Genomic DNA, 56108 nt, shown 5'->3' on the forward strand with positions numbered 1-56108 from the left:
GACGACGCCGACCGTCGCGAGCAGAAGCAGGACCAGCGCGATGATCACCACCGCCTTGGAGCCGAGCGCGCTATCGAGGCGCGCGGCGATCCAGCAGCCGAAGATGGCGACGATGTTGAGGATGATGCCGAACATGCCGATCTCGGTGATCGACCAGTTGAACATGCCGGCCGCAAAGGTGCCGCCGAGTGCCAGCAGCGCGTTGACGCCGTCCTGATAGATCATACGCGCGACGAGGAAGCGGAAGATGCCGGCGCGCTTGCGCACTTCGAAAAGCGTGGACTTCAATTCCGACAGGCCCTCACGCACCGCGGGGCCGATCGAGAGCCCCTTGCTGGCGTCGGGCGTGAAGAAGAACATCGGCAGGATGAACAGGAAGTACCAGCCGGCCGACATCGGCCCAGTGAAGCGCGCGTCTTCTCCCAGCTTCGGATCGAGCCCGAACAGCGGATCGAGGCCGATGATCGTCTTGCCGGTTTCCAGATTGCCGGCCAGGAACAGCACGACGAAGATCAGCGCCACCATGCCGCCGAGATAGCCGAGCCCCCAGGCGATGTTGGAGATCTTGCCGATCTCTGCCTTCGGCACCAGGCGAGGCATCATCGAATCGTTGAAGACGGTCGAGAATTCCGCCGCCACCGAGGCGAGTGAGAAGAGCAGCACGATCAGGAACAGGCTGGAGCCGGGCGCGGCGAACCACAAAAGCGTGAGGCTGGTGATCTTGATCGCCGCGAAGAAGGCGATCCACGGCTTGCGCGGCCCGGTCTGGTCGGCGATCGAACCGAGCACGGGCGAAAGCACGGCGATGACCAATCCAGCGGCGGCGATGCCGTAGCCCCAGGCTGCCTGCCCGGTGGTCGGGTCGCTCGCCATGCGCGAGACGAAATAAGGCCCGAAGATGAAGGTGGTGACGACGGTGAAGAACGGCTGGGCCGCCCAGTCGAAGAACATCCAGCCCCAGATGCCGCGCCCCCTCGCCCGCTGCACTGCTATTTCGGCCATGTCCCCTCCGGCATCATCGATCTTATTGCGGGGCGCCATGTCTGCACGTTTCCCGTTTCCTTGCAAACGAACAACGTCAGTGCCGCCCCTCATTGCCCTGCCGGGCATTTCTCCCCGTACAGTGACGGGGAGAAAGACGCTCTCATCGATGATTTCGCCAATCGCAGACGTCGCAGAAAGGGCGCGGCGTGGCGGCATGCTCCCTTCTCCCCGTCCCTATGCGGGGAGAAGGTGGCGGCAGCCGGATGAGGGGCGGCGCCGGCTTTTGCCAACGATGCCTACATACCCGCCAGGTCGCTCATCAGGCCCGAGGCCACCGACAGCCGCGACACGGTGATGTCGCCGCCTTCGGTCAGCGCCTGCAGCCGCTCGCGGATGCGCGCCACGCGCTCGCCGCCGGCTTCCAGCCAGGCCGCCACCGGATCCGGTGCCTTGCCGTGGCTGGTGAGCGCTGCTACCGCGATGCCGCGCCTGGCCATGCCGATCGTATCGGTCGCGCGCGACAGCGCCAGCTGATCGTAGTAGTCCGGCGGCATGATCGAGCGCGCGGCCTCCTCGACGCGCGGGATGCGGAAGGCGTCGCTTACGGCGAAGAAGGCCTTGGCCGCGCTGACGATGTCGGCGTTGCCCGTGCGCGCGGTGAGCGCGATGTCCGGGATCAGCTCGCCCACCTCGGCGAGCGCCAGCTTCTCGGCCAGTTTCTCCGGAGCGCCGCCCTTGAACAGGCCGTGACGCCGCTCCTCGATCCGCTCGCGCGAGAAGGCGGGCAACAGCGACACCAGCTTCGGCTCCAGCGCCTTGCGTGCCTCCTGCAGTTCGGCGATGCGCTGGCTGAGCGGCGCGGAACCCGCATCGTGCTTCAGGTACCAGCCGCTGGTCACGAAAATGAGCCGGCTGACCGACTGATAGAGATCGAGCTGGGTCTGGCCGTCGATCTGGTTGTCGAGCCCGTCGATCTCCTTGTAGAGCGAAGGCAGCGAAAAGCCGTCGCGCACCACGGCGAAGGTGCGCACGACAGCGGCTGCAGTGCGGCCAGTCGCCTCCTGCAGCCGGTTGACGAAGGATGGCCCACCTCGGTTGACGAGGTCGTTGGCGACGACGCGCGCGATGATCTCGCGCCGCAGCCGGTGGTCGCGGATCTCGCCGGCGAATTTCTTTGCCATGCGCTCAGGGAAATAGCCCATCAGGTCGCGGTCGAAATGCGGATCGTCCGGCACGTCGCTGGCGACGATGTCGGAGAAGAGCACGATCTTGGCATAGGCAAGCAGCACGCCGAGCTCGGCCCTGGTCAGCGGCTCGCCACGTGCCTCGCGCTCGGCAAGGGCGGCCGGCGAGGGCAGTGTCTCGACGGCGCGGTCGAGCAGGCCGCGCGCCTCCAGTGCCGTCATGAAGCGCGCCTGGTGAGCGATGTCGGCCAGCCCGCGCTTGCGTGCCAGCGAGAGCGCCAGCGTCTGCTGATAGTTGTTGGAGAGCACCAGCGCGCCGACCTCGTCGGTCATCTCGGCGAGCAGCTTGTTGCGCGCCGGACGGCCCAGCGAACCCTTGCGCATGGCCGACGCCAGCGCGATCTTGATGTTGACCTCGACGTCGGAGCAGTTGACGCCGCCCGAATTGTCGATGGCGTCGGAATTGCAGCGGCCGCCGCTCATGCCGAATTCGATGCGCGCCCGTTGCGTGACGCCGAGATTGGCGCCCTCGCCGATGACCTTGGCGCGGACGTCGAGCGCGGTGACGCGGATAGCGTCGTTGGCACGGTCGCCGACATCGGCATTGGTCTCGCCGGAAGCCCTCACATAGGTGCCGATGCCGCCGAACCACAGAAGGTCGACGGGGGCTTTGAGGATGGCGTTCATGATCTCGACCGGCGTGGCCGTGGTCTTTCCCAGCCCGATCGCCGTGGCGGCCGCCTGCGGCAGGGTGATCGACTTCTGGCTGCGCGAGACGATGACGCCGCCTTCCGACAGTTTCGAATTGTCGTAGTCCTGCCAGGACGAACGCGGCAGCGCGAATATGCGTTGCCGCTCGGCCATCGAGGCCACCATGTCGGGATCGGGATCGATGAAGATGTCGCGATGGTCGAAGGCGGCGATCAACCTGGTGGCCGGTGACAGGAGCATGCCGTTGCCGAACACGTCGCCTGACATGTCGCCGACACCGACGACGGTGAAGGGCGAGGTCTGGATGTCGCGATTCATCTCGCGGAAATGCCGTTTCACCGCCTCCCAGGCGCCCTTGGCGGTGATGCCCATCTTCTTGTGGTCGTAGCCGGCCGAGCCGCCGCTGGCGAAGGCGTCGTCGAGCCAGAAATCGTGCTTCTCGGAAATGGCGTTGGCGGTGTCGGAGAAGGTCGCCGTGCCCTTGTCGGCGGCGACGACGAAATACGGATCGTCGGGATCGCGCCGCACCACGCCGGCCGGCGGAATGACGCCGCCTATGCCGATATTGTCGGTGATCGAAAGCAGGCTGGAGACGAAATTCTTGTAGGCCGAGGTGCCGGCCTCGAAGATCGCGTCGCGGCCGCCACCGACGGGCAGGCGTTTCGGATAGAAGCCCCCCTTGGCGCCGACCGGCACGATGACCGCGTTCTTGACCTGCTGCGCCTTGACCAGCCCCAGCACCTCGGTGCGGTAGTCCTGGGCGCGGTCGGACCAGCGCAGGCCGCCGCGCGCGACCGGGCCGAAGCGCAGATGCACGCCCTCGACCTCCGAGCCGTAGACGAAGATCTCGCGCCACGGCCGCGGCGCCGGCAGGCCGTCGACCGCCTGCGAGTCGAGCTTGATCGCCAACGATTGCCCCCTCTCCTTCGTATCGGTTACGAAATGATTGGTGCGCAGCGAGGCTTCGATCAGGTTGAGGTAGCGCCGGATGATGGTGTCGTCATCGATGTTGGGCACCTCTTCCAGCGCGTCCTTGATCTTGGCCTTGAGGTGCTTGGCGGCGACCACGCCCTCGGTTTCGGCCGTCGGTCCGAGGCGGGCGACGAACAATTGATGCAGGCCGCGTGCGATGTCGGGATAGCGGTTGAGCGCGGCGGCGATGAAATCCTGGCTCTGCGGAATGCCGGCCTGCTGCAAATAGCGGCCATAGGCGCGCAGGATGGTGATCTCGCCCGACCACAGACCCGCGGTCTGGGCCAGGCCGTTATAGCCGTCATTGTCGACATCGCCACGCCACACCGACAGGAAGGCGTCCTCGAACAGCGCGCCGCCATCGGCAAGATCTATTCGCGCGCCGTAACTGTTCTCCAACTCCATGTCGTGGATGAAGACCTTGCCCGAGCCCGTGTCGGCGACCTCGAAGGTGCGCTCGCTGATGACGCGGAAGCCGATGTTTTCCAGCACCGGAACGCGACGCGACAGCGCGACAGGGCTGCCATAGTGATGGATCTTCAGCGCCGCCTGATGCGGCTTCTGGTCGGCATGGCGGTAATACTCGATGGCGATCGGATTGTCGGGGCCGATCCTGGCGATACGACCGGCATCGGCCAGCGCCACCGCTGCCGAGAACGAGTCGCGATAGCTTTCCGGGAAGCGAGCGGCAATGCTCTTCAGTGTCGGGTCGCTGCCGGCCGCTTCCGCGGCTTCGGAAAGCGCGTCCTCCCAGGTGCGCACGATATCGCGGATCGCCGCCTCGATGGTCGCCTGTTCGATCTTCGGCGTCTTGCCGCCGGAGCGGCCGATGATGAAGTGAACGCGCGCCAGCCCGCCTTCCGGGAAGGCCGGATAATAGGCGGAGAGCCGGCCCTCGAACACGGTCTTGAGGTATGTGCCGATCTTCTCGCGCACGACGCTGTCGTAGCGGTCGCGCGGTACGAAGACGAGGATCGAAACGAAACGATCGAACTGGTCGACGCGCACCAGCGCCCTGATCCGCGGCCGCTCGATCAGCCCGAGAATGGCATTGGCATGCTTTCTGAGGATCGGCACCGGCACCTGGAAGAACTCATCGCGCGGATAGCTCTCCAGCACGTTGATCAGCGCCTTGCCGGAATGGTCGTTCGGATTGAAGCCGGACTTGGCGATGATCGTTTCCGCCTTCGAGCGCAGATAGGGGATCTTCATCACCGAGCGCGTGTACGCGGTCGAGGTGAACATGCCGACGATGCGCAGCTCGCCGGCAAGCGCCCCCTTGGCCGTATAGGTCTTGACGCCGATGTAATCGAGGTAGATGCGGCGATGCACGGAGGACTTGGCATTCGCCTTGGTGACGATCAGCGGTTCAGGCCCGTGCAGGAAGGCGCGGATTTCCGGCGTCGTCGTCACCGCCTCGGTACCTCGCCTCAGCACCAGCACGTCGGGATCGGTCAAGATGCCGAGGCCAGGCTTGTCGGCGCGCTCCAGCGTGCCGCTTTCCTCGCCGCCGACATATTTGAATTCGCGCATGCCGAGAAAGGTGAAATTGTCGTCACGCAGCCATTCGAGAAAGGCGATCGCCTCCGTGACGCTCTTCTTGTCGAGCGGCACGGCCGAATAACGGAATTCGGAAATGGCCTGGTCGAGGCGGGCGAGCATCCGCTTCCAGTCGGTGACGGCGGCGCGGACCTGATTGAGTATCTTGCGCAGCCGCTCGGTGAGAGCGGCCGCCTGCTCCGCGGTCAGCCGCGGGATATGGACGTGGACGACGCTCAGCCGGTCGTCATCTTCCTTGCCGGCGTCGCCCAGGACCTGCGCGACGCCCGCCTTGTCGTGCCGGACGGTGACGATGGGATGGGTGACCAGGGTCGGTTCGCCGGAGGACTCGGCGATCTCGCCGAGGATGGAATCGAACAGGAACGGCATGTTGTCGTTGACGACGGTGATGACCGTGACCGGCCTGCCGCCGCAGGCAACGCCCGATTCGGCCTCGACCGCGACGACGCTCTCGCCCTTCTTGTGGCCGGCGACCGCTCGGGCAGCGAGTTCGCCCGCGCGTTCCAGGTCGGCCGCGTCATAGGCCGCGACATCCTCCGCCGGTGCGCGGGCAAGCAGGTAGTCGGCAAGCCTTGCCGGCTTGTCTTCTATCTTCGTGGTGGCCGCAGCTTTCTTTTTCGGCTTGGATTTTACGCTGGCCATGACGTCCTCCCGTGGCATGCTTTTGCGACTATGGTAGCAGATGAGCGCTGTTTGGCGACAAAGGTTTGACGACGCTCTAAGAAATTCGAACCGACGCCATCGCCCTGCAAGGAGACGACCATGACCGACAGAATTACGGCGCTCGACCTGGTCCAGGCGGAGCTCAGCGAGGCGACGAAAGCCTATTTCGCCAAATGCGGGGAGAAGCTTGGCCTCGTTCCCAATGTGCTTCTTGCCTACGCTTTCGACGAGAAGAAGCTGCGCGCCTTCACCGACATGTACAACGATTTGATGCTGGGCGAGTCCGGCCTGTCGAAGCTGGAGCGCGAGATGATCGCGGTGGTCGTGTCCTCGATCAACCATTGCTTCTACTGCCTGACCGCGCATGGCGCGGCGGTGCGCCAGCTGTCGGGCGAGCCCGCGCTGGGCGAGATGATGGTGATGAATTTCCGCGCCGCAGAGCTTCCCGCTCGCCAGCGCGCGATGCTGGAATTCGCGGTCAAGCTGACGGAAGAGCCGGCCAAGATCGTCGAGGCCGACCGCGCCGCCTTGCGTGAAGCCGGTTTCACCGACCGCGACATCTGGGACATCGCGTCGACCGCCGCCTTCTTCAACATGTCGAACCGCGTGGCGGCCGCCGTCGACATGCGGCCGAACCCCGAATACCACGCCATGGCCAGGTGACGCCCTTTACATTAGCGGGTCCGAATTTTTCATTGCCCGCCCCGCCATTTGGTCCGATGATCAGAGATTGCGGCGTAGCCGCATACCCGATTGCGGCACAGCCGCATATCGACGATTGCAAGCGGCGTGGCCGCATGCCGGTTCGACGCCGCCGACAAGGGAGGAGAACATGGCGAAATTTCTCTATGTCTATCACGGCTCCGGCAAGATGCCGACCGAGGAAGCCGAGCGCAAAGCAGCTATGGACGCCTGGACCGGCTGGTACGACAAGCTCGGTTCGGCCGTCATCGACGGCGGCAATCCCGTCGGCATGTCGAAGACGGTGCTGCCCGGCGGCAAGGTCGAGAGCAATGGCGGCAGCAACCCGACCGCCGGCTATACGATCGTCGAGGCGAAGGACATCGACGATGCCGTCGCCAAGGCCAGGGATTGCCCGATCCTGATGGATCCAGCCTTCAGCGTCGAGATCGCGCCGATCATCGAGATGATGTAGCTCTTAAGGGCGCACAGCGATTGCCGCGGCCGACGTGCCGAGTGGGCCGGCAGCCAACAAAGAGGCAATGCGACCAGCGATGAGTTTGTCCATCTGAAATAGGGCCGGCGCTGCCCCTCACCTGCCTGCCGGCATCCTCTCCCCGTATAGTGACGGGGAGAGGGGCGCTGTCATCGATGATTTCGGCAGTTACCAGCGTTGCAACGCGCCGAGGTCGCGGCTTCCCCTTCTCCCCGTCACTATACGGGGAGAAGGTGCCGGCAGGCGGATGAGGGGCAGCGCCGACGTTCTAAGATTGAGCCGCGCCACCGTTCCGTCGGCCGAAGAAGAACCCTTGCTCCCCCGCCGCCGCACGGCTAGAAGAGCCGACCCTTTACCGATTTCGAGCCAGACTTTGCCTCAGTAACCGCCGGTCTCGTCAACTCCCCGAAAGCACGCGCAGGCGCAGCCTTGCCGGCACCTGCATCATTTCATGTGTTCTTCAGGCGGCGGTTTCGAGACCGGTTTGGCGTTGCTGAGCCCGTCGCGCATCCGCGCAGACGCCTGATTTCCGACATCGCAGTCTTTCGCCACGCCGTGCCCGCATGAGCATGATCCCGGAATAGATCATGCTCGAGCAGAGAGGCATCTCGGACATCGCCGGCCTGACGGACTTCCCGACGGGAAGGGCCTACCGGCATGTCTGGACTGTTGCGTATCCGCTGGGCGATCGCGCCGAAAATCGCGCCTCGACCTCTCATCAATTGCAACCGCTGCCGCAAGGTGAAACCCTACCAGTGCAGCGGCAAATTCCGCGTCAATGCCAACGGCAAACGCATCGACGCCTGGCTGATCTACCGCTGCATGGATTGCGATAATTCCTGGAACCGCACCATTTTTGAGCGCTGCAATCGTCGCGACATCGAACCGGCGCTGCTTGCGGCGCTCGAAGACAACGATCCATCACTTGCGCGGCGTCATGCGTTCGATGCCGCGGCGATGCGGAGCCGGATCGGACGGATCGAGGAATTTCCAGACGTCACGGTCCGAAAAGAGCTGCTGGACGGCAGGCCGGAATGCACCACCGCGCTTTGGCTCGAGCTTCGACTGGACGCAGCGACGCCCTTGCGGCTCGACCGGCTGCTTGCCGGCGAGTTCGGCATCTCGCGATCAAGGCTGCAAGCCTGGGAAGAGCGGCAGTTGCTCGCCATCGAACCGGATGGTGCCAAAGCCCTGCGCAGGCCGGCGCGCGACGGCACCGCTATCCGCATGGACCTCGCCGGCGAAGCCGATCGCGACGCCATCCTGTCGGCCGCGTACTGATGAAACGAAAAGGGAGGGAGCAACCGCTCCCTCCCCAATGACTGCCTGAGAAAAAGGCTTACGCCGCGCCCATCACCTTGGTCGCCTTCTCGAAGCGCTTGCGCTCGTTCGGGTCGAGATAGAGCTTGCGCAGGCGGATGGTCTTCGGTGTCACCTCGACCAGCTCGTCGTCCTGGATCCAGGCCAGCGCCCGCTCCAGCGTCATGCGGACCGGCGGCGTCAGCTTCACCGCCTCGTCCTTGCCGGCGGCGCGAATGTTGGTGAGCTTCTTGCCCTTCAGCACGTTCACTTCGAGGTCGTTGTCGCGGCTATGGATGCCGATGATCATGCCCTGATAGACCTTGACGCCCGGATCGATGATCATCGGGCCGCGGTCCTCCAGGTTCCACATCGCATAGGCGACCGACTCGCCCTGCTCGTTGGAGATCAGCACGCCGTTGGTGCGGCCGGGCAATTCGCCCTTATAGGGCTCGTAAGCGTAGAACAGCCGGTTCATCACGGCGGTGCCGCGCGTGTCGGTCAGCAGCTCAGACTGGTAGCCTATCAGGCCGCGGGTGGGCGCATGGAAGACCAGGCGCTGACGGTTGCCGCCGGAAGGACGGAGCTCGACCATCTCCGCCTTGCGCTCCGACATTTTTTGCACGACGACGCCGGCATGCTCCTCGTCGACGTCGATGACGACTTCCTCGACCGGCTCGAGCAACTGCCCGTCGTCACCTTTCTGCATGACGACGCGCGGCCGCGACACAGCGATCTCGAACCCTTCGCGGCGCATCGTCTCGATCAGCACCGCAAGCTGCAATTCGCCGCGGCCGGAAACGAAGAAGGAATCCTTCTCCGCCGATTCCTCGATCTTGAGCGCGACATTGCCTTCGGCCTCGCGCAGCAGCCGGTCGCGGATGACGCGGCTTGTCACCTTGTCGCCCTCGGTGCCGGCAAGCGGGCTGTCGTTGACGAGGAAGGACATCGTCACCGTCGGCGGATCGATAGGCTGCGCGTGCAGCGGCTCGGTCACGCTCGGGTCGCAGAAAGTGTCGGCGACGGTGCCCTTCGACAGACCGGCGATCGCCACGATGTCGCCTGCCTGCGCTTCCTCGATCGGCTGGCGCTCGAGGCCGCGAAAGGCGAGGATTTTCGAGATACGTCCGGTCTCGATCTGCGTGCCGTCATGGTGCAGCACCTTGACCGCCTGGTTGGGCTTCAGCGAGCCGGACTCGATGCGGCCGGTGATGATGCGGCCGAGGAACGGGTTGGCTTCCAGAATGGTGCCGATCATGCGGAACGGGCCGGGATGCACGGTCGGCGCCGGCACGTGCTTGACGACGAGGTCGAAGAGCGGCGCCAGACCCTGATCCTTCGGACCTTCCGGGTTTTCAGAAACCCAGCCGTCGCGGCCGGAACCGTAGAGGATCGGGAAATCGAGCTGCTCGTCGGTGGCGTCGAGCGCGGCGAAGAGGTCGAACACCTCGTTGACCACCTCGATGTGGCGGGCGTCCGGGCGGTCGATCTTGTTGATGACGACGATCGGGCGCAGGCCGACCTTGAGCGCCTTGCCGACGACGAATTTGGTCTGCGGCATCGGGCCCTCGGCGGCATCGACGAGCACGATCGCCGAATCCACCATCGACAGGATGCGCTCGACCTCACCGCCGAAATCGGCGTGTCCGGGCGTGTCGACGATGTTGATGCGGGTACCCTTCCAGTCGACCGAGGTCGCCTTGGCAAGGATGGTGATGCCGCGTTCCTTTTCGAGGTCGTTGGAATCCATGGCGCGCTCGGCGACGCGCTGGTTGTCGCGGAAGGCGCCGGACTGTTTCAGGAGCTGATCGACGAGGGTGGTTTTCCCATGGTCGACATGCGCGATGATCGCGATATTGCGGAGGTTCATTTGTCTGGTCTCGGGAGCGTTGCAGGCAGCAGGCCCAAAAGCGCCGCCTTTTTCGGTTGCGCGGCTCATACAAGGTTTTTCGCAATTGCGAAAGGGGAGGCCCCGCCCCAAATACATGGTCACTGATTCTTAAACGTCTTGGTGTGAAATGATTCTGTTAACCAAGGCGGAACCTTTGAGGGGCCGGGCAGTTCGATGTTCATGACCGATCAGATGTCCAGATTGCGTCCCGTTTTCGCTTGGGCGGCGCTCGGCGTGCTGATTGCGGCTGGCGCGGCACAGTCGGCGGCAGCCCTCAAGCAAGCCAACCCGGTGCGCTCGTCCGACACGCGGACGGCCGAGCAGATGTTCGCCGACGCCCCCGACGGCGTCGACCCGATCGTCACCGGCCCGGTCAGCGCCGCCTTCAAGCAGCGGCAGAAAGCAGCGAACTGCGACGCGGCGGTATGGCCCAACGTTCCCGCGACCTGCTATCCGGATTGACGACGGCAAGTGCCGTCGTCATCCCTGGGCGAAGCAGGAGCGAAGCTCCGTCGCGGAGACCCTGGGATCCATGCCGTGACCTGGCTCAAGAGCCCAAACGGCACAGAACAACCTCCGGTCACCCGTTCTGACCAACTCTGATCTCGACACTGTGGAATCAGTTCTGGACCGCCGCGACGCTTTGGCATCATGGCATGGATCCTTGGGTCTGCGCTCCGCTGCGCGTCGCTCCGCCCAAGGATGACGAACCAAGGTGGCAGCGTCGCTTCCTACGCCGATCGCACCGGGTCGAGCGTGACCTTGTAGAGCTCGTTGTCGTCGCGATCCATCAGCCGCACGGTGAGCTGCTCGGTGGCGCCGGAAATATCGACCAGGCCGAAGAACTGTAGCCCCGCCGAAGGCGGCAGGTTCTGGCCCTGCTCGGCGGTCGGCGCCTTGATGAACTTCAACTCGGGGCCGAAAGTCATGTCGAGCTCGTTGGGGCCGAAGGTGCCGGCGTGGATCGGGCCTGAGACGAACTCCCAGAACGGATTGAAGTCCTGGAACTGCGCCTTGTCCGGATTGTAGTAGTGCGCCGCAGTGTAGTGGACATCGGCGGTGAGCCACACGGTGTTGGTGATGCCGGCGTTCTTGATGTAGCGCAGCAGGTCGGCGAACTCGAGCTCGCGGCCCTTCGGCGCGCCATTGTCGTGATTGCTGACGGCTTCGAAGCCGACCTTTTTCGCCGCGTCGTCCCACACGACGAGGCTGAGCGGCATGTCGGCGGCGATGATCTTCCAGGTCGCCTTGGAGTTCGCCAGCTCGCGCTTCAGCCACTTGGTCTGCTGCTCGCCAAGCATGCGCGACTTCGGCGTCAGCGTTTCCTCCAGGTCCGGGCCGTTCGGGCCGCGATAGGAGCGCATGTCGAGGAAGAAGACGTCGAGCAGCGGCCCGTAGGCGATCTTGCGGTAGACGCGGCCCGGCTCCGACGGCTCGTAGCGGATCGTCGTCATCTCGTGGAAGGCGCGCGCGGCACGCGCGGCCAGCACGTGGATCGACTTTTCCTTGTAACGGTCGTCCGCGGTCAGGTTCTTCGAATCCGACCAGTTGTTCAGCACCTCGTGGTCGTCCCACTGGTAGAAGGTCGGACAGATGGCGGAGAGGCCAAGCACGTGCTTGTCCATCATGTTGTACTTCCACTGGTCACGATACTCGTCGAGCGTCTCGGCGACCTTGCGCTTGCCGTCGATCATGACGACGTTCCTCCACTTGCCGCCGCCGGGCAGATCGACCTCGTCCTTCATGGCGCCGTCGGCATAGATCGTGTCGCCCGAATGCAGGAAGAAGTCCGGCGTGTGCTTGGCGATGGTGGAATAGGTCTTCATGCCGGTCTCGTCGATGCCCCACCCCTGGCCGGCGGTGTCGCCCGACCAGGCGAAGCGCACGTCGCGCTTCGAGGCCGGCGCGGTGCGGAAGCGGCCGACGATCGGCTCGGAGACGGCGTTGACGTCGGAAAGGTCGGCAGCGGTCATGCGGTAGAAGATGTCCTGGTCGGCGGCGAGGTCGGTGAGCAGCCGCTTCACCGTGTAGTCGCTGGCGGGCGAGGTATCGAGCGGCGCGAGCCTGACTGCGTCGGCGAAGCTCTCCGTCGTCGACACTTCATACATCACGCGCGCCGGGCGGTCGGTGCGGGTCCAGACCATGCCGGAGGTGGCGTCGACATCGCCGGACTGGACGCCATGGGTGAAGGCCGGCCGCTGATTGGCGCGCGAATAGTAAGGCAGCGTCAGACCGGAGGCACCGACAAGGCCAAAGGCGCTGGCTGAGGTGACGAAAGCGCGGCGGGTCAACGAGAGCTTGTTCATGGCTGTCTCCGGATGGCGTTGAACGGGACCGCCAAGCTCCAGCCTCAATGTTTCAGGCGCATATCGGAACCATGAAGTTTTGATAACAGTGAACCGCTCTTTCCTTCTCCCCTTGTGGGAGAAGGTGATGCACCTCAAGCCGCCTGCGGCTCCGGATCGAATGCCGGCCGGCTGGTGTTGATCAGCAGCGAGATGCAGGCTGCGGCGATGCCGGTCATGCCGGCGATCAGGAACGCCAGCTCGTAATTGCCCTGCAGTTCCCGCATCGTGCCGCCGAAGGCAGCCGCTGCCGCCGCGCCCACCTGGTGACCGGCGACGATCCAGCCGAAGACGATCGGCCCGCTGCGGTCGCCGAAGGCTTCGTTGGCGAGGCGGAGCGTGGGCGGCACGGTGGCGATCCAGTCGAGCCCGTAGAGCACGGCGAAGATGATTAGGCTGACCGCCGAGAAGCCGGAATAGGGCAGGTAGATCAGCGACAGGCCGCGCGCGGCGTAATAGACGCCGAGCAGCTTGCGTGGGTCGAACCGGTCGGTGAGCCAGCCGGACAGCGTGGTGCCGATCAGGTCGAATATGCCCATCATCGACAGCAGGCCGGCCGCCTGCACCTCGCCGATGCCCATGTCGCCGCAGAAGGCGATGAGATGCGTGCCGACGAGACCGTTGGTGGTGAAGCCGCAGACGAAGAAGGTGGCGAAGAGATACCAGAACACCCTCGTACCCGCTGCTCGGCGCAGCGTGGAGAGCGTGTGCGTCAGGAAATTGCCTTGCGACGCCGGCGACACCGGTGGCACGTCGTTCGCATCGGCGCCGTAGCGGACCTGGCCGATCGAGGCCGGGCGCTCCGGGACCAGCAGGAACACGATCGGCACCAGGGCAGCGGTAGCAACGGCAACGGCAATCGCCACCGGCTTCCAGCCACCGGCCTGGGCCAGCGAGGCGATCAGCGGCAGGAAGACCAGCATGCCGGTGGCGCTCGATGCCGACATCACGCCCATCATCAGGCCGCGATTGGTCTTGAACCAGCGGTTGACGATGGTGGCGCCGAGCACGCTCGCCACCGCGCCGGAGCCGATGCCGGAAAATACGCCCCAGGTGATGAAGAGATGCCATGGCTCGGCCATCAGCAGGCTGAGCGCGGTCGAGCCCGACATGATCAGCAGCGCGGCCAGCAGCGTGCGGCGCAGCCCGATGCGCTCCATCAGCGCCGCGGCGAACGGCCCGGTCAGCCCATAAAGCAGGATGCCGACGCCGGCAGCCATCGAGATCACGTCGCGACGCCAGCCGAAGCTCGCCTCCAGCGGCAGCATCATGACAGAGGGCGCGGAGCGAAGCCCGGCGGCGATCAGCAGGCAGAGAAAAATGACCGCAACGACGACGAAGGCGTAGCGCTGGCCAAACGGGCGGGACTGGGCTATCACGTTACTGACCGGTACGTTGCAATGGGATGGCGTCATACATACGTACCGGTCAGTAACATTGTCAAGCGAGTTTGTTGAATGGCATCGGACAATAAAATTGAAATGTCGACGAACGAGGTGCCCGCCGCCGCGGCGCCGAAGGCCGCCGACAAGATCCTCGGCGTGGCGCGCGACCTGTTCTACCGCGAAGGCATCCGGGCGATCGGCGTCGACGAGATCGTCAGGCGTGCCGGCGTCACCAAGCCCAGCCTCTACCGCAGCTTCCCGTCGAAGGACGAACTCGCCGCTTCCTATCTGCGCCAATACGACCTCGAATTCTGGCAGCGTTTCGACGAAGCGGTCGATGCGCATCCGGGCAATCCGCGCGCCCAGATCATCGCCTTCCTCACCCGCGTCGGCAAACGCACGCAGCGGCCGGACTATCGCGGCTGCGGCATGACCAATGCGGCGGTCGAATATCCCGAGCACGGCCATCCGGCGCGCGTGGTCAGCGAGGCCAACAAGCAGGAACTGCGCCGGCGCCTGCGCGCCATGGCCGCGGCGATTGGCGCGGCTGACTCGGACACGCTCGGCGACGGGCTGCTGCTCCTGATCGAGGGCGCCTATATCAGCGGCCAGTTGTTCGGCCTCGGCGGACCGGCGGCATCGGTCGCCCGCAACGCCGATCTCCTGATCGAGGCCAGCTTGAAGAAATAATGATTGGCGCTACGCTTCGGCACCTCGAACGGAGTTGTCAGCCATGCGCGCGCTTCTCGTCCCGCTTGCCCTCGCCGGTTTCTGCCAGGCGGTCCATGCCGGCGACATCTCCAGCGCCTATACCGATCTCGACTGGAAGAAGGACTGCGTGACCTACGCGCAGTCGGAAGAAGGCGACAGTGACTGGGCGAGCCTCGTCTGCGCCGGCTATCGCGGCTATCCGGTGCTGATCGGCTACGACGACGCCCGCGAATCCGTCTATTACGGCTTTCCTTCCGACGACATGACCGCTGTCTGGGAGAGTTTTTCCGGGCTCAACACCGCTGGCCCGAAGGTCGAGTGGCGGATCGAAACCAATGGCGACAAGGCCGTGCCCTTCGCGGTCATCCATCGACGCGAGATCAGCAATCCCGAAGACGAGAACAAGCCGACCGAGGTGCTGGTCGTCGCGAAAGTAGCACAGCCGGAGGAGCATGAAGGCTGCACCGTCGGCCTGGTGCTCGCCACCGCCAATCCTCAGGCCAACGACCAGGCACGCAAGCTCGCCGACGAAAAGGCGAAGGGTTTTACCTGCGGCAAGGACAAGCGCGAAGTGATCGGCAAAGTGCCGGACTTCGGCCGGGTGGACAACTAGAGCCTGATCCCAAAAAGTGGGACCCGGGTTTGGGCAAGATCAAGCTCAAAACAAAATGGCTTATTTCGCCGCCTTCGCCCGTTCGATCGCATCGACGATCATCTTCTTGGCATATTTGGAATCGTGCCAGCCCTCGATCTTGACCCATTTGCCGGGTTCGAGGTCCTTGTAGTGCTCGAAGAAGTGCTGCACCTGATGGCGGGTGATTTCCGGCAGGTGCGTGTATTCGGTGACGTTCTCGTAGCGCAAAGTCAGCTTCGGCGACGGCACAGCGATCACCTTCTCGTCCTGGCCGGCATTGTCCTCCATGATCAGCACGCCGATCGGCCGCACATTGATGACGCAGCCCGGCACCAGCGCGCGCGTGTTGCAGACCAGGACGTCGATCGGGTCGCCGTCGCCCGACAGCGTGTGCGGTACGAAGCCGTAATTGCCGGGATAGCGCATCGAGGTGTGCAGGAAGCGGTCGACGAACAGCGTGCCGGCCTCCTTGTCCATCTCGTACTTGATCGGCTCGCCGCCGATCGGCACTTCGATGATGACGTTGATGTCCTCGGGCGGGTTCTTTCCGGTGGCAATCGCTGCGATACGCATGGCTCAATCCCTCTCAAAATCTTGTGAGATCGATAGCGGGGCGCGCGTCATGGTGCAATGCGGCGAATGGTGCTGACCGCTGATGGAAGCGCACACTTTGTAATGGATTGTAACCCGATGCATGTCGCCCAGAGGCGCGCGGCGGTTTTGGGAGACATGCATCCAACAGAGACTTGGGGCGCGTCGCCTGAATCCGTTTCGGACGCGGCGCTTCAGGCGGTACCCGTCATTCCCAGACGAACGCGACCTTCTTCAGCGCCTTCTGCTCGAAGACTTCCACGCCCTCGGCGATATCGCGGCCGCCATTGCCGGCATAGAAGGCTAAAGCGTTGTAATTGTCTTCCAGCGCCCACACCACCAGACCCCTGAGGCCGTGGTCGGCAAGGCGCGTGCGCGCCGCCTTGAACAGCCGGCTGCCGAGCCCAATGCCTTGATATTCCGGGCGTAGGTAGAGCTCGTAGATCTCGCCCTGCTGCCTCAGCTCCTTGGCGCGGTTCTTGCCGATCGTGGCATAGCCGGCGATCGTGCCACCGATCTCGACCACCAGCACGGTGGCCGCGTGGCGAATTGCGTTCGCCCACCAGTCGGGGCCGCGGCGATTGATCATGGCCGTCAGCGTCCGGTAGGGGATGATGCCGGAATAGGCGCCGCGCCATGCCTCCTGATGCACCTCCGCGATGGCGATGGCGTCGCGAGGGTCGGCTTTCCGGATGTCGATCGTCAGCGTGTTCATGATTTGTTAACCATAGACCCGCTTCGGTCGATTGCAAAGAGTCCGCTCCGTCGCGCCCGCGCTTTTCGCACAGGCGACCTTGCCGGCACCGGAAGCGCGGAAAATCGCGTCCGGCAGAATAGCGTTTACAGGCCGGCTCTCAGATTTCGACGAGGTGGTCGTCGAGCTCGTTGACGTCGCCTTCGGTGACCGGGAAATGCTCGGCGAGCACCGCGCCGACTGATTCGATCGCCTTGACGAACCCGTCGGCGAGACGATCGTCGCCGGCGTGCCGCGTCAGGTCCCGCACCACACCGTCCCAGACATGCTGGCCGACCTTTGCATTGATGCCGCTGTCGGCGACCACCTCGGCATAGCGCTCGGCGATGGAGACGAAGACAAGTACGCCCGTCCGTGCCTGGGTGCGGTGGACGTTGCGGGCGAGAAACTGCCTCAGCGCATTGGCATGCGCCGCCTGGTAGCGCAGCCGTCTTGGCACGAAATGGATGCGCAGGCCTGGCCAGAGCCGCAGCAAGGCAAGCACGGACGCCAGCGCCAGCAGCTGGGTGAGAATGAAATGCGGCAGCCGTATGGTCAGCCACCACGCCTCCAGCCCGTAAGCGACGGCAAGGCTGGCGACGAGCATGCCGATCGTCGCCAGGAAAGCGGCCGCGAAGAAATAGCCGTCACTGGCATGGGCGATGACGCAGTAGATTTCACCGTCGGTCTTTGCCTCGGCGGCGCGGATCGCATTGGCGATGCGGTCATGGTCCTGCCGGTCGATCGGTCGCGTTGCCATGATCCCTCACCAGCTTCCCGACGAACCGCCACCGCCCGACGAGCCACCGCCGCCGGAAAACCCGCCGCCACCGCCGCCACCGGAGGACCAGCCTCCACCGCCCGACGACCAACCGCCGCCGCCGGAGGACGACCGTCGTCCCGGCTCGAAGGTCATGCCGAGCCAGCGGTAGCGCCCCGGGCCGATTTTCTGGCCGAAGATCGGCGGCAGCACCGTCAGCGCGATGCTGCCGAAGAAGATCAGCATCCAGATGGTGATGAAGACGGCGAAGAACAGGTCGTCGGAGTTGAACGGCGCCTGCTCGTTGCGCTTGCCGCGCGCTTCCAGCTCCTCCGGATTGCCCTCGAGCACCATGATCATGTCATCGACGGCCCTGGTGATGCCGCCGGAGAAATCGCCGGCGCGGAAGGCCGGCACCATGTCGTTTTCGATGATCAGCTTGGTGTGCAGGTCGGTGAGCGTGCCTTCGAGCCCATAGCCGACCTCGATGCGCATCTTGCGGTCGTTCGGCGCGACCAGCAGCAGAACGCCATTGTTCTCCTTGGCCTGGCCGAGCTTCCAGAAGCGGAACAGCCGGTTGGCGTAAGGCTCGATCTCCTCGCCGGCGAGGCTCGGGATGGTGGCGACGACGATCTGGTCGGAACCCTTCTTCTCGAAATCGGCGAGCTTTTGCGTCAGCGCCGCGCGTGTGCCGGCATCGATGATTCCGGCATTGTCGACCACGCGCCCGGTGAGTGGCGGCAGCTCGGCGGCGAATGCGGCGAGGGGGAGGAGGAGGAAAAGGACGAGTAAAACGCCAACGAAGGCGTTCCGGCCCACCCCCCTCTGGCCTGCCGGCCATCTCCCCCGCAAGGGGGGAGATTGGCAGCTTCGTCCAAAGCGCCTCTCTACCAACGTTGGTGACTGGCGAAGGCCGAGATCACGGCCAATCTCCCCCCTTGCGGGGGAGATGTCCGGCAGGACAGAGGGGGGTGTGAAGGAACACAAGGCCTGCAACTCGGTAAATTCTAAAGCGCTCTCACCCGCCCTGCTTCGTGCTCGTGCCGAAATCCACCTTCGGCACCTGCATCTTGTCTTCCTCAACGGTGAAGTTCGCGAAAGGCGCGTTGCCGCGGAACCAGAAGGTCGCCCACAGCACTGAAGGGAAGGTCCTCAGCGTCAGATTGTAGTCCCTGACCGCCTGGATGTAGTCGCGGCGGGCGACCGCGATGCGGTTCTCGGTACCTTCGAGCTGCGCCTGCAGCGCGAGGAAATTCTGATTGGCCTTGAGGTCGGGATAGTTCTCCGACACCGCGATCAGACGCGACAGTGCGCCAGTCAGTCCGGCTTGCGCATCCTGGAACTTCTTGAGGGTTTCGGGATCCTTCAGCGTGTCCGGCGTCACCGTGATCTGCGTTGCCTTGGCGCGCGCCTCCACGACCGCGTCGAGCGTGTCCTTCTCATGCGAGGCATAGCCCTTCACCGTCTCGACCAGGTTCGGGATCAGGTCGGCGCGCCGCTGGTACTGGTTCAGCACCTCGCTCCAGGCCGCCCTGGCGTTCTCCTCGGCCGTCGGGATGGTGTTGTAGCCGCAGCCGGCAAGCAGCGGCAGCGCGAAAGCCATCATCAGCAAGGCCGGCAAATTGCGGAAAGCGGAGGGCAGGGAAAGGCGCTCGGCGAACATGATTGGTCCCCTCGGATCAAAGTTGCATGCGAAGCATTACCACAATCTGCGTGCAAGAAAATGACTTGGGTCATGCTGTCGCCTGGTTCGGCCGCGGCCCCCTGTGAATACGGGCCCGAACAGGCTAAGGTCCCGGCCGGAAAGGACATTTGCCATGGCCGAGCGCCGGGACGACGAGAAGGAATCGCGCCGCATCCTCGAACGTGTGGCGCGCGAGACGACGCCGGGCGGCGCGTCGTTCGTCGCCCGCACCGCGAAGGACGCGCGCGACCACGTGACTGCGGCGGACGCCGACCGTTCCGATCCGATCGAAGTTTGGGGCACCCGCATTGGCCGAACGCTCGGCCTCATCATCGCCATTGGGCTGTTGGCCTGGCTGGTGTATGTCGCCACGCGGGGTGGCTAGGAATCAAACTCCATGAATGCTGAAAAAACCGACGCGCCGCGCGCGGTCATCGTCATCTCCAGTCATGTCGCCCGCGGCTCGGTCGGCAACCGCGCCGCGGTCTTTGCATTGGAAACGCTGGGCTTTCCGGTCTGGGCGGTGCCGACCGTCATCCTTCCTTGGCACCCTGGCCACAGCCGCGCCACCCGCATCGTGCCGCCGCTCGACCAGTTCAAGGCGCTGATGGCCGATCTCGAGCGCGCGCCATGGCTGGGCGAGGTGAGAGCGGTGCTGTCAGGCTATCTTGGTGAGGCCGGCCAGGCCGAGGCCGTCGCCTCGCTGGTCGCCGCCATCAAGGCCAAAACCCCCGGCGCCCTCTATGTCTGCGATCCTGTCATGGGCGATTCCGGCGGGCTCTACGTGCCGGAGCCGACGGCGGTGGCGCTGCGCGACAGACTGATGCCGATCGCCGACATCGCAACGCCCAACCGCTATGAGCTCGAATGGATGGCCGGCGCGCCGCTGTCCGACATCAAGTCGGTGATGGCGGCTGCCCTTCACGCCGGCCCTTCCACCATGCTGGTCACCTCGGCGCCCTCGATGATGGCGGGCGGCACCGGCAATTTCCTGCTCGACGGCAGCCAGGCCCTGCTTGCCGAGCACCGCGTGATCGAGAAGCCGCCGAACGGTCTGGGCGATCTGACGGCCGCCGTCTATCTCGCCCGCATCCTTTCCGGCCAGCCGCCGGTCAAGGCGCTGCAGTCGACCACGGCCGCCGTCTACGAGATCCTGGCGCGCACGGCCAAACGCGGCGGCGACGAGCTTCAGCTCGAGACCGACGCGCAGAGCCTGTCGCATCCGATGGCCATGGTGCAGCTTCGGCATCTCCTCCATCCCGGGCGGGACAAGCGGGCATGACGCCAGGCGCTCTGGCCGGGGTCGACGGCTGCAAGGCCGGCTGGATCGCCGTCCATCGCGAGCAAGGTGCTTCGCCATCGGTCGCGGTGTTCCCGACGTTCCAGCTGCTGCTCGACGCCTTGCCCGATGCCACGATCGCCGTCGACATGCCGATCGGCCTGCCGGACTTTTCCAGCCGCGGCGGTCGCGGACCGGAAGCGCTGGTGCGGCCGCTGCTGGGTGCTCGGCAGTCGAGCGTCTTTGCCATCCCCTCGCGCGCAGCGCTCTATGCCGACACCGCCGACTTCACCACCGTCGAGGCCTGGTATGCCGCGCACCGGCGGGCAAGCGAGGTGGCGATGGCGACCTCCGATCCGCCGCGCGGCGTCTCCATCCAGGCCTTTGGCATCTTTGCCAAAATCCGCGAGATCGATGCCTTGCTGATCGCGTGGCCGGATTTGCGCAGCCGCATCTTCGAATCGCATCCCGAAGTGGCTTTCTGCCGGCTCAACGGCGGCGCGGCGATGATGCTGCCCAAGAAGATCAAGGGCGCCGTCAATCCGGCCGGCATGGAGGAGCGCAAGGCGCTGCTTTGCCGGCATGGCTACGAAAAGAGCTTCCTTGACCAGGCGCCGCCGCGAGGCGCCGCCAGCGACGACTTCCTCGACGCGGCGGCCATGATGCTGATCGCGGGACGGATCGCCGGCGGCGAGGCGCGACCTTCCCCCGATCCGCCGCTGACCGATCGCTTCGGCATACCCGTCGCCATCTGGGCTTGAACAAAATCGGCCGCTTGGCTTTTTGGCGGCATGCGATTGCGACGCTGCCATCCGCATTTCGGCATTGCTCGCGACCGGCTTTTGCCGTTAGAGCCTTTTCCGATCGCAACGCGCTGCCGCCTCCAACCCCCCGGAAAGGCTCTAGCTGCCCATGCCTCACCTCCCCGAACATCTGCTGACCGGCTACCGCAACTTCATGAGCGGCCGCTATCCCGCCGAAAGCGACCGCTATCGCTCGCTGGCCCGCGACGGCCAGACGCCCGAGACGATGATCGTCGCCTGCTGCGATTCGCGCTCGGCGCCGGAAGCGATCTTCGATGCCGGGCCCGGCGAGCTCTTCGTGCTGCGCAATGTCGGCAATCTGGTGCCGCCCTATGAGCCGGACGGCGAGTACCATTCGACCTCGGCCGCGCTCGAATTCGCCGTGCAGAGCCTGAAGGTGAAGAACATCGTGGTGATGGGGCATGGCCGCTGCGGCGGCATCCGCGCCGCGCTCGACACCAACTCGGCGCCGCTCTCGCCCGGCGATTTCATCGGCAAATGGATGAGCCTGATCGCGCCGGCGGCCGAAACCGTGGCCGCAAGCACGCTGATGACCGCGACGGAGCGGCAGACCGCGCTGGAGCGCATCTCGATCCGCTATTCGATCGCCAATCTCAGGACCTTTCCCTGCGTCTCGATCCTCGAGGGCAAGGGCAGGCTCACCCTGCATGGCGCATGGTTTGACATCTCGACCGGCGAGCTCTGGGTGATGAACAGGGAGACCGGCGATTTCGAACGGCTGGAAATGGAGTGAGGCGGAGGATGCGTCGTCATTTTCGCCACGCCCTCCTTGCCGCCGTCGCGCTGCTGTTCTCGCTCCTTGCCGCTCGCGCCGACGACGGCGCGATCATCGATCGCTGGTATTCGGCGCTGCTGGCGGCCGACCGCACCGAATTGTCGGCCCTGCTTGCCGACGACGCGCGCATGACGCTCGAGGACCTTGGCGTCTTCCAGGACAAGCAGGAATTCATCGACTCGATCGATCAATGGCAGGACGCGGTCGCGGGCGCCGCGATCCGCCACCGCATCGAGAAAAGCGAGAACGGTGAGACGACGGTGCTTGCCTGCTACGACTTCCCCGAGAACGACACGTTGATGCGCGAAACCTTCACCGTCGTCGCCGGGCGCATCACCGCCAGCACCCAAACGGCGGTCGCGCAGGACTGTAGCGCCTATTAGTGTTTGCGTTGGCAGATGCCTTGGCGATTGGCCGAAACGCTCATCGCGATCGTCATCCTATGGCGGAGCAAGGAGCGAAGCGACGCGCGCAGACCATAGGATCCATTCCGTGACGTCGAGGCGTTGCCACGGCGCAGAATTCTGCTGCGCTGCATTCCTCGGCTAAAGTCACGGAATGGATCCTCGGGTCTCCGCGTCCGCTTCGCTCCCGCTCCGCCCGTGGATGACGAGGTTGAGAGGCTTCAGCCAATCTCCAGCGTTTGCGATGAACCAGCGCGTTTCACCGTTTCAAGGAAACGGCGAATCCCTTACCCCTCGAAAGTCCTAAGGCGAATCCCGGGGCTACCCGAGTTGCGCGATGCGCGGCATCGCCCTACATCCGTGGCATCCCGCCTCATCCAGCCCACCGGAATCGCTCATGTCATCTGCAAAGACCGTCGACCTCGCCGCCCATCCGCTGACCTTTTGGCAAGGCCCGCTCGGCCTGCCGGATTTCTCCCGCATCGGCGACAACGATTTCGGCCCGGTCTTCGACGCGGCGCTGCAGGCGCATCAGGCGCAGATCGACGCCATCGCCGGCAACGGCGAGACGCCGACCGTCGAAAACACGCTGGCAGCGCTCGAGCTCGCCGGCGAGCCGCTCGACCATGTCTCGTCGATCTTCTGGTGCCGCGCCGGCGCCCACACCAACGACACCATCCAGGCGATGGAGCGCGACATCTCGCCAAAGATGTCGCGGCATTTCTCAGCGATCTCGATGAACGAAAAATTGTTCGCCCGCATCGACGACCTCTACCAACGCCGCGACAGTCTGGGGCTCGATCCCGAGACGCTGCGTGTGCTGGAAAAGACCTGGAAAGGCTTTGTCCGGTCGGGCGCGAAACTGGACGCGGATGGCAAGAAGCGGCTCGCGGCGATCAACGAAGAACTCTCCTCGCTCGGCACCAAATTCGGGCAGAACGTGCTGGCCGACGAGCGCGACTGGGCGCTGTACCTCGACGAGGCGGACCTCACCGGCCTGCCGGATTTTTTGAGGAGCGCAATGGCTGAGGCGGCCGAGATGCGCGGGCAGAAGGGCCGCTATGCGGTGACGCTGTCGCGCTCGATCTACGAGCCGTTCTCGACCTTCTCCGAGCGTCGCGACCTGCGCGAGGCAGCCTACCGCGCCTTCATCATGCGCGGCCAGAATGGCGGCGCCAGCGACAACTCGGACGTGGTGCGCGACATGCTGAAGCTGCGCGCCGAAAAGGCGAAGCTGCTTGGCTACGAATCCTACGCCGCGCTGAAGCTCGACGACACCATGGCGAAGACTCCGAAGGCCGTGCATGATCTGCTCGATCCGGTTTGGGAAAAGGCGCTGGAGAAGGCGGCCGCCGACCAGAAGGAGCTCGAGCGCCTGGCGGCCGAAGCCGGCAGCAACGAGAAATTCGCCGCCTGGGATTGGCGCTTCTACCAGGAAAAGCTGCGCGCCGAGAAATTTGCCTTCGACGAGGCGGAGCTGAAACCTTATCTGCAGCTCGATCGTGTCATCGACGCCTGCTTCGACGTCGCCACAAAGCTGTTCGGCATCAGCTTCGAGGAAAAGAAGGGCATCGCCGCCTGGCATCCCGACGCTCGCGTTTTCGTGGTCAAGAACGCCGACGGCAGCGAGCGCGGCCTCTTCCTCGCCGACTATTTCGCACGGCCGTCAAAGCGCTCCGGCGCCTGGATGAGCGCGCTGAAGTCCGGCTACAAGCTTGGGTCGGGCGCCAAGCCCGTCATCTACAACATCATGAATTTCGCCAAGCCGCCGGCCGGCGAGCAGGCGCTGCTGTCGGTCGATGAGGCGAAGACGCTGTTCCACGAATTCGGCCACGCGCTGCATGGCATGCTGACCGACGTCACCTGGCCGTCGGTCTCGGGCACTTCGGTCAGCCGCGACTTCGTCGAATTGCCTTCGCAGCTCTATGAGCACTGGCTGACAGTGCCGGCGGTGCTGGAAAAGCACGCGCTGCACGTCAAGACCGGCAAGCCGATGCCGAAGGACCTGCTCGACAAGATGCTCGCCGCCCGCACCTTCGGCGCCGGCTTCGCCACCGTCGAGTTCACCGCCTCGGCGCTGATCGACATGGCCTATCACGCGCGGTCGGACGCGCCGGGCGAGCCGCTTCGTTTCGAAGCCGAAACGCTCGAGAAGCTGCATATGCCCGATACCATCGCCATGCGCCACCGCACTCCGCATTTCGGCCATGTCTTCGCCGGCGACGGATACTCAGCCGGCTATTATTCCTACATGTGGTCGGAGGTACTCGACGCCGACGCCTTCTCGGCATTCGAGGAAACGGGCGATCCCTTCAATCCGGAGCTGGCCGAACGGCTGAAGAAGAACATCTACGCCGCCGGCGGCTCCACGGATCCGGAAGAGCTCTACACGGCTTTTCGCGGCAAGATGCCGTCGCCGGAAGCGATGATGGTGAAAAGAGGATTGGTGTAGCGCCCTTTTCCCTCCTCCCCCTGTGGGAGAAGGTGGATCGGCGCGCAGCGCCGAGACGGATGAGGGGTGCTCCAGGGAACGCCGGCGTCTCACTCCGCTGGAACACCCCTCATCCGTCGCCTTCGGCGACACCTTCTCCCACAGGGGGAGAAGGGGGAGCCTTCCACGGATCAGCCACCCTCGGCCAGATCGGCCGCTTGAGCTTCCTGTAATCCGTCACCGCCGGATTGCTCGGATAAGAACTCGGCGCGGCGACATAGATGACCTCGGCGGCGATCGGCGCGAAGCCAGCGTAGAAATGGTTGGTCGACTTGACCAGCAGGATGTCTTTGCTGAGCGGATCGACGCCGATGTTGGAAAAAATGTCCGGCTCGAAGGTCTGGGTACGGTTGGTGTTGAGGATGACGTCGACCTCGGTGCCTTCGATGCGTACCACGGCAGCCGGCCCTAAAGTCACCCGGCTCGGCCCGAAACTCTGCCAGCCTTCGCCGACCGCCTTCAGCACCGTGACGCGCGCATCGATCGGCTCGCCGGCCTGGGGGCCGGCCTTGCCGCCGAAGCGCAGGTCGATGACGGCGCCCTCACCCGCTGCCTGGCAGAACGTCACCGCGATCGGATCCCAGATGGTCGCGACGCCGACCTTGCCGACGCCGCGCGCCAACAGCTCGCGCAGCACGATGGTGCCGTCGCCCGGCACGCCGCCGCCCGGATTGTCCCAGATGTCGGCGATCACCGCCGGCTTGTCTTGGCGCTCCGCGCGCACGGCAAGCGCCCGCTCGATGCCGGCGGACGCGGAAAGCATCGTCATCGCCGTCTTCTCGCGGAGCGCATAGAGCTCGCGCCCCAGCGTCTCGGCGAGCTGATCGCCCTTTGCCATGTCGTTATCGGTGATGACCAGGATGCGCGTGCCCATCTCCGGTACGTCGGCGGCCATGAAACCGTGGACCACCGAAACCGACAGCACGCCGTCCTTGCCGTGCAGCGCTTTGATTTTGTCGACAAACGAACGCATCGGCTCGCGGCTCGTCGGCAGCACCTGGATCATGCGGCAGTCGAAGGTGGAGATCACCGGCTTGATCTCGCCGCGCGCCGCCGCCAGGCCGAGCTCGACGACATGCTCGCCGCGTTCGTAGAAATCGGTGTGCGGGAATTCGAGGAAATAGGCCATGACATCGCAAGCCGCGACGCGCTTCGGCGTCAGATGGCTGTGCGGATCGAATTCCGAGGCGATCACCACCTTCGGCCCGACGATGGCGCGCACGCGCTCCAGCAGATCGCCTTCGCAGTCGTCATAGCCTTGCGCGACCATCGCGCCATGCAGGCCGAGGATCACGGCATCGACCGGCAGGGCGGATTTGAGCTGATCGAGGATTTCGTCGCGCAGCGCCTCATAGGTCTGCCGCTGCACCAGGCCACCCGGCTCCGCCCAGGTGGCGGTGCCTTCGATGACGGTCAGCCTCTCCTTGGCCGCGCGCTTGCGCAGCGCCACGATCGGCGAGGAGCAGAGCGTCGGCGTCTCCGGATGCTTGCCGGGACCGGCATAGAAGGCCATTTCGAACGAAGCCCGGTCGGTCGGCACCGGCGAGAAGGTGTTGGTTTCCGTCGCCAGCGAGGCGGTGAAGATGCGCATCAAAACTCCGTAAGGACTCTTCGTTTTTAGCAATTCCGAACGGAAAACCGCTGCGCACTTTTCCTGGAATTGCTAGGATTGCTATTTGACGGCCCCGAGCGCGAGGCCTCGGACGAGGTAGCGCTGCAGCCAGATGAATAGGATCGCCACCGGCAAGGTCGCGAGCAGCGTGGCCGCCATGACATGGTGCCATTCGATCGTATAGCGGCCGGCAACCAGCGAGAAAACCTGGATCGGCAGCGTGTAGCTTTCCTGGCTGCGCAGCATGGTGAGCGCCACCACGAACTCGTTCCAGGCATTGATGAAGGTGAAGATGGCGGTGACCGCGATCGCCGGCAGGCAGAGCGGCAGGAACACTTTTCGCAGCGTCAGCCATCGTCCGGCGCCCTCCATCCAGGCCGCCTCCTCGAGGTCGCGCGGGATGGTGTCGAAATAGCTCTGCAGCATCCACACCGTGAAGGCGACGTTGAAGGCCATGTAGATAGAGCCCAGCGCCGTCGTGCTCTCGACCAGTCCCCAGGCCGCCATCAGCCGGAACAGGCCGAGCACCAGCACGATCGGCGAGATCATCTGCGAGATCAGCAGGAACTGGCGGAAGACGCCATAGCCGGCAAAGCGGAAGCGCGACATGGCGTAGGCCGCCGGCACCGAGATCAGGATGGCGCCGACCGTGGCCAGCGCCGAGACATAAAGCGAGTTGACGAGCGCCTGGCCGAAGCCGGTCGCCACCCACATGTCGGCGAAGTTCGACCAGTGGAACTCACTCGGCCACCAGGTGGGCGAGAGCACTTCCGGCCGTGGCTTGACCGCGGTGAGGAACATCACCGCGAAGGGAAAGATCGTCACCACGATCAGGGGCGCAAGCAGCAGCCAGGCGATGATCGAGCGTCTCAGCTTGCCGTTCCTCATGCGCGCTGCTCCCGCATGGCGAGGCGTACATAGATCATGGTGAATATGAGCAAAATCACGAACATCACCAGCGAAACCGCCGAGGCCTCGCCCAGTTTGCCGATACGGAAGGCGAGCTTGTAGAGATGCGTGACCAGTATGTCGGTCGAGTTCGCCGGCCCGCCTTGCGTCATCACCCAGATGATCGGGAAGGAGTTGAAGACGTAGATCGTGTTGAGGACGATCGCGATGTTGATGAACGGCTTTAGGAGCGGAAAGGTGATCTCGCGAAACTGCTGAAAGGATGTTGCGCCCTCGAGCGCCGCCGCCTCATAGAGATCGTCGGGGATGGACGACAGGCCGCCGAGGAAGATCGTGGTGGTGAACGGCACCGTCACCAGGATGCCGATCAGCACCTGCATCGGGAAAGCCGTCTCGGCGCTCGCCAGCCACTGGATGTTCTGGCTGATCAGGCCGAGCTTCATCAGCGCCGAATTCAGCATGCCGCTTTCGCCGTTGAGCGCCCAGCGCCAGACCACCGCCGTCATGGTGAGCGATACCGCCCAGGGCAGCATGATGATGACGCGCGCCAGCCCGCGGCCGTAGAAGTCCGTATTGAGGATGATTGCCACCGGGATCGACAAGAGCAGCGCGCCGCCGACCACCAGCACGGTCCATAGCCCCGTGCGCCAAAGCGCTGCGACGAAGTCGGGATCGGCGGCGAGCGCCCAGAAATTGGCCAGGCCGCTGAAGTCGCGCAGCTGGCCGAAGCGATTCACGTCATGCGTCGAGATCTGCACCAGATCCCAAACCGGCCAGAAGATCACCACCGCCGCCAACAGCAGGCTGGGGAGCGTCAGCAGATAGGGCAGGATACGGCTTTGCATCAGCTGGTTTGTACCGTGTTGCGGGTAGACAGCAGTGGCATTGGTGCTCAAGGCACGTCCCCGCATTTGAATTTCGCTGGCATGCCAGCTTGGCTCTCGTTCTTCCCAGGCGATTGCTTCAGGATTTGAATTCCTCGCCAGCGTTTGCGCTGCCCCTCACCTGCCTGCCGGCATCCTCTCCCCGTATAGTGACGGGGAGAGGGACGCTTTCACCACCGGTTTCGCCAATCGCCAACGTGGCAGGAAATGCGCCAGCGTTGTGGCCAGCCTCTTTCTCCCCGTCACTATACGGGGAGAGGATGCCGGCAGGCAGGTGAGGGGCAGCGCCGACATCGACGATTTGTCCTTTGTCCGAAGCGATGCCCTGGGTCTTCACCATTGCATGCGGAGGCCGCTACTGCTTCTTCTAAAAGTGTGGCGCGCCCCGACGGGGTGGGGCGCGCCACGGGCGCAGGGAGATACGCCCTATTTCTTCAGCACGCCATTGGCCTTGGCCGCCGCTTCCTTGAGGGCAGCCTCCGGCTCGGCGCTGCCGAGATAGATCTTCTGCATGGCGTCCGAGGTGATCTGGGCGATCTCCTCCCAGCCCGGAATGACCGGCGCGAAGCGCGCGTCGGGCAGCAGCGCGGTGAAGGCGGCGAGATCGGCGTTGTTGACGTAATAGTCCATCTTCGCCTCTTCCTTGTTCACTGGCAGGAACCCTTCGCCCTGCGTGAACTTGGCGCGCTGCTCCTTGGTGAACAGGAAGTCGAGCAGCTTCCAGGCTTCGTCCTTGTTCTTGGAGTTCTTGAACATGATGATGGAATCGGTGACGCCATAGGTGCCGCGCGCGCCGGTCGGACCGGCCGGAATGGCGGCGACGCCATATTTCAGGCTCGGCGCTTCTTCCTTGATCTGGTTGGACAGGAAGGGTGCGGTGATCATCATGCCGACCTTGCCCTGCTTGAACAGGTTCTGCACGTCCTCGCGGTTGTTGGAGGTCACGCCCGGCTCGGTCAGGCCCTCATCTATCATCGACTTGTAGAGCTTGGCGGCCTCGAGCGCGCCCGGCGTGCTCAAACCGGACGTGCCGTCCTTGTTGAGGATCTCGGTGCCCTGCGACCACATCGCGTAGTAGTAATAGACGTCGGTCTCGATCTCCTTGCCCTGCAGGCCGAAGCCGAAGGCGCCGACCGCCTTGATCTTGCGTGCGTCCTCCTGCAGCTCGGTCCAGGTCGCTGGCGGCTTGGCGATGCCGGCCTTCTCGAACAGCTCCTTGTTGTAGTACATGGCGCGCGCCGAGGCGGCGATCGGCAGGCCGTAGGTATGGCCGTTCATGATCGAGGGCTGCAGGAAGGTGTCGATGAAGCGGTCCTTGAACTCGGGCTTGATGTAGCCGTCGAGCGGCTCGGCGACATCCTGCTGCACGAAGTCGATCAGCCAGCGCGTGCCGATGATCGACAGATCGGCATTGGTGCCGGCGGTGATATCGGTTGTGAGTTTTTGCAGAAGCACATCCCACGGCACCACTTCATACTTGATGGTGATGCCGGGATTGGCCGCCTCGAATTCCTTCTTCACCGCTTCGAAATAGGGGCCGGTCTTGGCGCTGTATTCGGCGACGGTCACGCGCACCTCGCCCGCATCGGCGGGTGCTGCCAGCGCCAGCATGCTCATTCCGGCCAACAGGCCGACAGTCCATTTCGCAAGGCTCATCTTGATTTCTCCCATTGATGCGCATTCGCGCCTGGCCCTGATGGGCTCAGGATTTATGTGACTTTCCTACATTATCTGCCGTTCTCGCCGATGCAAGCGGTTTATCATGTTGCTTAATTACATTTCATTGGATAGCGTTCCAGCGCTGTTTGACGTGACGGAGGAGCGCGTATCGTGGTGTCGAAGGCCGATTTCGAGGGCAAGACCGTTGTCGTTACCGGCGCCGGCGGCGGCCTCGGCTCGGCGATCGTGGCGCTGATGGCCGAACGTGGCGCCCGCATCGTTGGCTGCGACCAGTCGGCCGAAGCGCTCGCCAACTCGCATATCGCCTCGCGCCACGTCTTCGACCTGCTCGACCGCGCCTCGATCGAGCTGGCGATCCCGGCGCTGCTCGACAGCGACGGTGTGCCGGACATCCTGATCAACAATGCCGGCTGGACGCGTGCCGAGACGATTGATGCGCTGACGGCCGACAGAATAGAGCAGGAGCTCGATCTCAATTTGACAGGCGTGATGACTTTCGCCGATCCGCTGATCAAGGCGATGGCCGGGCGCGGTTCGGGCAACGTCGTCTTCATCTCCTCGGTCAACGCGATTTCGCATTTCGGCAACCCCGCCTACGCCGCGGCCAAGGCCGGCATCAACGCCTATGCCAAGTCGATCGCCGTCGAGCTTGGCCGCAGCGGCGTTCGCGCCAATGTCGTCTGCCCGGGCTCGATCCGCACCGCCGCCTGGGACCATCGCCTGGCCAAGGACCCCGATATCCTCGGCCGGCTGAAACGGCTCTATCCGCTCGGCCGCATCGTCAACGCGTCGGAGGTGGCGGAGGCCGTGGCTTTCCTCGCCTCCGACCGCGCATCCGGCATAACTGGCGCGGTGGTGCCGGTGGACGCCGGACTGACAGCCGGCTACCTGCCTTTCATCGACGATATTTTGGGAGCGTGACGATGACCGACGTCCAGTTTCGCAACCTGTCGAAATCCTTCGGCCAGCACAAAATCCTCGAGGACATCAACCTGGAGATCAAGAGCGGCGAGTTCGTCGTGCTGGTCGGACCGTCCGGCTGCGGTAAGTCCACGCTGCTGCGCATGCTGGCCGGGCTGGAGACGATCACCTCGGGCGATCTCGTGATCGGCGGCATGCGCGCCAACGACCTGCCGCCGCAGAAGCGCAACATCGCCATGGTGTTCCAGTCCTACGCGTTGTTCCCGCATCTGAAGGCGGCCGACAATATCGGTTTCGGGCCTAAAATCCGGGGTGAAAGCCGCGCAGCGATCGACGACAAGGTCAAGAAAGCCTCCGGGGTGCTGAACCTCTTTTCCTATCTCGACCGTTATCCGAGGCAGTTGTCGGGCGGCCAGCGCCAGCGCGTCGCCATGGGCCGCGCCATCGTGCGCGAGCCCTCCGTCTTCCTGTTCGACGAGCCGCTCTCCAACCTCGACGCGCAGTTGCGCGTGCAGATGCGCACCGAGATCAAGGCGCTGCATCAGCGGCTGAAATCGACCATCGTCTATGTCACCCACGACCAGATCGAGGCCATGACCATGGCCGACCGCATCGTGGTGATGGACCGCGGCCGCATCCAGCAGGTCGGGCAGCCGCTCGAGCTCTATGATAAGCCGGCTAACAAGTTCGTCGCCGGCTTCATCGGCTCACCTTCGATGAGCTTTGTTTCCGGCGCGCTGAAGACCGCCGACAGCAAGTCCTGGTTCGAGACCAGAGGCGGCGGCCGGTTGGCGCTTGCCGGCAAGGCAGCATCCGGCAGCGACACGGTCGAGGCCGGCATCCGCCCCGAGCATTTCGTCATCGGCGCCACCGAAGACGCCGTCACGATCGACGTCGACGTCGTCGAGCCGACCGGCTCGGAAACCCATGTCTATGGCTCGGTCGGTGACGACACGGTGCGCGCCGTGTTCCGCGACCGGTTGCAGGTGAAGCCCGGCGACAGACTGCCGGTGAGCGTCGACCCGCGTAACATCCATCTCTTCGACAAGGCGACGGGCCTGCCGCTGTAATGAAGACATGACGATGGCAAGATGAAGACCCCCGCCGACATCATCACACGCCTGCAATTGATCTCGCAGGACGGCACCAAGTCGGACCGCCGCCTGGCGAGCTTGGTGCTTTCCGATCTCGATTTCGCCTCCAAGGCGGCGATCTCGGAAATCGCCGCGCGCGTCGGCGTGAGCGAACCGACGGTCACCCGGTTCTGCCGCAATCTCGGCTGCGAGGGCCTGCGCGACTTCAAATTCTATCTGGCGCAGGCGATCGCCATCGGCGGCCAGTATCTGTCGCCGGAGCCGCTGAGCCGCGACGCGCGCGAGCAGCGCGTCGCCTCCGCGATCACCGAAGCGGCGATCGCCGCGATCCAGCGCGCCAGCGAGAACCTCGACATGACGACGCTGATGGCCGTGGCCGCCCGCATCGCCGGCTCCGGCAACGTGCTTTGCATCGGCTCCGGCGGCATTTCCTCGATGATGGCGACCGAAATGCAGAACCGTCTGTTCCGGCTGGGACTGTCGGCGCTCGCCCAGATCGACGGCCAGCTGCAACGCATGTATGCCGCGGTCGCGACGCCGGAGACGACGCTGGTCGCCTTCTCGGTCTCCGGCTATGCGCGCTCGGTGATCGAGGCGGTCGAGGTCGCGCAGCAATATGGCGCCGCCACCGTCGCCGTCACCGCGCCGGATTCCGCCTTGGCCAAGGTCGCCGACACGGTGATCTACCTGCAGCCTTTCGAGGACGGCAACATCTACAAGCCGACCTCGTCGCGCTACGCGCTGCTCGCCATCGTCGACATGATCGCCACCACGGTGGCGGAATCGCGCGGACCGAAGGTGCTGGAGAACCTGCGCCGCATCAAGCAGAGCGTGAACACTCTGAAGGTCGACGATCCGAAGCTGCCGCTGGGCGATTGAGCGGTCTTGCTTTGTCTGCGGTGAGCAAGGTGGCTCGGCCTGCTCGATCTCGAACCCGTAGCGCCGCCAACTGGCGATATTTATCCGGTCTCAGGTGCCGATCAGCGCCTCGACGCTTTTCGCCAGCGCCGCCGCATCACCCAGTATCCGTACCGTCTTCAACCGCGACGTGCCGCCCGCAACCACCGAAACCGACGACCCCGGCACGCCGAGCGCCTTGGCCACCAACCGCTCCAGCGCCGCATTGGCCGCCCCGTTCTCCGGCACGGCCCGCACGCGGGCCTTGAGATGGCTGCGCCCGTCGGCGGTCGTTTCGACGCCGTCGATCCGGTCGAGCGCCGCCTTCGGCGTCAGCCGCACGTGAAGGTCGATGCCATCCCCGCGCGGGCGAAACGGCGTGCTCATCGACCGACCGGTCCTCAGACGACCAGCGACAGCACGGTCGTGAGCAGGAACTGCCGGATGAAGAAGATGATCAGAAGAAGGATGATCGGCGAGATGTCGATGCCGCCGAGATCGGGCATGAAGCGGCGAATTGGCCTGAGCGCCGGCTCGGTCAGCCGGTAGAGCATGTTGGCGATGGTGTCGACGAACTGATTGCGCGAGTTGACGACATTGAAGGCATAGAGCCAGGAAAAGATCGCCGAGGCGATGATGACCCACCAATAGAGGTCGAGCGCCATGACGATGGTTTGAATGAGGGCGATCATGCCGGTCTCCGAATTGTCGCCGACATGTAGCCATTGCTTGGCGAACCGGCAAGGCCCGCCAACCACGGCGCATCGCGTCGGGGCAACCGTTTCGCCTTGACATCAAACCGCCGCGACCGATACAAGCCGATCCGCTGGAACGGGGCTGTAGCTCAGCTGGGAGAGCGCATCGTTCGCAATGATGAGGTCAGGGGTTCGATCCCCCTCAGCTCCACCAGCGGATTACAAACTCAGAAATCTCCTATTAAAACAACGTTAGCGGAAATGGTCGGAAGACGTTTCCCCGCGGCTATTCCCCACGCTTTATTCCCTGTTTCAGGGTATTGGGCCTGCGTTGTGATCCGCGATGTGGCCGACAATCCGCGCCTTCACACCTTGCTGAACCAACTGGGATCAACCAGAACCTTCTCAACCATCTCCGTCGAAACCCCAAGCCTTAGCTGCTTGAGGAGATCGCATAGCTGTTCGCCGTCAATCAACTCGATCGCAGGAGCCCCGTCGCGCGTGGCCTCCTTCTTCGCCTCGGCAGTAAAGGTGCCGGTGGTAATCAACAGTCCCTTGTCGCTCCGCCCCACCATTGCGCCACGGAAGTCACGGATCGTGCTTGGTCCTACCGAACCGCTGTAGCGCTTGCATTGGAACAGGACCTGGAAGGAAAGGAGATTCAATCTCAAGACCCCAATGCCGTCGATGCCGCCGTCCCCAGCTCGGCCTGTCACCTCCACCTTGATAAAGCCAGCCTCACGCAACAGGCGCTGCGACAGTCTCTCGAAGGCGTCCGGCTGGATCTTCCTGAGGCATTCTAGCAGTTGATCTTTCCAGTTTATGTCGAGCGCGTCCGCAGCGGGTTCTTCGCTGCTCACGGGTGCAGCTTTCCTCGCGTCGGCGTCCATCTTTCTGACAAGAGAGGGAACCTGAGCTACTACCGCCTCCGAGACGTTCTCTCCTGCGTCGGTTAGCGCCCATACCCCACGCACGCTGTTGTCTACGTACCCTGCCTTCTTGAGGTAGGTCTTGGCCCAGTGAAGATTGTAGCCGACCTTGGACTGTCGTCCGTCTGTGTGCGGAACGTTTTGCACCTCAGCCGAGAGATGCATTACCTCGATTACTTTCGTGAGCAGTTCGTCGTTAGTCGCGGACCCGCCAAGCTCTTTGAGCGCGACGACCGCAGGCCACAACATCTGGCTATAGGCCGGTACCAATACCATTCTATCCTCCCCAATCCTTGGGATCGTGTACACGGCGGCACATGATGCGAGCAAGCCCACAACCTGGTTCTGGTGAGTCGCTGTAGGCAGTTCCGTTCTTACGGGCCGCTGCTATGGCCTGAGCATGTCCATGGTGGACGTGCCATTCGCCCTTGGCTGCAGCCCCTGCGAAGCGCCGGCAAATCCGCTTCGTCGACATGCTCGAAGTACGTCGCCAGCGTCAGGCCACGCCGCCGAAGCACGTTGAAATCAAGTGCTGGCGGAATGCAGTCCCCACAACAGCCGCTTCCACGCGGTCGATCCCGAAGGTTCCCCGGCCGGTATGTCTCCGGTCTCTGAAGCGTCCGAACGAACCGTCATGAATTTTCGCTGAATGGAGCCTTCAGCCTCCGTTCCGGGCCAACCCCCTACAAAGGGGCCGTTCAACCCGCGGTCCTCTGCCGCATCGAAGGAGAAGTCTCATGACCCGCATATCGATCATCGCAGCAGCCTTTGCCGCCGTCGTCGGGTTCACCGCTGTTGCGCCCGCCATGGCCAACGACGTCAACATCGAACAATATGGCTGGCGCAATTCCGCCGGCGGCGCCCAGCACGGCTACCGCAACCGCATACACGTCTACCAGGATGGCCGCTTCAACACCGCCATCGGCCAGCAATATGGTCATCGCAACCGGTCGGTGATCGGGCAGCAGGGCGTCAACAACTACGGCGCGACCTATCAGTACGGCAGCCGGAACGCCGCGGGCATCGCCCAGTTCGGCTCGAACCACACCGCGATCCTGACCCAGGACGGCAACGGCAACATCGCCGCCGGCGTCCAGGTTGGCCACGGGTGCAACGCCGACGTCAGCCAGGGTGGCAGCGGCAACGTCGCCGCCTTCGTCCAGGACTGCCCCTGAGCCACGATGGCCGGCAATGCGATTGCCGGCCACCATCCCGACATGGCGAGGAGATCATCCATGACCAAATTGGACAAGCGAAAGGCAGTGGCATCGGCCACGCTTCTAGTCGCGATCGCCGCCGGCGCAGCCGGCGCGATGACCGGCAAGGATGACGCGAATTCCGGGCCGCTGCGATGCGAGATACGAGACACGCTCCAAGGCGACGCCATCCTCCTGGAACCCCTGGCTTATGCCGACAGGAGCATCAGCGGCACCTACACGGTCAGCGTCTCCGGCGGCGGCACGTCCGGCTCCGCCAACATCCGGCAGGGCGGCGCCTTCGAAGCCCGTGCGGGCAATTCCGCCTCGCTCGGCCGGATAAGCCTGGGAGCGAATGGCGCCGCCTACGAGGTCAAGCTGAAAGTGACCGCTGGCGGGACGAGCGTCAGCTGCGTCAAGCAGGTGCCTGGCGCAACTTGAGCGTCGCTTTCTTCGCAGATCGAAAGGAGGCTCCGGGCGACTGGAGCCTTCCGCCATTTGCACCAAGCCGGAGCGGGAAGCGAGTGACGTCTTTCCGTCCTGAGTTCCGCAAAAGATGCTTGGACCGTCGGTGACCCTGCCGAAGGCCACGCCGCTCCAGGTCTTGAACGGCTGCTGAACGCAGCCTTCCGTCACCGTTCAGCTTCGTTGTGCGACTGTGGCTCATCAAACGATCGAAGCCACAAGGAGAGGCATCATGAACCGCCAGATTGCAAAGCTCATCCAAGCCACCGCGCTCGCCGCGGCCATCGGCCTGCCCCTTGCTTCCGCTCCGGCAATGGCGGGCGGTTCGATCGGGTTCTACTACTCGCCACGGACGACCCGCGATGCGCGGACGCTCGATCTCGGCCTGCGCGCCTATTCGCTCTACGACGGGCTGCGCAGCGGTGCCCACATCAGGCAGTTCGGGCGGAACAACCGCGCCGGCGTGGGTCAGGATGGTGCCGGCAACCTCGGCATAATTCGACAGGAGGGCAGCGGACATTCCGCTACCTTGCGGCAGGACGGCAACGACAAATCCTACGGCATTTTCCAGTTCGGTAGAAACACCGACGCCAACGTCGCGCAGGCCGGCGACGGGCAGAGCGGCGCTGCCCTGCTGTTCGGCTGGTAGGCGAGAAACGCGGGTTGCGGATGCATGGACGACTGTCCGGCCATGCATCCGCCGATCGGTTACAGCCCGCGAGGCCTACGAGCGTCCTGCAAAACGCAGGACAGCTTTTCGGCCTCAGAGAGCCTCAATTGTCCCAATCATCCCAATTGTCTTCATCCTCTCGCGGATAGTTGGGAACGACTCGGATGACCGGCCGCGGACGCTGGTAGCGCCAGTAATACTCGTCCGGTTGCGGCTCATAGGTGCGATAGATCTGCCGGTAGTGGTGCTTGGGCTTCCAATAATTGTGCTTCTTGTGCGGCCGCACGCAGTAGCCGTCCTCGGTCAGGTAGGCGCATGTCACATGCGCCTCTTGAACCAGACCGCCTCTGTCCTCCGGCACCGCGATCATTGGCGCCGCCTGCACCGCAAACGTCGGCGCGAGCATGGCCCCGGCAAGGGCAAGAACGGACAACTTCATCGACCTCTCCATCGTTTCCAGGTTGGGTCGGAAGAACCGCCGGATTGGGGACGATTTGGGGCGGCCGGCGATCACTTTGATTTTCCGCCGCACATATGAGCGTTAGATCATGTTTCCTGGCGGCAACGGCCGGCAAGAAATGGGCGCTCCCGCTTGGCTTCGGCTGTTCCCACTCACCTGGAGACCGCCGGAGTCTTGTAACGGTGTTGGCGCGCATAGGCCACGCAGGCGTCCACCGTGCTGACGCAGAGTGCATCACGGCTGTTCGGCAGGTTGTTGTCACCGGCATAGGCCACCTCGGCGACGTGGCCGTTGAGCATGCGGATCTGCGTGTTGCAGTAACCTCCGGGCGAGACGTTGAGCGACCCTCCAACTGCCGGGATCGCGCCCACGGCCAAGGTCGGGACCGCGATGTTGAGATTGCCGCGCTGCACGCTGCGCTGATAGGTCCAGATCTGGCCGGAGGGTCCTGCATCGGCCGTCGCGGTCGGAAAGCCGGCGCACATGCGAATGTCGGCCTCGCTGAGACCGACCAGTTCCTTGCGGGCTGCGGCGGTGGTGACGTCCTCTTTCGCAACCCGCGACGTATCGTCGGGGACGACACAGGAAGACAGGATTGAGATGCCCGCGGGCAGAAGAAGGGCGAGCTTTCGAATACGGAAAGATGTCATGCCTGCTGTCGGATTTCGTGCGCCCCTGACGCCCTCCTGCACAGCTAGGTAACCAGAGGATCGAGTCAACCGGACGGCGCTCACGAAAACTTCAGAGCGCGGCAAGACTCATGCCCGGCCATCTTCACACCACCCGGAAGTAGCTCGTCATGCCCGTCTTCTGGTGCTCGATGATGTGGCAGTGGAGCAGCCAGTCGCCGGGGTTGTCGGCGACGAGGCCCAACTGAACCTTCTCGTTCGGCTGGATGAGGTAGGTGTCGGAGACGAACGGCTGGACTTGCCGCGTCGAGGACGACAGCACCTTGAAGCTCATGCCGTGCAGATGGATGGGGTGCGAATGCGGCGTGAGATTCTCCATGTCGATGACATAGTTCTTGCCGAGCTTCAGTTCCGCCAGGGGCGCTGTCGGATCGGGCGTATCGCCCGACCACGGCACCTTGTTGATCGCCCAGAAGCTGTAGCCGAGCGAGCCGCAGATGCCGTCGATGGGCAGGTTCTCCGCCGTGGCGCTGAGCGCCAACGAAACATGCTTGGCGTCGGCGACATCCACCTCGGCCACCGGATTGACCTCCAGCGGCCCAAGATCGCGCATGTCGCGCTTGAGAGACTTTCCAACCGCGCGCAACGTCGCCAAGATCTTTGGCTTGGTCCCCCTGGCGTCGCGCAGGCTGACGATCGCCCCCTCCTCGTCCGGCATGCGGATGGCGAATTCCAGCCGCTGGCCGGGACCAAGCTGCAGGGCGTCGGGTGCAAAGCGTTGCGGCACAGGGTTGCCGTCGAGCGCGATCACCGCCGCCTCGGCTCCTTCGACGCGGAAGGCATAGATGCGGGTGACGTCGGTGATGGCCGCCCTCAGCCGCACCAGGCCGCCGGCGGGCGCGTCATATTGCGGCTGGTCGAGCCAGTTGGCGGTGCGCACCGTGCCGAAGGTGCCGCTTCTTGCCGCGTCGCGCGGCCGGAACTGCTCGATGAACTGGCCGTCGTCGCCGAGGCGCCAGTCGCGCAGATTGATCACCACTTCGGAATCGAATTTCGGATCGTTCGGGTTCTCCACCACGATCACGCCGGTCAGCCCGTGACCCGTCTGTATCAGCGTGTCGCAGTGCGGGTGGTACCAGAAAGTGCCGGCGTCCGGCGGCGTGAAGGCGTAGTCGAAATGGTCGCCCCGATAGACATAGGGCTGGATCAGGAACGGCACGCCGTCCATCTTGTTCGGAACGCGGATGCCGTGCCAGTGGATCGTGGTCGGGTCGTCGATGCCGTTGACGAGCCGCGCGGCGAACGGCTCACCCTTCTTCATCCTGACGACCGGCGGCGGGCCTGCCTCGCCATAGGTCAGGACATTCTTCGTCGGCGCGCCGTCCGTCAGCTTCGCCTCGATGCTTGCGGTCTTCAGGATCAGCGGCTCGGGCTTCGCCGCCGCCCAGCCGACAAACCTGCCAGCGGCCGCGAGGCCGATACCGGCCGCGCCGGCGGCCGCGGCGCTTTTAAGAAGGATGCGGCGGGTGAGTATCGTCATCTGGCTTTCCATTGGGCAGGGTTCTCGGAACAATTCCTGGATAAAGCCGAACCTAGTAGCCGCCTATCACCATCCACCTTGCAGGCCTACAGCAATTCTGTTTAGTCCCGCAAACTGAAGACGAACGGCGCCGTGCGGGTGACGCGCTGGCCGAGCTCCGCCGGCGGCGCCGGCACCGACGCGCCCTGCAGGGCTCCCAGCGCCGCGCGATCGAGATCCGCGTCGCCCGATGACCTTGCCAGCCTGGCGGAAACCACCCGGCCCGATGCGTCCACGGCGAAGGTTACGTTGGGCGTGCCTTCGGCCCGCCTGGACCTCGCCGCGCTCGGATAGCGCGTGTGCCGCCTGATCCATGCCTGCAGGCTGGCGTTCCACCGCGACGGGCCGACGCTTGGCCGCGGCGCCGCGTCGGAGGATTGCGGCGCTGCGGCCTTCGCGCCTGCCTTGGCATCGATGCTGGCCGTCGTCACTGCCTTGGGCGGGTCGGCCTTTTCCTTTCGTGACCGCTGCTTCGGCTTTTCGACCGGTTTCCTTTCCGCCTTCTTCTTGCCTTCGACCGGCTTGTTCGCCTTGATTTCCGTCTCGACCGGGTTGGGCTGCGGCAGCGGAACGATCACCTTGGGTGCGACCGCTTCGACAGGATCGGGAGCGACCTCTTCCAACGGTTGCTGCTCGCTGAGCGTCGCCACGGCCCGCTCCGCCGGTTCGACCTCTTCCGCCTTGTCGGCTTCCACCGGTTGATCCGTGACCGGCTTGGCTTCTTCCGCGACCGGCGCGGGCACCGGATCGGTCGCCGGTTTTACTTCAGCGGGCGTTTCCGTCTCCGCCGCCGTGTCAGGCTGATCCGGCGTGACCTTATCCAGCGCCGCCACTTCTTCCGGCACGGCCGGCGTGGTCGGGAGCGGCGCCATTTCGACCGCCAGCGCCGGTGGCGAGCCGCCATCCGGCGTCTCGGCGAAGCTGAGGTTCTGCACCGCATAGGCGACCGCGACATGCGCGGCGAGAATGATCGCGGCCGCGCTTGTCCACAGACCGGCTTCGCTTGTGCCGAGGCGCGGCTGGGAGGACAAGGTTGCGATCGCTTGGGTCATGGGACCGGGCTCCCGCTTGCCGCTGGCGCAGGGCCTCCGCCTGCGGCCGGAGCCGTGCTGTCGGCGCCCGATGCCGTCTCCAGCCCGACCAGCGCGACCTTGAGATAGCCGGCGGCGCGCAGCAGGTTCATCACGTCCATCAGCTCGCCATAGCCGACATTTCTGTCGGCGCGCAGGAAGACGCGCGTCTGCTTGTCACCCTTGGCGCGGCTGTCGAGCACCGCGGCAAAGGCGGCACGCGGCACGCTGTCATTGCCGATGGCCAAAGTCAGGTCGCTCTTCAGCGTCAGGAACAGCGGCGTCTCGGGTCTGGGTGCCGGCGTTGCCGTCGAGCCCGGCAGATCGACATTGACATCGACGGTCGCCAGCGGTGCGGCGACCATGAAGATGATCAGGAGCACCAGGATGACGTCGATGAACGGCGTGACGTTGATCTCGTGGCTCTCCTCGAGATCGCCGCCGGCCGTTTCACGGATCCGCGCCGCCATAGCCGTTTACTCCGCCGCCATCGCCGTTGCCGGCGGCACGGTGCGAAAATCCAGGTCGCGACTGACCAGCCGCTCGACCCCAGCCGAGGCGTCGGCGAGGATCTGCTTGTAGCCGGCTATCGATCGCGCGAAGACATTGTAGATGACCACCGCCGGGATTGCGGCTACCAGGCCCATCGCCGTGGCGAGCAGCGCTTCGGCGATGCCCGGCGCCACCACCGCCAGATTCGTGGTCTGCGCCTGCGAGATGCCGATGAAGGCGTTCATAATGCCCCAGACGGTGCCGAACAGCCCGACGAAGGGCGCCGTCGAACCGATGGTCGCGACCAGGCCTGTGCCGCGCGACATGCGCCGCGAAGCTGCCGCCTCGATGCGCGACAGCCTGGAGGTGACGCGCTCCTTCAGGCCGTCGCCCGAGGCATGATCCAGCGCTCCGGCCGACAGCGCGCGCTCTTCCTCCGCCGCGCGCACCAGCAGCGCTCCAGGGCCGTTGCCGTGGCCAAGCGCGCGGCCGGCCTGCATCAGCGTCGCGGCATTGCCGATGGCAGCGGCCGCGCGGCGAGCGCTGAGCTTGCCGCCGAGAATCTCAAGCGATTTGGCGAGCCAGATGGTCCAGGTGACCAGCGAAGCAAAGGCAAGCCCGACCATGACGGCTTTGACGACGATGTCGGCCGCCATGAACATGCCCCAGGGCGACAGATCATGCGGCAGCGTGAGCGAAATGGCGGAAGGCGCCTCCCCGCCGCCCGCCGCGCTCTGGCCGGGCTGCGTGCCCGGCCCCGCCGGCTGCCCTGCGGTCGGTGCGGCGCTCGAGGCGGCCGCCGGCGGTTGCATCGCCGGTACCTGCGCGGCCGTCGCCGGCGGCTGCTGAGCCGTGGCCGCGCCTGTCGAAAGAATGATCGATGCGGCCAACGCCGCGAGAAGAATGTTCCGGGACAAGGCTCGTCCTCGCTTCATCATTGCACGTAACCGATGGGCTGGCCGGTGACGGGATGTTCGAGCACGCCCATCTCGACGCCGAAAATGTCCTTGAGCACGTCGCCCCGCATGATCTCGCCCGGCGTGCCGCGCCTTAAAAGCCGGCCTTCCTTCAGCGCGATCAGCTCGTCGCAATAGCGCGCCGCCATGTTGGGGTCGTGCAGCACCACGACGACGCAAAGGTCGCGCCTGCGGCTGAGGTCCTTGACCAGCGCCAACACCTCGACCTGATGCGCGATATCGAGCGCCGAAATCGGTTCGTCGAGCAGCATGACGCCGGCATTCTGCGCCACCAGCATCGCGAGCCACGCACGCTGCCGCTCGCCGCCGGAAAGCTCGTCCACAAGCCGGTCGGCGAAAGCGCTCATGTCGGTCAGCGCCAGCGCCTCCTCGACATGGGCTTTGTCTTCCGGTCCGAACCGGCCGAGCGCGCCATGCCAGGGATAACGCCCGAGCGCCGCCAGCTCGCGCACGGCAAGGCCGGTTGCCGCCGGCGTCGTCTGCGGCAGATAGGCCAGCGCCCGCGCAAGCTCGCGCGCGCCCCAGCCGGCCAAAGGACGTTCGGCGAAGCGGATGTCGCCGGAGCTTATCGGCTGCTGCCGTGCCAGAAGCTTGATCAGCGTCGACTTGCCGGAGCCGTTATGGCCGATCAGCCCGTAGACGCGCCCGCGCTGCAATTGGAACGAGACCGGCCCAAGCAGCGTGCGCTCGCCGACGGCAAAGCGTACCGCGTCGACATGAAAGGCCATTTGGGTACCAGTTCCGGTCAACATCCGTCTCCAAGCCGCCGTTGCCTGGCTGTCGCCGGGCGGCCAACGCTGGTTGACTAGAAAACATGAGTTACATAGTCAACTCTAAAGGTGATTTTATTGATCAACAAATCGCGCCATCGCCCTGGCGTGATGAGTTCGGCATTGTGAGGTCTGGACGGCTCCGCCGTCGCTGAGCCACGATGCGGACGGCAAACAAGGCATCGGGCGATGATCAAGGCAACACCATTCGACTTCCCGTATGACGGCCGGCTGCTGCCGCAAAACACCGCCTTGCTCGTGATCGACCTGCAGGAGGATTTCCTGTCGCCGACAGGTTACTTCGCCAAGAAAGGCTATGATCCGTCGGCGCTGAGGGCCATCCTGCCGGCGGTGAACCGGCTGATTGCGGCCGGCCGCGCCGCTGGCCTGACCATCGTCCACACCAGGCAAGGCTACCGCGCCGACATGGCCGACATGACGCCTTACCAGAAATGGCGCCGTAAGCGGGCGGGACTGGACGGCACCGACATCCTGCTGCGCTCCAGCCCAGGCTTCCAGATCGTCGCCGATATAGAAGTCAACCCGCAAGACATCGTCGTCGACAAGACCGGCAACGGCGCCTTCACCTATACGGATCTGGAACTGATCCTGAGGGCGCGGGGCATCACACATCTCCTGTTCACCGGTTGCACGACGGATGTCTGCGTGCACACCACGCTGCGCGAGGCCTGCGACCGCAATTTCCAGTGCCTGACGATTGCGGACGCCTGCGCCAGCGGCGACCAAAAGGCGCACGAGGCCGCGCTCCACATGGTGACGGTCGAGGACGGCGTCTTCGGCGCGCTGGCGGATTCGGAAGCCGTCGTCACCGCGCTGTCGCGGCTCGCGAACGGGGCGGGCTGAAGAGCTCCGCATCGCCAGGATCGCCGAGTTCCGGCCAGCCGATATCCTTGCGGATGTCCATCGGCAGCAAATAGAGTGTCCGCGCCGCCCGATAGCGCGCATGCACAGCTGCGTATTCGGTCGCCAGGCGATCGATGGAGGACAGGATCGACATTTGCTTCTCCCTTGATTGATGCCGGCGCTGGAAGCATCGGCACCCACCAAGACGAAGGACGAATGCCTTTCGGAACGGCGGGCAGGAATTTTTCTCGTGCATTGCCGATCGATGGCACTTGTGTGGCTGGCCCTTCGACCGTCAGTTGACGACGGCCAAATTTTTTTTGCATGCACCGTTCCGTTCCAGGCATCGCCTTCGTCTTGACGGTTGTGACGATAGCGGAAGCCGCGACGGCCTCCGCCACCAGGACAGACGGAGCAAAACCATGTCGACCGCAGTGACCTTGATCAATGTCTTTACCGCCAAGCCCGGCAAGCAGCAGGACCTGGCAAGGGCGCTTGCCGAAGGGACGCGCAGCTTCTTCAGCAAGCAGCCGGGTTCGCTGTCCTCGTCCGTGGTCGTCGGCGGCGACGGCAGCAAGGTGGTCAACATCTCGCAATGGCGCTCGGCCGAAGACATCGCCGCCTTCCGCAGCGATCCTCATTTCGCCGAGTATATGAAGACGATCATGGAGCATGGAACCGGCGAGAGCGTGATGGGTCACACAACCTATTCCCACACTGGCGGGATCGAACATTAGGAGGCTGCGTGACCGGTTCGCATGACCATCCCGTCGCGACGACCGAAGCCAGGCTTCGCGCCTTCGAGCGCGAAGCCGCCGGCCTGAGAGCCAAGCTGCATCGCTACGGCTCGCGGATGGTGGGATCGGTCATCGATGGCGAGGACATCGTCCAGGAAGCTTTGGCCAAAGCCTTCGTGGCGATCAGGAATGGCGACATGCCCGAAAAGACCGAGCCCTGGCTGTTTCGCATCGTGCACAATTCGGCGCTCGATTTCCTGCGCAAACGGGCCCGCTTGCAGATGAGGGAGAGCGAGGTCGAGCTCGACACGATCGCCGACGAAGATTCGCCCGTCGATGCGCGTATCGCCGCCGAGGCAAGCCTCGCCGAGCTGATGCAATTGCCGCCGGCGCAGCGATGCGCGGTCGTGCTGAAGGACGTGCTCGGCCACAGCCTGGAAGAAATCGGCGAGATCCTCGAAACCACCGAGACCGCGATCAAGGGCGCGCTGCAGCGTGGTCGCGAGAGCCTGCGCAAGCTGGCGGCCGCGCCTCGGGCGGCATCGCCGCGCCCCACGCTCGACCGGCAAGACATGCGGCGCCTCGGCGACTATGTCGCGGCCTTCAACGCCCGGGATTTCGACACCTTGCGCAGCCTGCTCGCCGATGACGTCAAGCTGGAACTGGTCAATCGGCTGCGCGCCGAAGGCAAGGACTATGTCGGCAATTACTTCGGCCGCTATTCCGAAGAGACGCATTGGCATTTCACCACCGGCCTCGTCGAAGGCCGGCCCGCCATCCTGGTCACCAGCCCGGATCGTCCGGACGGGTCGCCGCGCTATTTCATCCTCATCGATTGGGAGAATGGCAGGATCGCTGGCATCCGCGATTTCCTTTTCGCGGACTATGTCATGGATGGCGTGGACTATGTCCCGCAGCAGCAGCCGTCCGTCGATCCTTGACGAGACCGGCCGCAACAGGGTCTCGCCTCGATCCGCGCTCTCAGCGGACGTGGGCCTCGGTGAAGGGGCGCGACGCAAAGGTTCCTGGCGGCGGCGTGTCGGCTTCGCGCCGCGCCAGCGAATTCGAAATCAGCGTGACCGTCTCGCGCCCGACCCGGGCAATCTCGCTCGGACGGTCGATGCCGCCGATCATGAATTCCTCGATGCCGAGCGCTGCGTAGGGCAGTAGCGAAAGCGCAAGCCGCGCCGGCGGCCCCACGACCTCGATCGCCTTGTGATCGGTTGCTTCCGACCAGCCCTCGGAGCGGATACGGACGGGCAGGGCGAAACGCAGTTTTCCCGAGCGGCCATGCTCGGCGGCGGCGCTGCGCACGCGCTGCATCAGCTGCGCAACCTCGTCCGGCGAGCCGGCGGCCAGTTCGAAGACATCGGCGTGCCGGCCGGCGACCTTCAGCGCGGTGCCGGATTGGCCGCCGAGACGGATGGTCAGGTCGGCGCCGTGCGGACCCTTGCGCGGCACGTAGCCGCCCTTGACGCTGTAGAATGCGCCCTCGTGGTCGAAAGGCTTGTCGTTCGACCACAGGCGCTTCAACAGCACCAGATATTCGTCGATGCGCTGCCAGACCACGCTGTGGCCGACAGGACGCGCCTCGGCGTCACTGTCTTCGAGCGGCTCGCTCAGCATCCTGAGCGACAGGCGGCCGCCGCCCTTCGCGTCGAGCGCCGCCAGCTGCCTTGCCGCCACGGTCGGTTCGATCACGCCGGCCCAATGCGTCAGCACGACTTCCAGCGAAGCCGTGCGCTCGAGCGTCTGCGCCGCGATGTCCATATTGGTGAGCAGGCCGGCTGGGTCGTCGACCACCAGCTTGCGAAAGCCGGCGTCCTCGATCAGCGACAGCTTGGTCGCCGTCTCGACGAAATCATAGAAGAAGCTGCCATTGCCAGGCTTACCGGGAACATGCGTGAACTCGATCGGCATTGCCATCTCCTCCATCACGTTGGGTTGTCCCGCTCCATCCAAGACGCAGGCGTGCGAAAACGCTCCGGCGCTTGGCCAGTTTTTGCTCCGACTACTCAAACTCAGATTGTCTTGATGGCGAGCCTCAGCCCGCTTCCGCTCAGGGAATGAGACCCAGCACCACCGCGCCGGTGAACACGAATGCCAGCGCGAAGACGAGATAGGCGAAGGCGCCGCCATAGGCGGGCCTCCAGCTCTCACCGGTGATCAGCCTTTGGCCCTTGCGCTGAGCGTTCTGCATGTAGGTCATGGTCGAGCCTCCGTCTCGGCCATTAATCTATAAAATTAGTAGACTTTGTCGATTGCTATTTTTGGGAAGTTTTTAAAACAACGTTCTCAGATTCCGGCCTAAGGTGGTTTTTCTTACCCTTGAAAGAAGGTGCCGACCGTCGATGCGAGCAGCGTCGGCCTCTGGCCCGACCTGGAGTCGGTCGATCGGAACGGCCCTCCGAAGCCAAAAAGCCCTTTGTTCGACAGAGCTTGGCCATCCCGAATGTCAGGGATAGCATCGGCCCGAACAAACAAAGGCTCGAAACAGGACGGAGAAAAGACATGGGAGGAAGGCTGGCGGGCAAGGTCGCCATCATTTCGGGCGGAGCGACGGGTATGGGCGGAGCGGCTTCCGAGCTGTTTGCCGCCGAAGGCGCCAAGGTGGCGATCATCGACCGCAACGGCGAGGCGGCCGGCAAGACCGCCGCGGCGATCCGCGCCCGTGGCCATGTCGTCGAACATTTCGTGGCCGATGTCTCGGACGAAACGCAGGTCGAAGCCGCGGTCAGGGCAGCAACGGCCAAACTCGGCCCGGTCACCGTGCTGTTCAACCACGCCGGCACCATCGTGATAAAGCCTTTCCTGGAGACGACCTTGCAGGAATGGGACTGGCTGCACGCCGTCAACGTGCGCTCGATGTTCCTGATGACGCGCGCGGTGCTGCCCGGCATGATCGCCGCCGGCGGTGGCTCGATCGTCTGCACCTCGTCGATCTCGGCGGTGGCGGCGACGCCGAATGAAGTGCTCTACGACACCACCAAGGGCGCCTGCCACATGTTCGCGCGCGCCATCGCGGTCGAGTTCCGCGACCGCAACATCCGCTGCAACGCCGTCTGTCCCGGCTTCATCCGCACGCCGCATGGAATGCGCGAGGTCGCCGATCTCGGCAAGCTCGGCGTCGACGTTTCGGATGCCGCCATGGCCACGCAACAGGGCCGCATCGGCGAGCCGGAGGAAGTGGCGAAGGCCGCCCTGTTCCTCGCCAGCGACGAATCGAGCTTCGTCAACGGCGCGCATCTGTTCGTGGATAACGCTTTTACGGCGATCTGAGGCTTTCCAGACTCCAGTTCCTCGCCCCCACGAAGGTGGGGGAGAGGTGGCTCGGCGAAGCCGAGACGGAGAGGGGAAGGGCTCGGCCTCCGTGTTGGTTGGTGAAAATCACCAGCGTGGCAGCCCCCTCTCCGGCCGCTTCGCGGCCACCTCTTCCCCGCCGATGGCGGGGGGCGAGGAACTCTGGACGATCTACCGCTCCTCCCTTCTGAACGGCTTCAGCAGCGCCGAGGGTGCCACCGCGTTGCGCGACATGACGGCCATGGCGATGATGGTGAAGATGAAGGGCAGCATCAGGAACGCTTCGTAGGGGATGTGGCCGAGCCCGCTGGCCTGCATCCTAAGCTGCAGCGCGTCGACGAAGGCGAAAAGCAGCGCGGCGCCCGCCGAACGCCAGGGATCCCAGCGGCCGAACACGACCAGCGCGATCGCCACCCAGCCGCGGCCCGACACCACGCCGAAAGTGAAGGCGTTGAACTGCGCCATTGTGAGGAACGCGCCGGCAAGCCCCATCAGCGCGCCGCCGAGGATCACCGCCTGGAAGCGCGTGGCAATCACGCTGACGCCGGCGGAATCCGCCGCGCGCGGATTTTCGCCCACCATGCGCACCGACAGCCCCCAGGGCGTGCGGTAGAGCACGAAGGCGGCGAGCGGGATGGCGAGGATCGCGAGATAGACCAGCGTGAACTGGTTGAACACCGCCGGCCCGAGGATCGGGATGTCCGACAGCAACGGGATCGGCACCGGCTTGAAGCCGTCGATGCTCGGCGGCACCGATTGCTGGCCGAAGATCAGCCGGTAGAGGAAATAAGCCAAGCCGGACGAGAACAGCGTCACGCCGATACCGCAGACATGCTGGCTGAGGCCCAGCGCGACCGTGAACAGCGCCTGCAGCGCGCCCATCAGCGCGCCGACGAGCACGGCGACCAGTACGCCCAGCCACAGGCTGCCGCTGAGGCTGGCTGCGGTGAAACCGGCCATCGCCGACAAGAGCATGATGCCTTCGATGCCGAGATTGAGCACGCCGGCGCGCTCGGAAAACATTTCGCCGAGCGTGGCGAAAGCGAGCGGCGTAGCGATGCGGATGATGGCGGCGAGGAAGCCGACCTGGAAAATCTGTTCGAACACCGCGCTCATGCTGACGCTCCGACGCGGCGGATGCGATAGGCGGTGAAGAGCAGCGCCACCAGCATGGCAAGCAGCGCCGTGCCCTGGATGACGTCGCTCAGGAAAGCCGGCACGCCGGTCGCACGCGACATCGCCTCGGCGCCGGTCATGACCGCGGCCAGGAAGATCGCCGCCGGCACCACGCCGAGCGGATTGAGCCGGGCTAACATCGCGACGACGATGCCGGAATAGCCGTAACCCGGCGAGATGTCGCTCATCACCTGGAAATGCACGCCGCCGACCTCGCCGACGCCGGCGAGCCCTGCGAGCGCGCCGGAGAGCAGCGCGGCGGAAAGCAGCACGCGCTGCACGTTGATGCCGCCATAGCGTGCCGCTTCCGGGTTCTCGCCGGTGACGCGGATGCGGAAGCCAAGCGTGGTGCGCGCGATCAGGAACCAGCAAAGCGGTGCTGCGATTAGCGCCACGATGACCCCGAGATGCAGCCTTGTGCCTTCGATCAGCACCGGGAAATTGGCCGAATCCTCGATCGGCGGCGAGATCGGATAGCCGCTGAACGTGTCCTTCCACGGTCCCTCGATCAGCGCCATCAGCGCGTAATAGATGACCGAGTTGAGCAGCAGCGAGCTCACCACGTCGTCGACCTTGAATTTGACCCTGAGCGTCGCCGGCACCAGCGCGACGATCGCGCCGGCGGCCGCGCCCGCCAGCGCCATCAAAAGCATGGCGAGATAGCCCGGCATCGGGATCGCACCGACGGCGCAGCTCGCCACGGCGCCGGCGAGCAGCTGCCCCTCGGCGCCGATATTCCAGAATTTGGCCCGGAAGGCGATCGCCACCGCCAAGCCGGTGAAGATCATCGGTGCTGCGCGCACCAGCGTCTCGGTGATGGCGTAGCTGTCGCCGAGCGAGGCCGAGAGCATCACGCCATAGGCTTCGATCACGCCGGCGCCGGCGACCGCGATGAGGCCGCTGCACAACACCAGCGCGACGGCTATGGCCAGCAGCGGCAATGCGAGATTGAACCAGGCCGGCGTCGACGTGCGGGCTTCCAGACGAAACATCAGGCGTGCCCCTCCGCGCCGGTCATCATCAGGCCGAGCCTTGCAACAGTCGCATCCGCGCCGGAAAGCGTGCCGGCGACACGGCCCTCATACATCACCGCGATGCGGTCCGAGAGCATCAGCAACTCCTCCAGATCCTCGCTGATCACGATGATGCCGCAGCCTTTGGCGCGCATGGCCAGGAACTTCTCGTGGATGAAGCGGGCGGCGCCGATGTCGAGGCCGCGCGTCGGCTGCGAAACTATCAGCACTTTTGGGTCGAAAGCGAGTTCGCGCGCCAGTAGCGCCTTCTGCAGATTGCCGCCCGAAAGCGCCCCGGCGCGCGCCATCGGCCCGGGACAGCGTATGTCATAGGCCTTGATCTGTTCCTCGGCGAAGGCGCGGATCGCGGCGGGATTGAGCAGCCCCTTGCTGCTGAACGCCTCGGTGCCGATGCGCGGCAGCACCATGGAATCGGCAAGCGGCAGGTTGGTGACCAGCCCTGTCGTCATGCGATCCTCCGGGATGCGGCCGAGGCCGAGGGCCTGCAGCTCGCGTGGCGAAAACGCCACAACCGCTTTGCCGGCTATCGTCATCGTTCCGGCGTTGGGCTGCAACATGCCGGAAATGACGTCCGCGAGCGCCCGCTGGCCGTTTCCAGAAACGCCGGCAACGCCCAGGATCTCCCCGGCGCGGACGGAAAGCGAGACGTCGCGCAGCGGCGTGCCGGGATGGCCGGAGGTGGAGACGCCGTCCAGCGTCAGCACAGAGGCGCCGGGCGTCGAAGCCTCTTTGGTCGGCGGCACGATCTCGTGGCCGCACATCAGCTTCGCCATTTCGGCCGAGGTCGTTTCTGCCGGATGGTCGACGCGGCCGGCGACCTTGCCATGGCGAAGAACGACACAGCTATGGGTGAGCGCCCGGACCTCGTTGAGCTTGTGCGAGATGAAGATGATGCCGAGCCCTTGCGCAGCCATGGAGCGCAGCGCGGCGAACAGGCCGTCGACCTCGCTCGGCGCCAGCACCGCCGTCGGCTCGTCCAGGATCAGGAGCCTGGCGCCGCGAAACAGCGCCTTGATGATCTCCAGCCGCTGCTGCTCGCCGACCGATAGCGCCGAGACCGGCAGGCCGGGATCGAGGCTCAAACCATGCCGGCGGCCGATCTCCTTGAGCCGCGCCAACCCGCCGGCGCGATCGATGCGGCCGGATTTGCCGGGAATGCCGATCAGAAGGTTTTCCATCACCGTCAGCCGCGGCGCCAGATGGAAATGCTGGTGCACCATGCCGATGCCTGCGGCTAGCGCATCGGCCGAACTGTGGATGGCGACGGGCCTGCCCTCGACCAGGATATCGCCGGCATCCGGCGCATAGGCGCCGAACAGCACGTTCATCAGCGTCGTCTTGCCGGCGCCGTTCTCGCCGAGCAGGCCGAGGATCTCGCCGGGCGCAACGCTGAGATCGACCCCCTCGTTCGCCTTGACGGCGCCGAAGCTCTTGGTGATGCCGCGCATTTCGATGAGTGGGGCGGACAAAGAGGGGGTGTTCCTGGGTGGGCGCAACGTTGGAGCTGAGCACCCTCCCCCTTGTGGGGAGGGTCGGCGAGCAAAGGACGCGAAGCGTCGTTGGCGAGCCGGGGTGGGGATGCGGCGCCGCCGCCCCCCCCCCCCCTCCGCTTCGCGTATCGACCCTCCCCACAAGGGGGAGGGAAGGTCAATCCGAAACCGGCGTGTTCTCGTCGACGTCGACGCGGAAATTGCCTTCCAGGATCTCGGACTTCTTCTTTTCGACCAGCTCCTTGACCTCGGCCGGTAGCGTCTTGTCGAACTTGTGGTAGGGCGCGAGATAGGAGCCGCCCTTGGCCATGCGCGAGAAATCGCCATAGTCCTGCGCGGTGAAGACGCCAGCCTTGACCAGCTTGATCGCCTGCTCGACCGTCGGATACATGTCCCACACCGGGCCGGTGATGACCGTGTCGGGACCGAGGCTCGACTGGTCGGACATGTTGGATATGGCGTAGATCTTCTTCTCCACCGCCGCCTCGATGACGCCGAAGCGCTCGGCGTAGATGACGTCGACGCCGGCATCGATCTGCGCCACGGCCGCTTCCTTGGCCTTCGGCGGATCGAAGAAGGAGCCGATGAAGGCGACCTTCTTCTTGACGTTCGGGTTGACCTCCTTGGCGCCGGCAAAGAAGGCGTTGACCAGCCGGTTGACTTCCGGAATGCCCATCGCGGCGACGGCACCCACCGTGCCCGACTTCGACATCTTGCCGGCGATCATGCCGGAGAGATAGGCGGGCTCGTGGATCCAGTTGTCGAAGACGCCGAAATTGGGCTCGGCCGGGCCGGCGCCGGAGCCGAACAGCCAGGCGGTCTTCGGGAACTGTTTGGCGGTGCGGCGCGATTCGCGCTCGGCGGCGAAGGCATCGCCCAGCACCAGCTGATAGCCGCCCTGCGCATATTCGCGCATCACGCGGCTGAAGTCGGCGGTCTGCACTTTCTCCGACCATTTGTAATCGATGCCCAGTTCCTTCTCGGCCTTCTGCAAGGCGACATGGATCTGGTTGTCCCACGGCTCCTCGATCGGCGTGGCGAAGATCGCCGCCACCTTCAGCTTCTTGTCCTTGGCGAAGGCACTAGTTGGCAGGACGGCCGCCGCGAGGCCAAGCGCGCCGAGTTCCAGCACGTTGCGCCGCGACAGGCCGGCGCGCTGCATTTTGCTATGATTGTTTTCCATTGAAGTTCCCCTCTGCTCGACGGCCGTGTCGAGCCGGCCGTTCAAAAAAATCAGACGCCAGGACTATGGAACGGCGCCCGAGTTTTGTCCACATGGTCAAATTTGGACTGTGGCTCCCGTGTGCAAGCCGGAAAGGTCGGCGGGACAGCACCCCCCTCTGGCCTGCCGGCCATCTCCCCCGCAAGGGGGGAGATCAGCTGCCATGACCGACTTCGCCATTCTCGGACGTCGCAAGGGCGGCGAGGCGCTGGAACTGCCAATCTCCCCCCTTGCGGGGGAGATGTCCGGCAGGACAGAGGGGGGTGCGCAGGAACGCGGCGTAACCGCACTATCCGCCCGCACCCTCCCACGCCCCTATCTCCGCAAACCGCCTCAGCATCGCCGCCGGGTCGAAAATCGCCCTGCCGGTGCGCTGGTGCCAATGCTCCAGCCGCTCGACGATCTTGCCTGCTCCCTCGACCCCTGCCCAGAACATCGGTCCGCCCTTGCCGACCGGAAAGCCATAGCCATTGACCCAGACGACATCGATATCTGACGCCCGCGCGGCAATGCCTTCCTCGAGGATTTTCGCCCCCTCATTGACCAACGGATAGAGCGTGCGCTCAAGGATCTCCTCTGCGCCGATCGCACGAGCCGCGATGCCCTGCTCTGCCGCCTTGGCGCGGATCAGCGCCTCTACCTCCGGATCCTGAGCGGGCTCCCGCGAGCCGCCGTCATAGCGGTACCAGCCGCGCCCGGTCTTCTGGCCGAAGCGGCCCTGCTCGCACAGCGTATCGGCAATCGCCGCCGCCTGGCCGCGCGCCTTGCGGTTGCGCCAGCCGATGTCGAGGCCGGCAAGGTCGCCCATCTGGAACGGCCCCATCGGCCAGCCGAAATCGGTGAAGGCCTTGTCGACCTGGCCGGGTGTCGCGCCTTCGAGCAGCAGGAACTCGTTCTCGGCGCCGCGCGCGGCCAGCATGCGATTGCCGACGAAACCGTGGCAGACGCCGACGACCACCGCCACCTTGCCGATGCGTCGCGCCAGATCGGCAACGGTTGCCAGTGCGTCGGGCGCCGTCTTTTCGGCCCGCACGATCTCCAGCAGCTTCATGACATTGGCCGGCGAGAAGAAATGCATTCCGAGCACATCTTGCGGCCGCGAGGTCGAGGCGGCGATTGCGTTGACGTCGAGATAGGAGGTGTTGGTGGCAAGGATGGCGCCGGGCTTGGCGACCGCATCGAGCCTGCCGAACACCTCCTTCTTCACCGCCATGTCCTCGAACACGGCCTCGATGATCAGATCACAATCGGCAAGGTCGGCATAATCGGTGCTGCCCCTGAACAGGCCGAGTCGCTCCTTTTTCGCTTCATCGCTCAGCGAGCCGCGGCCGACCGAGACGGCGTAGTTCTTCTCGATCGTCGCCAGCCCGCGCCGCAGCGCCTCGGCGCTCGTCTCCAGCAAGGTCACCGGAAAACCGCCATTGGCGAAGGCCATGGCGATGCCGCCGCCCATAGTGCCGGCGCCGACGATGCCGACGCGGGCAACCCCGCGCTTTTGCAGATCCTTGCCGGGCACCTTCGCCGCCTCGCGCTCGGCGAAGAACAGGTGCCGCTGCGCCCGCGACTGGTCGCCCGAAACGAGTTTTGCAAAGAGCTGCCGCTCTGCGGCCAGCGCTTCGTCGAAAGGCAGGGTGATCGCGTTGCGCACCGCCTCGGCGCAGGCAAGCGGCGCGTCCAGCCCGCGTGCCTTTTTGGCGAGGGCCGCCGCCTGCGCGTCGAAGAAAGCAAGATCGGTTTCGGCAAGGCGGCCATTGCGGTCGCGGACCGGTACCAGCGGTTCACTTCGATCAGCCATTTCGCCAGCGAAACGAACTGTCTGCGCCAGCAGATCATCGTCGAAAACAGCGTCGACGAGACCCGCCGCCTCTGCTTCGCCGGCCGGAATCGGCGCACCCGAAACGATCATGTCCAGCGCTTTTGCCGTGCCTACCAGGCGCGGCAGGCGCATGGTGCCGCCGCCACCCGGCAGCAGGCCGAGCTTCACCTCCGGCAGGCCGAGCCTGGCGCCTCGGTCGGCGACACGGAAATGGCAGCCGAGCGCCAGTTCCAGCCCGCCGCCCAGCGCCGTGCCGTGGATGGCTGCGACGGTCGGCCTGGCGATCGTCTCCAGCAAAGCGATGATGGCGCGCAGCTCCGGCTGCTCGACCGGCTTGCCGAATTCGGTGATATCGGCCCCGGCGACAAAGGTGCGTCCGGCACAGGCGATGACGATGGCCTTGGCGGCGGGGTCGTCGCGCAGCGCGATGAGCGCCTCGTAAAGCGGCTTTCGAACGGCAAAACTCAGCGCATTGACCGGCGGATTGTCGATCGTCACCACGGCGACGCCGTTCTCGTTTGCAACGCTGACGAAATTGGACAAATGGAACCTCCCAGACCGCTCCGACACGCAAGGGTTTACTCGGCCGCGCCATGAATGGTCACACGAACCGCCCTTGGCCCCCAGTTCGGAAACTAGCGCTGGCGCGCGACCTAAATCGCTATGCCTAAATCGCAATGTCTGCTGGCACAGCATGCAACAGCAGGATATATGAGGATAGTCTCAGGTCCAATATGAAGACAGCCTCAGGTTCAAAACATGAGGACAGCTACGAGAATGGCAGTTGCGACAGTGCCGCAGCCACGCGCGCCGCAGCAAAGAAGAGGCCATGATCGTGTTGCCGCCCTGATGGCGAGCGCAGCGGAGCTGTTCGTCGAGAAAGGCTTCGACGCCACGACGATGACCGAGATCGCCGTCAGAGCGGGGGCTGCCATCGGCACGCTCTATCTGTTCTTTCCGACCAAGGAGGCGATTGCGCAGGCGATTCTGATAGCGCAGGCGGAAGAGCTTTCGGAGCAGCTCTATGCGCTGCGCGAACAAACCGAGGGGATGCACGCGGCGACGATCGCGGACCAGCTCTTCGCGCTGCTGGGCACCTTCATGGCCACGCATCCGGTCTATTCGGCACTGCTCGACCTGCCGGGCGACGATCGATGGCGGCGTGCGATGCGCGCTCGTCGCCGCGGCCAGATCGCCGCCTTGTTTGCGCGGGCTTATCCGCCTTTGCCGGCGGGACAGGCCGAGCGGCTGGCGGTGATCGTGCCGCAGCTGATGCGCATCCCGCTGGCGCTGATCGGCGAGAAACGCCTGCGCGACGGTGTGCTGGACGAACTGCGGCTGATGCTGAACAGGCATCTGGAAGCAGGCGAGGGGTGACGAAGGTGAGTGCGCTTAAAGCAATTCCAGGAAAGGTGTGAGCGGCTTTCCGCCCGGAATTGCGTAAAAACAAGGAGATAGAGCGGTTCGCCGTTTCCGTGAAACG

Annotated in this window: 55 protein-coding genes and 1 tRNA gene (1 of these 56 only partly in view); 24 read left to right on the plus strand and 32 right to left on the minus strand. The window is 64.6% G+C overall.

The window, feature by feature from the left end:
* Positions 1-1002 carry the 5' portion of an MFS transporter gene (locus P9236_RS18505; RefSeq protein ID WP_278075927.1) on the minus strand. The gene continues 375 nt to the left of window position 1, outside the view, so 1002 of the gene's 1377 nt are visible here — the first part of the coding sequence; its start codon is at positions 1000-1002; the stop codon falls past the left edge of the window.
* Between the two features lie 278 nt (positions 1003-1280).
* Positions 1281-6053, minus strand: coding sequence for an NAD-glutamate dehydrogenase (locus tag P9236_RS18510; RefSeq protein ID WP_278075928.1), 4773 nt, complete (start codon positions 6051-6053; stop codon positions 1281-1283).
* A gap of 120 nt (positions 6054-6173) precedes the next feature.
* Here P9236_RS18510 and P9236_RS18515 point away from each other — a divergent pair, with 120 nt between their 5' ends.
* The 3 genes from P9236_RS18515 (at position 6174) to P9236_RS18525 (ending at position 8532) form a co-directional block, all read left to right on the plus strand.
* Positions 6174-6737 carry a peroxidase-related enzyme gene (locus tag P9236_RS18515; RefSeq protein ID WP_278075929.1) on the plus strand — a complete coding sequence of 188 codons (564 nt, stop codon included), beginning with the start codon at positions 6174-6176 and terminating at the stop codon, positions 6735-6737.
* Between the two features lie 169 nt (positions 6738-6906).
* Entirely contained in the window at positions 6907-7230 is a 324-nt protein-coding gene (locus P9236_RS18520; protein WP_278075930.1) for a hypothetical protein, read from the plus strand.
* Between the two features lie 678 nt (positions 7231-7908).
* Entirely contained in the window at positions 7909-8532 is a 624-nt protein-coding gene (locus P9236_RS18525) for a DUF1062 domain-containing protein (protein WP_278075931.1), read from the plus strand.
* Positions 8533-8590: 58 nt separating this feature from the next.
* On the opposite strand, the gene typA is transcribed toward P9236_RS18525, so the two are convergent.
* Positions 8591-10420 carry a translational GTPase TypA gene (gene typA / locus P9236_RS18530; protein WP_278075932.1) on the minus strand — a complete coding sequence of 610 codons (1830 nt, stop codon included), beginning with the start codon at positions 10418-10420 and terminating at the stop codon, positions 8591-8593.
* A gap of 213 nt (positions 10421-10633) precedes the next feature.
* Here typA and P9236_RS18535 point away from each other — a divergent pair, with 213 nt between their 5' ends.
* Positions 10634-10903, plus strand: a complete 270-nt coding sequence (locus tag P9236_RS18535) for a hypothetical protein (RefSeq protein WP_278075933.1) — start codon at positions 10634-10636, stop codon at positions 10901-10903.
* Positions 10904-11172: 269 nt separating this feature from the next.
* Here P9236_RS18535 and P9236_RS18540 read toward each other — a convergent pair whose 3' ends face one another.
* Together P9236_RS18540 and P9236_RS18545 are read right to left on the minus strand one after the other, a co-directional pair.
* The gene (locus tag P9236_RS18540; RefSeq protein WP_278075934.1) at positions 11173-12747 is read right to left on the minus strand and encodes an alkaline phosphatase; all 1575 of its coding nucleotides are present in this window, start codon (positions 12745-12747) and stop codon (positions 11173-11175) included.
* Between the two features lie 134 nt (positions 12748-12881).
* Positions 12882-14165, minus strand: coding sequence for an MFS transporter (locus P9236_RS18545; RefSeq protein WP_278075935.1), 1284 nt, complete (start codon positions 14163-14165; stop codon positions 12882-12884).
* A gap of 78 nt (positions 14166-14243) precedes the next feature.
* Between P9236_RS18545 and P9236_RS18550 the strand changes: the two genes are divergently transcribed.
* Entirely contained in the window at positions 14244-14861 is a 618-nt protein-coding gene (locus P9236_RS18550; RefSeq protein WP_278075936.1) for a TetR/AcrR family transcriptional regulator, read from the plus strand.
* Positions 14862-14904: 43 nt separating this feature from the next.
* Positions 14905-15495 carry a hypothetical protein gene (locus P9236_RS18555; RefSeq protein ID WP_278075937.1) on the plus strand — a complete coding sequence of 197 codons (591 nt, stop codon included), beginning with the start codon at positions 14905-14907 and terminating at the stop codon, positions 15493-15495.
* 60 nt (positions 15496-15555) lie between these two features.
* Here the strand turns inward: P9236_RS18555 and ppa are convergent, their stop codons facing one another.
* The 5 genes from ppa to P9236_RS18580 form a co-directional block, all read right to left on the minus strand.
* Entirely contained in the window at positions 15556-16089 is a 534-nt protein-coding gene (ppa, locus tag P9236_RS18560) for an inorganic diphosphatase (RefSeq protein ID WP_278075938.1), read from the minus strand.
* 226 nt (positions 16090-16315) lie between these two features.
* Positions 16316-16822 (minus strand): GNAT family N-acetyltransferase, encoded by a 507-nt coding sequence (locus P9236_RS18565; protein ID WP_278075939.1) that lies wholly within the window; start codon positions 16820-16822, stop codon positions 16316-16318.
* 139 nt (positions 16823-16961) lie between these two features.
* Positions 16962-17600, minus strand: a complete 639-nt coding sequence (locus tag P9236_RS18570; protein ID WP_278075940.1) for a TPM domain-containing protein — start codon at positions 17598-17600, stop codon at positions 16962-16964.
* 6 nt (positions 17601-17606) lie between these two features.
* Positions 17607-18419 (minus strand): YgcG family protein, encoded by an 813-nt coding sequence (locus P9236_RS18575; protein ID WP_278075941.1) that lies wholly within the window; start codon positions 18417-18419, stop codon positions 17607-17609.
* 199 nt (positions 18420-18618) lie between these two features.
* On the minus strand, positions 18619-19263 hold the full coding sequence (locus P9236_RS18580) for a LemA family protein (protein WP_278075942.1): 645 nt from the start codon (positions 19261-19263) through the stop codon (positions 18619-18621).
* A 154-nt stretch (positions 19264-19417) separates the two neighbouring features.
* Here P9236_RS18580 and P9236_RS18585 point away from each other — a divergent pair, with 154 nt between their 5' ends.
* From P9236_RS18585 to P9236_RS18610, 6 genes are all read left to right on the plus strand, one after another.
* Entirely contained in the window at positions 19418-19669 is a 252-nt protein-coding gene (locus P9236_RS18585; protein ID WP_278075943.1) for a hypothetical protein, read from the plus strand.
* A 12-nt stretch (positions 19670-19681) separates the two neighbouring features.
* Positions 19682-20566, plus strand: a complete 885-nt coding sequence (gene pdxY / locus P9236_RS18590; RefSeq protein WP_278075944.1) for a pyridoxal kinase PdxY — start codon at positions 19682-19684, stop codon at positions 20564-20566.
* Entirely contained in the window at positions 20563-21324 is a 762-nt protein-coding gene (locus tag P9236_RS18595) for a DUF429 domain-containing protein (RefSeq protein WP_278075945.1), read from the plus strand. Before pdxY ends, P9236_RS18595 begins: the two co-directional genes overlap by 4 nt.
* A gap of 151 nt (positions 21325-21475) precedes the next feature.
* Positions 21476-22120 (plus strand): carbonic anhydrase, encoded by a 645-nt coding sequence (locus tag P9236_RS18600; protein ID WP_278075946.1) that lies wholly within the window; start codon positions 21476-21478, stop codon positions 22118-22120.
* Between the two features lie 8 nt (positions 22121-22128).
* Positions 22129-22545 carry a DUF4440 domain-containing protein gene (locus tag P9236_RS18605; RefSeq protein ID WP_278075947.1) on the plus strand — a complete coding sequence of 139 codons (417 nt, stop codon included), beginning with the start codon at positions 22129-22131 and terminating at the stop codon, positions 22543-22545.
* A gap of 418 nt (positions 22546-22963) precedes the next feature.
* The gene (locus P9236_RS18610; protein ID WP_278075948.1) at positions 22964-25018 is read left to right on the plus strand and encodes a M3 family metallopeptidase; all 2055 of its coding nucleotides are present in this window, start codon (positions 22964-22966) and stop codon (positions 25016-25018) included.
* Positions 25019-25127: 109 nt separating this feature from the next.
* Here P9236_RS18610 and P9236_RS18615 read toward each other — a convergent pair whose 3' ends face one another.
* The 4 genes from P9236_RS18615 to P9236_RS18630 all read right to left on the minus strand — a co-directional run bounded on the left by P9236_RS18615 (position 25128) and on the right by P9236_RS18630 (position 30118).
* A complete protein-coding gene (locus tag P9236_RS18615) occupies positions 25128-26648 on the minus strand; it encodes a M81 family metallopeptidase (protein WP_278075949.1) in 1521 nt (506 codons plus the stop codon).
* Between the two features lie 81 nt (positions 26649-26729).
* A complete protein-coding gene (locus P9236_RS18620) occupies positions 26730-27557 on the minus strand; it encodes a carbohydrate ABC transporter permease (protein WP_278075950.1) in 828 nt (275 codons plus the stop codon).
* Positions 27554-28423 carry a sugar ABC transporter permease gene (locus tag P9236_RS18625; protein WP_278076043.1) on the minus strand — a complete coding sequence of 290 codons (870 nt, stop codon included), beginning with the start codon at positions 28421-28423 and terminating at the stop codon, positions 27554-27556. The genes P9236_RS18620 and P9236_RS18625 overlap by 4 nt, the downstream gene beginning before the upstream one ends.
* 465 nt (positions 28424-28888) lie before the next feature.
* The gene (locus P9236_RS18630; RefSeq protein ID WP_278075951.1) at positions 28889-30118 is read right to left on the minus strand and encodes a sugar ABC transporter substrate-binding protein; all 1230 of its coding nucleotides are present in this window, start codon (positions 30116-30118) and stop codon (positions 28889-28891) included.
* A 174-nt stretch (positions 30119-30292) separates the two neighbouring features.
* On the opposite strand from P9236_RS18630, the gene P9236_RS18635 reads away from it, so the two are divergent.
* Genes P9236_RS18635 through P9236_RS18645 form a run of 3 tightly spaced genes read left to right on the plus strand, consistent with a single transcriptional unit; the run spans position 30293 to position 33036 of the window.
* On the plus strand, positions 30293-31063 hold the full coding sequence (locus tag P9236_RS18635; protein ID WP_278075952.1) for an SDR family oxidoreductase: 771 nt from the start codon (positions 30293-30295) through the stop codon (positions 31061-31063).
* Positions 31064-31065: 2 nt separating this feature from the next.
* Positions 31066-32133, plus strand: a complete 1068-nt coding sequence (ugpC, locus tag P9236_RS18640; protein ID WP_278075953.1) for a sn-glycerol-3-phosphate ABC transporter ATP-binding protein UgpC — start codon at positions 31066-31068, stop codon at positions 32131-32133.
* 21 nt (positions 32134-32154) lie between these two features.
* Positions 32155-33036, plus strand: coding sequence for a MurR/RpiR family transcriptional regulator (locus P9236_RS18645; protein WP_278075954.1), 882 nt, complete (start codon positions 32155-32157; stop codon positions 33034-33036).
* A gap of 90 nt (positions 33037-33126) precedes the next feature.
* On the opposite strand, the gene P9236_RS18650 is transcribed toward P9236_RS18645, so the two are convergent.
* Both P9236_RS18650 and P9236_RS18655 read right to left on the minus strand, forming a co-directional pair.
* Complete coding sequence (locus tag P9236_RS18650) at positions 33127-33441, minus strand: DUF167 family protein (RefSeq protein ID WP_278075955.1); 315 nt, start codon at positions 33439-33441, stop codon at positions 33127-33129.
* A gap of 14 nt (positions 33442-33455) precedes the next feature.
* Positions 33456-33746, minus strand: coding sequence for a YggT family protein (locus P9236_RS18655; RefSeq protein ID WP_278075956.1), 291 nt, complete (start codon positions 33744-33746; stop codon positions 33456-33458).
* Positions 33747-33887: 141 nt separating this feature from the next.
* Between P9236_RS18655 and P9236_RS18660 the strand changes: the two genes are divergently transcribed.
* A tRNA-Ala gene (locus P9236_RS18660) sits at positions 33888-33963 on the plus strand.
* A 151-nt stretch (positions 33964-34114) separates the two neighbouring features.
* Here the strand turns inward: P9236_RS18660 and P9236_RS18665 are convergent.
* On the minus strand, positions 34115-34954 hold the full coding sequence (locus P9236_RS18665) for a restriction endonuclease (RefSeq protein ID WP_278075957.1): 840 nt from the start codon (positions 34952-34954) through the stop codon (positions 34115-34117).
* Positions 34955-35415: 461 nt separating this feature from the next.
* Here P9236_RS18665 and P9236_RS18670 point away from each other — a divergent pair, with 461 nt between their 5' ends.
* The 3 genes from P9236_RS18670 (at position 35416) to P9236_RS18680 (ending at position 36988) form a co-directional block, all read left to right on the plus strand.
* The gene (locus P9236_RS18670) at positions 35416-35853 is read left to right on the plus strand and encodes a curlin (protein WP_278075958.1); all 438 of its coding nucleotides are present in this window, start codon (positions 35416-35418) and stop codon (positions 35851-35853) included.
* A gap of 60 nt (positions 35854-35913) precedes the next feature.
* Complete coding sequence (gene csgH, locus P9236_RS18675; protein ID WP_278075959.1) at positions 35914-36315, plus strand: curli-like amyloid fiber formation chaperone CsgH; 402 nt, start codon at positions 35914-35916, stop codon at positions 36313-36315.
* 256 nt (positions 36316-36571) lie between these two features.
* Positions 36572-36988, plus strand: a complete 417-nt coding sequence (locus P9236_RS18680) for a curlin (protein ID WP_278075960.1) — start codon at positions 36572-36574, stop codon at positions 36986-36988.
* Positions 36989-37112: 124 nt separating this feature from the next.
* On the opposite strand, the gene P9236_RS18685 is transcribed toward P9236_RS18680, so the two are convergent.
* The 7 genes from P9236_RS18685 to P9236_RS18715 all read right to left on the minus strand — a co-directional run bounded on the left by P9236_RS18685 (position 37113) and on the right by P9236_RS18715 (position 42944).
* Positions 37113-37448, minus strand: a complete 336-nt coding sequence (locus tag P9236_RS18685) for a hypothetical protein (RefSeq protein WP_278075961.1) — start codon at positions 37446-37448, stop codon at positions 37113-37115.
* Positions 37449-37621: 173 nt separating this feature from the next.
* Positions 37622-38119: a hypothetical protein gene (locus tag P9236_RS18690; protein WP_278075962.1), complete on the minus strand. Its 498-nt coding sequence runs from the start codon at positions 38117-38119 to the stop codon at positions 37622-37624.
* 124 nt (positions 38120-38243) lie between these two features.
* Complete coding sequence (locus P9236_RS18695) at positions 38244-39638, minus strand: multicopper oxidase family protein (protein ID WP_278075963.1); 1395 nt, start codon at positions 39636-39638, stop codon at positions 38244-38246.
* Between the two features lie 101 nt (positions 39639-39739).
* Positions 39740-40729: an energy transducer TonB gene (locus P9236_RS18700; RefSeq protein WP_278075964.1), complete on the minus strand. Its 990-nt coding sequence runs from the start codon at positions 40727-40729 to the stop codon at positions 39740-39742.
* Positions 40726-41217 (minus strand): TonB system transport protein ExbD, encoded by a 492-nt coding sequence (gene exbD, locus P9236_RS18705; RefSeq protein WP_278075965.1) that lies wholly within the window; start codon positions 41215-41217, stop codon positions 40726-40728. Before exbD ends, P9236_RS18700 begins: the two co-directional genes overlap by 4 nt.
* 6 nt (positions 41218-41223) lie before the next feature.
* Positions 41224-42156, minus strand: coding sequence for a tonB-system energizer ExbB (gene exbB / locus P9236_RS18710; protein ID WP_278075966.1), 933 nt, complete (start codon positions 42154-42156; stop codon positions 41224-41226).
* 17 nt (positions 42157-42173) lie between these two features.
* Positions 42174-42944, minus strand: a complete 771-nt coding sequence (locus tag P9236_RS18715; RefSeq protein WP_278075967.1) for an ATP-binding cassette domain-containing protein — start codon at positions 42942-42944, stop codon at positions 42174-42176.
* A 231-nt stretch (positions 42945-43175) separates the two neighbouring features.
* Between P9236_RS18715 and P9236_RS18720 the strand changes: the two genes are divergently transcribed.
* Entirely contained in the window at positions 43176-43850 is a 675-nt protein-coding gene (locus P9236_RS18720) for an isochorismatase family cysteine hydrolase (RefSeq protein WP_278075968.1), read from the plus strand.
* On the opposite strand, the gene P9236_RS18725 is transcribed toward P9236_RS18720, so the two are convergent.
* Positions 43813-44004, minus strand: coding sequence for a hypothetical protein (locus tag P9236_RS18725; protein WP_278075969.1), 192 nt, complete (start codon positions 44002-44004; stop codon positions 43813-43815). The two genes, P9236_RS18720 and P9236_RS18725, sit on opposite strands and share 38 nt — an antisense overlap.
* A gap of 268 nt (positions 44005-44272) precedes the next feature.
* Between P9236_RS18725 and P9236_RS18730 the strand changes: the two genes are divergently transcribed.
* Complete coding sequence (locus P9236_RS18730; protein WP_278075970.1) at positions 44273-44587, plus strand: antibiotic biosynthesis monooxygenase family protein; 315 nt, start codon at positions 44273-44275, stop codon at positions 44585-44587.
* 8 nt (positions 44588-44595) lie between these two features.
* A complete protein-coding gene (locus P9236_RS18735; protein ID WP_278075971.1) occupies positions 44596-45528 on the plus strand; it encodes a sigma-70 family RNA polymerase sigma factor in 933 nt (310 codons plus the stop codon).
* Between the two features lie 40 nt (positions 45529-45568).
* Here P9236_RS18735 and P9236_RS18740 read toward each other — a convergent pair whose 3' ends face one another.
* Positions 45569-46507: an LLM class flavin-dependent oxidoreductase gene (locus P9236_RS18740; protein ID WP_278075972.1), complete on the minus strand. Its 939-nt coding sequence runs from the start codon at positions 46505-46507 to the stop codon at positions 45569-45571.
* 139 nt (positions 46508-46646) lie between these two features.
* Positions 46647-46796, minus strand: a complete 150-nt coding sequence (locus tag P9236_RS18745) for a hypothetical protein (protein WP_278075973.1) — start codon at positions 46794-46796, stop codon at positions 46647-46649.
* Between the two features lie 302 nt (positions 46797-47098).
* Between P9236_RS18745 and P9236_RS18750 the strand changes: the two genes are divergently transcribed.
* On the plus strand, positions 47099-47866 hold the full coding sequence (locus P9236_RS18750; protein ID WP_278075974.1) for an SDR family oxidoreductase: 768 nt from the start codon (positions 47099-47101) through the stop codon (positions 47864-47866).
* Positions 47867-48058: 192 nt separating this feature from the next.
* Here the strand turns inward: P9236_RS18750 and P9236_RS18755 are convergent, their stop codons facing one another.
* From P9236_RS18755 to P9236_RS18775, 5 genes are all read right to left on the minus strand, one after another.
* Positions 48059-49003, minus strand: a complete 945-nt coding sequence (locus P9236_RS18755) for an ABC transporter permease (protein WP_278075975.1) — start codon at positions 49001-49003, stop codon at positions 48059-48061.
* Positions 49000-50055 carry an ABC transporter permease gene (locus P9236_RS18760; RefSeq protein ID WP_278075976.1) on the minus strand — a complete coding sequence of 352 codons (1056 nt, stop codon included), beginning with the start codon at positions 50053-50055 and terminating at the stop codon, positions 49000-49002. Before P9236_RS18760 ends, P9236_RS18755 begins: the two co-directional genes overlap by 4 nt.
* Positions 50055-51566 (minus strand): ABC transporter ATP-binding protein, encoded by a 1512-nt coding sequence (locus P9236_RS18765; protein ID WP_278075977.1) that lies wholly within the window; start codon positions 51564-51566, stop codon positions 50055-50057. The genes P9236_RS18760 and P9236_RS18765 overlap by 1 nt, the downstream gene beginning before the upstream one ends.
* 178 nt (positions 51567-51744) lie before the next feature.
* A complete protein-coding gene (locus tag P9236_RS18770) occupies positions 51745-52770 on the minus strand; it encodes a BMP family protein (protein WP_278075978.1) in 1026 nt (341 codons plus the stop codon).
* Positions 52771-53098: 328 nt separating this feature from the next.
* Positions 53099-55168 carry a 3-hydroxyacyl-CoA dehydrogenase NAD-binding domain-containing protein gene (locus P9236_RS18775; RefSeq protein WP_278075979.1) on the minus strand — a complete coding sequence of 690 codons (2070 nt, stop codon included), beginning with the start codon at positions 55166-55168 and terminating at the stop codon, positions 53099-53101.
* 306 nt (positions 55169-55474) lie between these two features.
* Here P9236_RS18775 and P9236_RS18780 point away from each other — a divergent pair, with 306 nt between their 5' ends.
* Complete coding sequence (locus P9236_RS18780) at positions 55475-56002, plus strand: TetR/AcrR family transcriptional regulator (protein ID WP_278076044.1); 528 nt, start codon at positions 55475-55477, stop codon at positions 56000-56002.
* Positions 56003-56108 lie beyond the last annotated feature (106 nt).

It is taken from the genome of Mesorhizobium sp. WSM4884, from assembly GCF_029625675.1.
Taxonomy (GTDB): Bacteria; Pseudomonadota; Alphaproteobacteria; order Rhizobiales; family Rhizobiaceae; genus Mesorhizobium.

Coding starts and splice junctions, on each gene's coding strand:
- P9236_RS18510 (WP_278075928.1), bottom strand. CDS start 6,053: ATGGCCAGCGTAAAATCCAAGCCGAAAAAGAAAGCTGCGGCCACCACG.
- P9236_RS18515 (WP_278075929.1), top strand. CDS start 6,174: ATGACCGACAGAATTACGGCGCTCGACCTGGTCCAGGCGGAGCTCAGC.
- P9236_RS18520 (WP_278075930.1), top strand. CDS start 6,907: ATGGCGAAATTTCTCTATGTCTATCACGGCTCCGGCAAGATGCCGACC.
- P9236_RS18525 (WP_278075931.1), top strand. CDS start 7,909: ATGTCTGGACTGTTGCGTATCCGCTGGGCGATCGCGCCGAAAATCGCG.
- typA (WP_278075932.1), bottom strand. CDS start 10,420: ATGAACCTCCGCAATATCGCGATCATCGCGCATGTCGACCATGGGAAA.
- P9236_RS18535 (WP_278075933.1), top strand. CDS start 10,634: ATGTCCAGATTGCGTCCCGTTTTCGCTTGGGCGGCGCTCGGCGTGCTG.
- P9236_RS18540 (WP_278075934.1), bottom strand. CDS start 12,747: ATGAACAAGCTCTCGTTGACCCGCCGCGCTTTCGTCACCTCAGCCAGC.
- P9236_RS18550 (WP_278075936.1), top strand. CDS start 14,244: ATGGCATCGGACAATAAAATTGAAATGTCGACGAACGAGGTGCCCGCC.
- P9236_RS18555 (WP_278075937.1), top strand. CDS start 14,905: ATGCGCGCGCTTCTCGTCCCGCTTGCCCTCGCCGGTTTCTGCCAGGCG.
- ppa (WP_278075938.1), bottom strand. CDS start 16,089: ATGCGTATCGCAGCGATTGCCACCGGAAAGAACCCGCCCGAGGACATC.
- P9236_RS18565 (WP_278075939.1), bottom strand. CDS start 16,822: ATGAACACGCTGACGATCGACATCCGGAAAGCCGACCCTCGCGACGCC.
- P9236_RS18570 (WP_278075940.1), bottom strand. CDS start 17,600: ATGGCAACGCGACCGATCGACCGGCAGGACCATGACCGCATCGCCAAT.
- P9236_RS18580 (WP_278075942.1), bottom strand. CDS start 19,263: ATGTTCGCCGAGCGCCTTTCCCTGCCCTCCGCTTTCCGCAATTTGCCG.
- P9236_RS18585 (WP_278075943.1), top strand. CDS start 19,418: ATGGCCGAGCGCCGGGACGACGAGAAGGAATCGCGCCGCATCCTCGAA.
- pdxY (WP_278075944.1), top strand. CDS start 19,682: ATGAATGCTGAAAAAACCGACGCGCCGCGCGCGGTCATCGTCATCTCC.
- P9236_RS18595 (WP_278075945.1), top strand. CDS start 20,563: ATGACGCCAGGCGCTCTGGCCGGGGTCGACGGCTGCAAGGCCGGCTGG.
- P9236_RS18600 (WP_278075946.1), top strand. CDS start 21,476: ATGCCTCACCTCCCCGAACATCTGCTGACCGGCTACCGCAACTTCATG.
- P9236_RS18605 (WP_278075947.1), top strand. CDS start 22,129: ATGCGTCGTCATTTTCGCCACGCCCTCCTTGCCGCCGTCGCGCTGCTG.
- P9236_RS18610 (WP_278075948.1), top strand. CDS start 22,964: ATGTCATCTGCAAAGACCGTCGACCTCGCCGCCCATCCGCTGACCTTT.
- P9236_RS18615 (WP_278075949.1), bottom strand. CDS start 26,648: ATGCGCATCTTCACCGCCTCGCTGGCGACGGAAACCAACACCTTCTCG.
- P9236_RS18620 (WP_278075950.1), bottom strand. CDS start 27,557: ATGAGGAACGGCAAGCTGAGACGCTCGATCATCGCCTGGCTGCTGCTT.
- P9236_RS18625 (WP_278076043.1), bottom strand. CDS start 28,423: ATGCAAAGCCGTATCCTGCCCTATCTGCTGACGCTCCCCAGCCTGCTG.
- P9236_RS18630 (WP_278075951.1), bottom strand. CDS start 30,118: ATGAGCCTTGCGAAATGGACTGTCGGCCTGTTGGCCGGAATGAGCATG.
- ugpC (WP_278075953.1), top strand. CDS start 31,066: ATGACCGACGTCCAGTTTCGCAACCTGTCGAAATCCTTCGGCCAGCAC.
- P9236_RS18645 (WP_278075954.1), top strand. CDS start 32,155: ATGAAGACCCCCGCCGACATCATCACACGCCTGCAATTGATCTCGCAG.
- P9236_RS18650 (WP_278075955.1), bottom strand. CDS start 33,441: ATGAGCACGCCGTTTCGCCCGCGCGGGGATGGCATCGACCTTCACGTG.
- P9236_RS18655 (WP_278075956.1), bottom strand. CDS start 33,746: ATGATCGCCCTCATTCAAACCATCGTCATGGCGCTCGACCTCTATTGG.
- P9236_RS18665 (WP_278075957.1), bottom strand. CDS start 34,954: ATGGTATTGGTACCGGCCTATAGCCAGATGTTGTGGCCTGCGGTCGTC.
- P9236_RS18670 (WP_278075958.1), top strand. CDS start 35,416: ATGACCCGCATATCGATCATCGCAGCAGCCTTTGCCGCCGTCGTCGGG.
- csgH (WP_278075959.1), top strand. CDS start 35,914: ATGACCAAATTGGACAAGCGAAAGGCAGTGGCATCGGCCACGCTTCTA.
- P9236_RS18680 (WP_278075960.1), top strand. CDS start 36,572: ATGAACCGCCAGATTGCAAAGCTCATCCAAGCCACCGCGCTCGCCGCG.
- P9236_RS18685 (WP_278075961.1), bottom strand. CDS start 37,448: ATGAAGTTGTCCGTTCTTGCCCTTGCCGGGGCCATGCTCGCGCCGACG.
- P9236_RS18690 (WP_278075962.1), bottom strand. CDS start 38,119: ATGACATCTTTCCGTATTCGAAAGCTCGCCCTTCTTCTGCCCGCGGGC.
- P9236_RS18695 (WP_278075963.1), bottom strand. CDS start 39,638: ATGACGATACTCACCCGCCGCATCCTTCTTAAAAGCGCCGCGGCCGCC.
- P9236_RS18700 (WP_278075964.1), bottom strand. CDS start 40,729: ATGACCCAAGCGATCGCAACCTTGTCCTCCCAGCCGCGCCTCGGCACA.
- exbD (WP_278075965.1), bottom strand. CDS start 41,217: ATGGCGGCGCGGATCCGTGAAACGGCCGGCGGCGATCTCGAGGAGAGC.
- P9236_RS18715 (WP_278075967.1), bottom strand. CDS start 42,944: ATGGCCTTTCATGTCGACGCGGTACGCTTTGCCGTCGGCGAGCGCACG.
- P9236_RS18720 (WP_278075968.1), top strand. CDS start 43,176: ATGATCAAGGCAACACCATTCGACTTCCCGTATGACGGCCGGCTGCTG.
- P9236_RS18725 (WP_278075969.1), bottom strand. CDS start 44,004: ATGTCGATCCTGTCCTCCATCGATCGCCTGGCGACCGAATACGCAGCT.
- P9236_RS18730 (WP_278075970.1), top strand. CDS start 44,273: ATGTCGACCGCAGTGACCTTGATCAATGTCTTTACCGCCAAGCCCGGC.
- P9236_RS18740 (WP_278075972.1), bottom strand. CDS start 46,507: ATGCCGATCGAGTTCACGCATGTTCCCGGTAAGCCTGGCAATGGCAGC.
- P9236_RS18745 (WP_278075973.1), bottom strand. CDS start 46,796: ATGACCTACATGCAGAACGCTCAGCGCAAGGGCCAAAGGCTGATCACC.
- P9236_RS18750 (WP_278075974.1), top strand. CDS start 47,099: ATGGGAGGAAGGCTGGCGGGCAAGGTCGCCATCATTTCGGGCGGAGCG.
- P9236_RS18755 (WP_278075975.1), bottom strand. CDS start 49,003: ATGAGCGCGGTGTTCGAACAGATTTTCCAGGTCGGCTTCCTCGCCGCC.
- P9236_RS18760 (WP_278075976.1), bottom strand. CDS start 50,055: ATGTTTCGTCTGGAAGCCCGCACGTCGACGCCGGCCTGGTTCAATCTC.
- P9236_RS18770 (WP_278075978.1), bottom strand. CDS start 52,770: ATGGAAAACAATCATAGCAAAATGCAGCGCGCCGGCCTGTCGCGGCGC.
- P9236_RS18780 (WP_278076044.1), top strand. CDS start 55,475: ATGGCGAGCGCAGCGGAGCTGTTCGTCGAGAAAGGCTTCGACGCCACG.